Source organism: Curtobacterium ammoniigenes NBRC 101786 (genome assembly GCF_001571045.1).
Lineage (GTDB): Bacteria > Actinomycetota > Actinomycetes > Actinomycetales > Microbacteriaceae > Curtobacterium > Curtobacterium ammoniigenes.
The window spans coordinates 1-57,386 of sequence record NZ_BCSV01000003.1; the positions used below are offsets into that span (position 1 = coordinate 1).

General features: G+C 68.3%; 48 protein-coding genes and 4 tRNA genes (1 of these 52 running past the window's edge). 31 read left to right on the forward strand and 21 right to left on the reverse strand.

Annotation, left to right across the window (positions count from 1 at the left end; translation table 11 throughout):
• Positions 1-30: 30 nt before the first annotated feature.
• On the reverse strand, positions 31-252 hold the full coding sequence (locus tag CAM01S_RS07045; protein ID WP_066518723.1) for a DUF7455 domain-containing protein: 222 nt from the start codon (positions 250-252) through the stop codon (positions 31-33).
• Positions 253-419: 167 nt separating this feature from the next.
• On the opposite strand from CAM01S_RS07045, the gene CAM01S_RS07050 reads away from it, so the two are divergent.
• Positions 420-2,546: a DNA gyrase/topoisomerase IV subunit B gene (locus CAM01S_RS07050; RefSeq protein WP_066518727.1), complete on the forward strand. Its 2,127-nt coding sequence runs from the start codon at positions 420-422 to the stop codon at positions 2,544-2,546.
• A 112-nt stretch (positions 2,547-2,658) separates the two neighbouring features.
• Here the strand turns inward: CAM01S_RS07050 and CAM01S_RS07055 are convergent, their stop codons facing one another.
• On the reverse strand, positions 2,659-5,139 hold the full coding sequence (locus CAM01S_RS07055) for a DNA gyrase/topoisomerase IV subunit A (protein WP_066518730.1): 2,481 nt from the start codon (positions 5,137-5,139) through the stop codon (positions 2,659-2,661).
• Positions 5,140-5,201: 62 nt separating this feature from the next.
• On the opposite strand from CAM01S_RS07055, the gene CAM01S_RS07060 reads away from it, so the two are divergent.
• Positions 5,202-6,359: an alkaline phosphatase family protein gene (locus tag CAM01S_RS07060; RefSeq protein WP_066518733.1), complete on the forward strand. Its 1,158-nt coding sequence runs from the start codon at positions 5,202-5,204 to the stop codon at positions 6,357-6,359.
• Here CAM01S_RS07060 and sepH read toward each other — a convergent pair.
• Complete coding sequence (gene sepH, locus CAM01S_RS07065) at positions 6,356-7,450, reverse strand: septation protein SepH (RefSeq protein WP_066518735.1); 1,095 nt, start codon at positions 7,448-7,450, stop codon at positions 6,356-6,358. The genes CAM01S_RS07060 and sepH overlap by 4 nt on opposite strands.
• Positions 7,451-7,776: 326 nt before the next feature.
• Here sepH and CAM01S_RS07070 point away from each other — a divergent pair, with 326 nt between their 5' ends.
• A complete protein-coding gene (locus CAM01S_RS07070) occupies positions 7,777-8,073 on the forward strand; it encodes a DUF4193 domain-containing protein (protein WP_066518737.1) in 297 nt (98 codons plus the stop codon).
• Positions 8,074-8,166: 93 nt separating this feature from the next.
• On the opposite strand, the gene CAM01S_RS07075 is transcribed toward CAM01S_RS07070, so the two are convergent.
• Positions 8,167-8,619, reverse strand: a complete 453-nt coding sequence (locus tag CAM01S_RS07075; RefSeq protein WP_066518740.1) for a DUF3093 domain-containing protein — start codon at positions 8,617-8,619, stop codon at positions 8,167-8,169.
• Positions 8,620-8,711: 92 nt separating this feature from the next.
• Here CAM01S_RS07075 and dut point away from each other — a divergent pair, with 92 nt between their 5' ends.
• The 5 genes from dut (at position 8,712) to dxs (ending at position 15,995) form a co-directional block, all read left to right on the forward strand.
• Positions 8,712-9,236, forward strand: coding sequence for a dUTP diphosphatase (dut, locus tag CAM01S_RS07080; protein ID WP_066519873.1), 525 nt, complete (start codon positions 8,712-8,714; stop codon positions 9,234-9,236).
• Positions 9,233-9,958 carry a DUF3710 domain-containing protein gene (locus CAM01S_RS07085; protein ID WP_373277700.1) on the forward strand — a complete coding sequence of 242 codons (726 nt, stop codon included), beginning with the start codon at positions 9,233-9,235 and terminating at the stop codon, positions 9,956-9,958. The genes dut and CAM01S_RS07085 overlap by 4 nt, the downstream gene beginning before the upstream one ends.
• A gap of 11 nt (positions 9,959-9,969) precedes the next feature.
• Entirely contained in the window at positions 9,970-10,755 is a 786-nt protein-coding gene (locus tag CAM01S_RS07090; protein ID WP_066518741.1) for a DUF3159 domain-containing protein, read from the forward strand.
• Between the two features lie 244 nt (positions 10,756-10,999).
• The gene (gene acnA, locus CAM01S_RS07095) at positions 11,000-13,819 is read left to right on the forward strand and encodes an aconitate hydratase AcnA (RefSeq protein WP_174520415.1); all 2,820 of its coding nucleotides are present in this window, start codon (positions 11,000-11,002) and stop codon (positions 13,817-13,819) included.
• Positions 13,820-14,009: 190 nt separating this feature from the next.
• Positions 14,010-15,995 carry a 1-deoxy-D-xylulose-5-phosphate synthase gene (dxs, locus tag CAM01S_RS07100; protein WP_066518743.1) on the forward strand — a complete coding sequence of 662 codons (1,986 nt, stop codon included), beginning with the start codon at positions 14,010-14,012 and terminating at the stop codon, positions 15,993-15,995.
• A gap of 217 nt (positions 15,996-16,212) precedes the next feature.
• Here the strand turns inward: dxs and CAM01S_RS07105 are convergent, their stop codons facing one another.
• From CAM01S_RS07105 to CAM01S_RS07120, 4 genes are all read right to left on the reverse strand, one after another.
• Positions 16,213-18,357 (reverse strand): 3-hydroxyacyl-CoA dehydrogenase NAD-binding domain-containing protein, encoded by a 2,145-nt coding sequence (locus tag CAM01S_RS07105; RefSeq protein ID WP_066518746.1) that lies wholly within the window; start codon positions 18,355-18,357, stop codon positions 16,213-16,215.
• Positions 18,358-18,359: 2 nt separating this feature from the next.
• Entirely contained in the window at positions 18,360-19,577 is a 1,218-nt protein-coding gene (locus tag CAM01S_RS07110; RefSeq protein WP_066518750.1) for a thiolase family protein, read from the reverse strand.
• A 98-nt stretch (positions 19,578-19,675) separates the two neighbouring features.
• Positions 19,676-20,974: an HRDC domain-containing protein gene (locus tag CAM01S_RS07115; protein ID WP_245631572.1), complete on the reverse strand. Its 1,299-nt coding sequence runs from the start codon at positions 20,972-20,974 to the stop codon at positions 19,676-19,678.
• Entirely contained in the window at positions 20,967-21,563 is a 597-nt protein-coding gene (locus tag CAM01S_RS07120) for a DUF3000 domain-containing protein (RefSeq protein ID WP_066518757.1), read from the reverse strand. The genes CAM01S_RS07115 and CAM01S_RS07120 overlap by 8 nt, the downstream gene beginning before the upstream one ends.
• Before the next feature lie 67 nt (positions 21,564-21,630).
• Between CAM01S_RS07120 and CAM01S_RS07125 the strand changes: the two genes are divergently transcribed.
• Positions 21,631-22,815 carry an alpha/beta hydrolase gene (locus tag CAM01S_RS07125; RefSeq protein WP_066518759.1) on the forward strand — a complete coding sequence of 395 codons (1,185 nt, stop codon included), beginning with the start codon at positions 21,631-21,633 and terminating at the stop codon, positions 22,813-22,815.
• Positions 22,816-22,817: 2 nt separating this feature from the next.
• On the opposite strand, the gene CAM01S_RS07130 is transcribed toward CAM01S_RS07125, so the two are convergent.
• Positions 22,818-23,264 carry a SufE family protein gene (locus CAM01S_RS07130; protein WP_066518761.1) on the reverse strand — a complete coding sequence of 149 codons (447 nt, stop codon included), beginning with the start codon at positions 23,262-23,264 and terminating at the stop codon, positions 22,818-22,820.
• Complete coding sequence (locus tag CAM01S_RS07135) at positions 23,261-24,172, reverse strand: sulfurtransferase (protein ID WP_066518767.1); 912 nt, start codon at positions 24,170-24,172, stop codon at positions 23,261-23,263. The genes CAM01S_RS07130 and CAM01S_RS07135 overlap by 4 nt, the downstream gene beginning before the upstream one ends.
• Before the next feature lie 182 nt (positions 24,173-24,354).
• Here CAM01S_RS07135 and zapE point away from each other — a divergent pair, with 182 nt between their 5' ends.
• The 12 genes from zapE to CAM01S_RS07195 all read left to right on the forward strand — a co-directional run bounded on the left by zapE (position 24,355) and on the right by CAM01S_RS07195 (position 37,217).
• The gene (zapE, locus tag CAM01S_RS07140) at positions 24,355-25,374 is read left to right on the forward strand and encodes a cell division protein ZapE (protein ID WP_066518768.1); all 1,020 of its coding nucleotides are present in this window, start codon (positions 24,355-24,357) and stop codon (positions 25,372-25,374) included.
• A gap of 221 nt (positions 25,375-25,595) precedes the next feature.
• A complete protein-coding gene (locus CAM01S_RS07145; RefSeq protein WP_066518773.1) occupies positions 25,596-26,933 on the forward strand; it encodes an ABC transporter substrate-binding protein in 1,338 nt (445 codons plus the stop codon).
• A complete protein-coding gene (locus CAM01S_RS07150; protein ID WP_066518788.1) occupies positions 26,930-27,892 on the forward strand; it encodes a carbohydrate ABC transporter permease in 963 nt (320 codons plus the stop codon). Before CAM01S_RS07145 ends, CAM01S_RS07150 begins: the two co-directional genes overlap by 4 nt.
• Positions 27,889-28,788, forward strand: a complete 900-nt coding sequence (locus CAM01S_RS07155) for a carbohydrate ABC transporter permease (protein WP_066518795.1) — start codon at positions 27,889-27,891, stop codon at positions 28,786-28,788. The genes CAM01S_RS07150 and CAM01S_RS07155 overlap by 4 nt, the downstream gene beginning before the upstream one ends.
• Before the next feature lie 169 nt (positions 28,789-28,957).
• The gene (locus tag CAM01S_RS07160; protein WP_066519883.1) at positions 28,958-30,100 is read left to right on the forward strand and encodes a Gfo/Idh/MocA family protein; all 1,143 of its coding nucleotides are present in this window, start codon (positions 28,958-28,960) and stop codon (positions 30,098-30,100) included.
• 102 nt (positions 30,101-30,202) lie between these two features.
• Entirely contained in the window at positions 30,203-31,219 is a 1,017-nt protein-coding gene (locus CAM01S_RS07165; RefSeq protein ID WP_066518799.1) for a sugar phosphate isomerase/epimerase family protein, read from the forward strand.
• Positions 31,212-31,916, forward strand: a complete 705-nt coding sequence (locus tag CAM01S_RS07170; RefSeq protein ID WP_066518801.1) for a ThuA domain-containing protein — start codon at positions 31,212-31,214, stop codon at positions 31,914-31,916. Before CAM01S_RS07165 ends, CAM01S_RS07170 begins: the two co-directional genes overlap by 8 nt.
• The gene (locus CAM01S_RS07175; RefSeq protein ID WP_066518804.1) at positions 31,913-33,022 is read left to right on the forward strand and encodes a Gfo/Idh/MocA family protein; all 1,110 of its coding nucleotides are present in this window, start codon (positions 31,913-31,915) and stop codon (positions 33,020-33,022) included. The genes CAM01S_RS07170 and CAM01S_RS07175 overlap by 4 nt, the downstream gene beginning before the upstream one ends.
• Before the next feature lie 10 nt (positions 33,023-33,032).
• A complete protein-coding gene (locus tag CAM01S_RS07180) occupies positions 33,033-34,127 on the forward strand; it encodes a LacI family DNA-binding transcriptional regulator (protein WP_083527846.1) in 1,095 nt (364 codons plus the stop codon).
• Between the two features lie 211 nt (positions 34,128-34,338).
• Positions 34,339-35,607 (forward strand): ammonium transporter, encoded by a 1,269-nt coding sequence (locus CAM01S_RS07185; RefSeq protein WP_066519885.1) that lies wholly within the window; start codon positions 34,339-34,341, stop codon positions 35,605-35,607.
• 164 nt (positions 35,608-35,771) lie between these two features.
• Positions 35,772-36,161: a ChaB family protein gene (locus tag CAM01S_RS07190; protein ID WP_066518808.1), complete on the forward strand. Its 390-nt coding sequence runs from the start codon at positions 35,772-35,774 to the stop codon at positions 36,159-36,161.
• A gap of 93 nt (positions 36,162-36,254) precedes the next feature.
• Entirely contained in the window at positions 36,255-37,217 is a 963-nt protein-coding gene (locus tag CAM01S_RS07195; RefSeq protein ID WP_083527892.1) for a beta-ketoacyl-ACP synthase III, read from the forward strand.
• A 10-nt stretch (positions 37,218-37,227) separates the two neighbouring features.
• Here CAM01S_RS07195 and CAM01S_RS07200 read toward each other — a convergent pair whose 3' ends face one another.
• Positions 37,228-38,157: a hypothetical protein gene (locus CAM01S_RS07200; protein WP_174520416.1), complete on the reverse strand. Its 930-nt coding sequence runs from the start codon at positions 38,155-38,157 to the stop codon at positions 37,228-37,230.
• A gap of 90 nt (positions 38,158-38,247) precedes the next feature.
• On the opposite strand from CAM01S_RS07200, the gene CAM01S_RS07205 reads away from it, so the two are divergent.
• Positions 38,248-39,690: a helix-turn-helix transcriptional regulator gene (locus tag CAM01S_RS07205; RefSeq protein ID WP_066518812.1), complete on the forward strand. Its 1,443-nt coding sequence runs from the start codon at positions 38,248-38,250 to the stop codon at positions 39,688-39,690.
• Positions 39,691-39,744: 54 nt separating this feature from the next.
• On the opposite strand, the gene CAM01S_RS07210 is transcribed toward CAM01S_RS07205, so the two are convergent.
• Complete coding sequence (locus tag CAM01S_RS07210; protein ID WP_066518815.1) at positions 39,745-41,844, reverse strand: acyl-CoA dehydrogenase family protein; 2,100 nt, start codon at positions 41,842-41,844, stop codon at positions 39,745-39,747.
• 228 nt (positions 41,845-42,072) lie between these two features.
• Between CAM01S_RS07210 and CAM01S_RS07215 the strand changes: the two genes are divergently transcribed.
• The gene (locus CAM01S_RS07215) at positions 42,073-43,536 is read left to right on the forward strand and encodes a peptide MFS transporter (RefSeq protein WP_066518818.1); all 1,464 of its coding nucleotides are present in this window, start codon (positions 42,073-42,075) and stop codon (positions 43,534-43,536) included.
• A 344-nt stretch (positions 43,537-43,880) separates the two neighbouring features.
• Here CAM01S_RS07215 and CAM01S_RS07220 read toward each other — a convergent pair whose 3' ends face one another.
• The 5 genes from CAM01S_RS07220 to CAM01S_RS07240 all read right to left on the reverse strand — a co-directional run bounded on the left by CAM01S_RS07220 (position 43,881) and on the right by CAM01S_RS07240 (position 49,956).
• Positions 43,881-44,174, reverse strand: coding sequence for a hypothetical protein (locus CAM01S_RS07220; RefSeq protein ID WP_157071469.1), 294 nt, complete (start codon positions 44,172-44,174; stop codon positions 43,881-43,883).
• Positions 44,175-44,183: 9 nt separating this feature from the next.
• Positions 44,184-47,585 carry an ATP-binding protein gene (locus CAM01S_RS07225; RefSeq protein WP_066518822.1) on the reverse strand — a complete coding sequence of 1,134 codons (3,402 nt, stop codon included), beginning with the start codon at positions 47,583-47,585 and terminating at the stop codon, positions 44,184-44,186.
• Entirely contained in the window at positions 47,582-48,289 is a 708-nt protein-coding gene (locus CAM01S_RS07230) for a DUF4194 domain-containing protein (RefSeq protein ID WP_066518825.1), read from the reverse strand. Before CAM01S_RS07230 ends, CAM01S_RS07225 begins: the two co-directional genes overlap by 4 nt.
• Positions 48,286-49,767, reverse strand: a complete 1,482-nt coding sequence (locus CAM01S_RS07235; protein ID WP_066518829.1) for a DUF3375 family protein — start codon at positions 49,765-49,767, stop codon at positions 48,286-48,288. The genes CAM01S_RS07230 and CAM01S_RS07235 overlap by 4 nt, the downstream gene beginning before the upstream one ends.
• 116 nt (positions 49,768-49,883) lie before the next feature.
• Positions 49,884-49,956: transfer RNA gene (locus tag CAM01S_RS07240), tRNA-Val, on the reverse strand.
• Positions 49,957-50,135: 179 nt separating this feature from the next.
• Here CAM01S_RS07240 and CAM01S_RS07245 point away from each other — a divergent pair.
• The 3 genes from CAM01S_RS07245 (at position 50,136) to CAM01S_RS07255 (ending at position 50,444) form a co-directional block, all read left to right on the forward strand.
• Positions 50,136-50,208 (forward strand) — tRNA-Gly (locus CAM01S_RS07245).
• 64 nt (positions 50,209-50,272) lie between these two features.
• Positions 50,273-50,343, forward strand: a tRNA-Cys gene (locus CAM01S_RS07250).
• 26 nt (positions 50,344-50,369) lie between these two features.
• A tRNA-Val gene (locus CAM01S_RS07255) sits at positions 50,370-50,444 on the forward strand.
• Positions 50,445-50,526: 82 nt separating this feature from the next.
• On the opposite strand, the gene CAM01S_RS07260 is transcribed toward CAM01S_RS07255, so the two are convergent.
• Genes CAM01S_RS07260 through CAM01S_RS07270 form a run of 3 tightly spaced genes read right to left on the reverse strand, consistent with a single transcriptional unit; the run spans position 50,527 to position 52,868 of the window.
• A complete protein-coding gene (locus CAM01S_RS07260) occupies positions 50,527-50,778 on the reverse strand; it encodes a hypothetical protein (RefSeq protein ID WP_157071470.1) in 252 nt (83 codons plus the stop codon).
• The gene (locus CAM01S_RS07265; protein WP_066518835.1) at positions 50,775-52,064 is read right to left on the reverse strand and encodes an MFS transporter; all 1,290 of its coding nucleotides are present in this window, start codon (positions 52,062-52,064) and stop codon (positions 50,775-50,777) included. The genes CAM01S_RS07260 and CAM01S_RS07265 overlap by 4 nt, the downstream gene beginning before the upstream one ends.
• Positions 52,065-52,073: 9 nt before the next feature.
• Positions 52,074-52,868 (reverse strand): methyltransferase domain-containing protein, encoded by a 795-nt coding sequence (locus CAM01S_RS07270; protein WP_066518836.1) that lies wholly within the window; start codon positions 52,866-52,868, stop codon positions 52,074-52,076.
• A gap of 103 nt (positions 52,869-52,971) precedes the next feature.
• Here CAM01S_RS07270 and CAM01S_RS07275 point away from each other — a divergent pair, with 103 nt between their 5' ends.
• From CAM01S_RS07275 to CAM01S_RS07285, 3 genes are all read left to right on the forward strand, one after another.
• The gene (locus CAM01S_RS07275; RefSeq protein WP_066518840.1) at positions 52,972-53,739 is read left to right on the forward strand and encodes a hypothetical protein; all 768 of its coding nucleotides are present in this window, start codon (positions 52,972-52,974) and stop codon (positions 53,737-53,739) included.
• Between the two features lie 328 nt (positions 53,740-54,067).
• A complete protein-coding gene (locus CAM01S_RS15090) occupies positions 54,068-54,328 on the forward strand; it encodes a DUF3253 domain-containing protein (protein ID WP_245631573.1) in 261 nt (86 codons plus the stop codon).
• 187 nt (positions 54,329-54,515) lie between these two features.
• A complete protein-coding gene (locus CAM01S_RS07285) occupies positions 54,516-54,857 on the forward strand; it encodes a YciI family protein (RefSeq protein WP_066518842.1) in 342 nt (113 codons plus the stop codon).
• A gap of 12 nt (positions 54,858-54,869) precedes the next feature.
• Here the strand turns inward: CAM01S_RS07285 and CAM01S_RS07290 are convergent, their stop codons facing one another.
• Positions 54,870-56,225, reverse strand: a complete 1,356-nt coding sequence (locus tag CAM01S_RS07290) for an outer membrane protein assembly factor BamB family protein (protein WP_066518846.1) — start codon at positions 56,223-56,225, stop codon at positions 54,870-54,872.
• A 168-nt stretch (positions 56,226-56,393) separates the two neighbouring features.
• Here CAM01S_RS07290 and CAM01S_RS07295 point away from each other — a divergent pair, with 168 nt between their 5' ends.
• Together CAM01S_RS07295 and CAM01S_RS07300 are read left to right on the forward strand one after the other, a co-directional pair.
• Positions 56,394-57,125: an HAD-IA family hydrolase gene (locus CAM01S_RS07295; RefSeq protein WP_217999726.1), complete on the forward strand. Its 732-nt coding sequence runs from the start codon at positions 56,394-56,396 to the stop codon at positions 57,123-57,125.
• Between the two features lie 121 nt (positions 57,126-57,246).
• A protein-coding gene (locus tag CAM01S_RS07300) for a hypothetical protein (protein ID WP_066518848.1) crosses the window boundary here: on the forward strand, positions 57,247-57,386 show its 5' portion. It continues 67 nt past the right edge of the window; 140 of the gene's 207 nt are visible here — the first part of the coding sequence; its start codon is at positions 57,247-57,249; its stop codon lies off the right edge, out of view.

The following is a 57,386-nucleotide window of genomic DNA, read 5'->3' on the forward strand; positions in this document are numbered from 1 at the left end:
TGCGACGAGGCGTTCAGCAGCTGGAGGCCGTCAGCTCGCGTAGAGGCGGCTTGTCTCGTCGTGCCACTCAATTGCGGTCGCCGCGAGCTTGTCCTTGAACTCGGCGCCGTGGTGCGCGCAGAAGAGGAGCTCGCCCGTGGCCATCGTCGCCCGGATGTACGCTTGCGCTCCACAGAGGTCGCAGCGGTCCGCGGCCGTGAGCTCGTTGCGTCCGGATTCGTCGATGGAGAGGTCCTGCACGGTTTGGGTCATGGCTGTGCTCCTCATCTGTTCGGGTAGTGCCGTGATGTTGACCCATTGCAACACACGCCCCTGGGTATGGGCGCATCCGCGCGGCCTGTTTCGCCGTGGGCGGATTCCCACCGCCCTCGGCGGGGTGGCGATCAGAGGGAGTCGGTGGCCCCGGGTAGCCTCGTCGGGTGAGTTCCGACTATTCTGCCCGCCACCTTTCCGTGCTGGAGGGGCTCGAGGCCGTGCGCAAGCGGCCCGGCATGTACATCGGTTCGACCGACTCCCGCGGACTCATGCACTGCCTGTGGGAGATCATCGACAACTCGGTGGATGAGGCGCTTGCCGGATACGGCGACACGATCGGAGTGCACCTGTACGCCGACGGCAGTGTGCAGGTTGCCGACGTTGCGCGAGGAATCCCGGTCGACATCGAACCGAAGACCGGGCTCACCGGGGTTGAGGTCGTGTTCACGAAGCTCCACGCCGGCGGCAAGTTCGGCACTGGCTCATACGCGGCATCCGGAGGGCTCCACGGCGTCGGCGCCTCCGTCGTCAACGCGCTCTCCGAACGGCTCGACGTCGAGGTCGACCGCGACGGGAAGACCTGGGCCATGTCGTTCCGTCGAGGCGAGCCCGGCGTGTTCGACGACCGGAACGGGATCGGCCCGGATGCGCCGTTCACCCCGTTTATCGCCGACAGCGAGTTGCGGGTGATCGGCAAGGTCAAGCGGGGCGTGACTGGGTCACGGATCCGCTATTGGGCGGACCGTCAGATCTTCACCAAGGACGCCGCGTTCCGCCACGACGAGCTCGTCGCGCGCGCACGCCAGACCGCTTTCCTCGTCCCCGGGCTCGCGATCACCATCGCCGACGAGCGACCGGGAACACTCGCTGCGGCCGCAGAGCATGCGGCTGCCAGCGGCACGGCCGCACCTGTCGGAGCCGTGGTCGAGCGATTCAAGTTCGACGGCGGCATCGCCGAGTTCGTCGATCATCTGGCTCCCGACTCGGCGCTCACCGACACCTGGCGCATCACCGGATCGGGAACGTTCACCGAGACCGTCCCGATGCTCGACGCGCAGGGCCACATGGTGTCGACGGAGGTCGAACGAACCTGCGACGTCGATGTCGCGGTCCGCTGGGGGAGCGGCTATGAGACCGTCCTGCGCAGTTTCGTGAACATCATCGCGACCCCGAAGGGCGGGACGCACCAGGCCGGGTTCGAGAACGGACTCATGAAGGCGGTGCGGGCGCAGGTCGACGCGAACGCTCGCAAACTGAAGGTGGGTCAGGACAAGCTCGAGAAGGACGATGTTCTCGCCGGGCTCACCGCCGTGTTGACTGTGCGCTTGCCCGAGCCGCAGTTCGAAGGACAGACGAAAGAGGTGCTGGGCACGCCCGCGGTCCGGCAGATCGTGGCGAATGTCGTCGCGAAGCGCTTGACGGAGATTCTCTCCTCGACGCAGCGGACCGAGAAGGCGCAGGCTGCGGTGCTGCTCGAAAAGGTCGTCGCGGAGATGAAGTCCCGGATCTCCGCGCGCGCACACAAGGAGACGCAGCGCCGGAAGAACGCGCTCGAGAACTCCTCGCTGCCGACCAAACTCGCCGATTGCCGGTCGAATGATGTCGCCGCGAGCGAGTTGTTCATCGTCGAGGGGGATTCCGCGCTCGGCACCGCGAAGCTCGCTCGCAACAGCGAGTACCAGGCGCTGCTGCCGATCCGGGGGAAGATCCTCAACGTTCAGAAGGCGTCCGTGAGCGACATGCTCTCGAACGCGGAGTGCGCGTCCATCATCCAAGTAGTTGGAGCGGGGTCCGGCCGGACGTTCGAGCTCGATCAGGCTCGCTACGGGAAGATCATCATCATGTCCGACGCTGACGTCGACGGCGCGCATATTCGAACACTCCTGCTCACGCTGTTCTTCCGATACATGCGGCCGATGGTCGAGGCGGGCCGTGTCTTCGCAGCGGTTCCACCGTTGCATCGCGTCGTGGTCATCAACCGCGGGAAGCCGAACGACACGCTCTACACCTATTCAGAGCAGGAACTGCAGGGCGTGCTCAAGCGGCTCGAGAAGGCCGGCAAGCGATACCAGGAGCCGATACAGCGCTACAAGGGGCTCGGTGAGATGGACGCCGACCAGCTCGCGGAAACCACGATGGACCGCGCGCATCGGACGCTTCGTCGCGTCAACGTCGTCGACGCCGAACAGGCCGCGCGAGTGTTCGAATTGCTGATGGGGAACGACGTCGCTCCGCGCAAGGAGTTCATCCTCGCCGGTGAGGGACTCGACCGAGACCGCATCGACGCCTGAGCCCTGGCGTATGCCGTCGGCACCGTCGCCGACGGCGGCACTCGCGCCGGCGCCCGGCTCGTCGCGCCGACGCTCGTCTCGTCACGCCGACGGCGTCGACTCGACGCCCGGGTCAGGCGTCGAGTCGCGGAGCGGACCCGATCGACGCGACCACAGCCTCCAGCGGGCTGCCGGAGCCGTCCCGCTTCGAGAGCCAGTCTGGCAGTGTGCGCGGTGACCCTTCGGAGCCGACAGCGTGCGCCGGTGCGCCACCGACCCATGCCAGCGCGATGGTGTCTTCGCCCTTGAGGAACGCGTGGGCCCGAACGCCCTGGGTGGCGCGACCTTTCCGAGGGAACTCGGCCAAGGCGGACAGTTTGGCGCGACCAGGGTCGGTTCCGGCGAGCGTTGACGACGAACTGGAGACCGTCACAACGATCGGTTCATCGGCATCAGGGGCGACCGCTCCGAACCAGATCACGGAAGCGCCACCGGCGAGCGACATGCCGCTCATGCCCCCGGCCGGGAGCCCCTGCGGTCGGACGGCCGACGCGGGGAACCGCAGGAGCTGCGCGTTGGAGGCGACGAAGATCAGGTCCGTGTCGTCCCGGGCGGGAGCGGCGCCGACGACGTGATCTCCGGCTTTGAGGCTGACGACCGGAAAGTCCGGCTTGTCCGGCCACGGGCCTGGAACAACGCGTTTGACCACCCCCTGGGCCGTGCCGATCGCGAGCGGCGTCTCCGTCGTGAACTCGACCAGGGCGACGACGGTTTCCGCGGACGTCAGCCCGAGATACTCGACCGCACGAACCCCGGCATCGAGCCGGACAGCGGCCGGCGGCACCGCGGGGACGTCCACCGGTGAAAAGCGCACGACACGGCCAGCGGAGGTCAGCGCGCCCACCGACGCTCGCGTCGACGCCAGCACCGACGATCGAACCGCGTCGTGCTTGGTGCGCCGCGGCGCGCGTACGGCACGGCTCTGTTCGACGGAGTCGTCCTGCGGCGGAAGATCGACGCGAACGAGACGACCGGTCGTTGACAACAGAAGGCGGCACGGGGCATCGGCGATCTGCAGGTCCGCCGGGTCGGCAGCGGCCTTCCGGCCGCCGCGGACTGGAGCGTCGGCCTCGGTGAGCAGGGTCCGGCGTGGCGTGCCGAAGCGCTCGGCAACGTCGGACAGTTCGACGGCGACCTGGTGCCGCAGCGACGCATCCGAGGCGAGGAGCGCCTCCAGTGCTGCGATCTCCGCCTGCAGTGCATCGCGCTCGGACTCCAGTTCGATCCGTGAGAACTTCGTCAAACGGCGGAGCCGGAGCTCGAGGATGTATTCGGCCTGCACCTCGGACAGGTCGAAGACCTGCTGCAGGCGACCGCGGGCTGCGTCTGCGTCATCTGAGGAGCGGATGACGTCGATCACCTCGTCGATGTCGAGGATGGCGATGAGGAGCCCCTCAACCAGATGGAGTCGTTCGCGACGTCGAGCAAGGCGATAGCGCGAGCGACGGGTGACGACGTCGAGACGGTGCCGCACGTACACGTCGAGCAGATCGCGCAGGCCGAGTGTTCGCGGGCTTCCGTCGACGAGCGCGACGTTGTTGATGCCGAAGCCCTCTTCCAGCGGCGTGTGGCGGTAGAGCTGCTCGAGCACCGCGCTCGGATTGAAGCCCGACTTGATGCCGATGACGAGTCGGAGGCCGTGGTTCCGGTCCGTGAGGTCGGTCACGTCCGCGATCCCCGCGAGCTTCTTCGCTTGGACACCGTCCTTGATCTTCTCGATCACCCGCTCGGGCCCGACAAGATAGGGCAGCTCCGTGACGATGATGCCCGTTTTCCGAGGAGTCAGGCTCTCGATGCTCGTCTTCGCCCTGGTGCGGAAGCTGCCGCGTCCGGACGCGTATGCGTCGCGAACACCGGAGAGGCCGACGATCGTGCCCCCTGACGGAAGGTCAGGACCGGGGATGAACTCCATGAGCTCCTCGAGCGTGGCGTCCGGGTGCTGCAGGAGGTGCTTCGCCGCTTCGACGACCTCACCCAGGTTGTGCGGCGGCATGTTCGTTGCCATGCCGACGGCGATTCCCGACGCGCCGTTGACCAGCAGATTCGGAATCGCGGCGGGCAGGACGCCCGGCTGCATGAGCTGGTTGTCGTAGTTCGGAACGAAGTCGACGACGTCCTCACCGAGGCCTTCGGTCATCGCCATCGACGGCTCTGCGAGGCGCGCCTCGGTATACCGTGCCGCCGCCGGGCCATCGTCGAGGGACCCGAAGTTGCCGTGCCCGTCGATGAGCGGAACGCGCATCGTGAAGTCCTGCGCCATGCGGACCAGGGCGTCGTAGATCGCTCCGTCGCCATGGGGGTGCAGCTTGCCCATCACCTCGCCAGTCACGCGGGCGCTCTTCACATGCCCGCGATCGGGGCGCAGCCCCATCTCGGCCATCTGGTACAGAATCCGACGTTGGACCGGTTTCAGACCGTCGCGCGCATCCGGCAAGGCCCGCGAGTAGATCACCGAATAGGCGTATTCCAGGAACGAGCCCTGCATCTCCTCGGAGAGGTCGACGTCCTCGATCCGCTCCCCATCGGGAACGCCGACGGTGTCCGTGCGCGCCATGTGCCCTTTCCGGTCGGCCGCCCTGTGCAGTCGGGAGATGCGCATCTGGAAGACTGGCCGAGATGGCTCCAAGCGTACCGACGCTGCAGCAGGACGCAGCGAACCTCGCCGACGTGCTCCCGAGCGCGCTCCGTGCCCTCGGCGCTGTGGACGACGAGTGGCTCGAACGCGTCGCGCTCCGCGGGCGCATCGCGCTCCCCGACGTCCGCTCGTGCGTCGTGGTCGTCGTCGACGGTCTGGGCGCGAACGCGCTCGCGGCCCGGCGCGGGCACGCGCGATTCCTGACGGAGAGCGGGAGGCGCCTCCGGACCGGGTTTCCCACGACGACGGCGGCCGCGCTGACCAGTCTCAGCACCGGTCGCTCGCCCGGCGAGCACGGCGTGGTCGGCTACAGCGGCTGGGTGGACGAGCGCCACGACGTCGTGAACATGCTGTCCGGCTGGAACGATCGAGTGCCGGAGGGCTGGCTCGCTACCGAGACGCTCTTCGAGACGGCGACTGCCCTCGGCGTCGACGCGGTCGCCGTCGGCCCATCGCGGTACCGGTCCTCGGGGTTCACCCGGTCGGTGCTCGCCGGAGCGCGATACGTCGAGGCGGAGCGCATCGAGGACCGCGTCGCAGCCGCTGCCCGTGTTGTGGCGGAGGCGGGTCGCCACCTCGTATACCTCTATATTCCCGAGCTCGATGCGATCGCGCACCGGCACGGCTGGCAGTCGGACCGTTGGACAGCGGCGCTCGAGACCGTCGACGCAGCGCTTGCGGTGCTCGCGAGCAGCGTCGTTCCGGACGCCGGTGTTCTCGTGACCGCCGACCACGGCATCCTCGACGTGCCCGAGTCGGCGAACATCGCACTCGACGCCGACACGCTCGACGCAGTCCGCGGCGTGGCCGGCGACCCGAGAGCGCGCCAACTGACCCTGCACGAGCGTGCTGACGCCCCGCGCGTTGCGGAGGCATTCCAGGCATCACTCGGCAAGGCCGCGTTCGTCGCGACGTTCGAGCAGGCGGCCGAAGCCGGCTGGTTCGGCATCGTGCGGCCCGAGCTCCGCGACCGCTTCGGCGACGTCGTCATCGTCGCGCGCGGCACGTGGGCGTTCAACGACGATCGGGCACTGCCTCCGGGCGCGGTCGTTCCGCGGATGGTCGGTCAGCACGGAGGGTTGACCGACGACGAACTGTTTGTGCCGCTCCGGTTGGCCGCCGGGTTCTCGCGCGGCTAGGCCAGGTCGTCGTCCGACCGCGTGCCGAAGACGATCTCGTCCCAGCTCGGCATCGATCTGCGGCCGCGCTTCGGCCGCGACGCGCGCTGCTGGTCAGCGTCCGTCTCGCCGCGCCGATCGGTCGCCGGAAGGTCGGCCGGCACGGGCCGCTGGGGTGCGGTGTCACCGTGCACGGTCTGTGTGTCGTCGTCGAAGGGGTCGAGCGTCATCTCGACCACCGACATCGGACGAGCGCGCTGCGGCTCCTGCGGCGTCTGCTCGTCGGACGCGGTCTCCGTTCCGAACGCGGCGCTCTCACGCTCGCCTCGGCGGCGGCGGAGTGCCTCGAGCAGGTCGGCCGTCTCGTTGCCGGGCGCGCGGTCCACCACCGGCGGCATTCCGATTCTCGGCAACGCTGGTCGGAGTGCCGGGCGCTCGTGGAGGTCGGGGTCTGTCACACGGTCGTCCACCGGCTCGACGCGGAACGCACCAGAATCGAAGTGCGTCGTGTCGTGATCATCCGCCTCCGCGTGTTCGAACTCGACGGCGCGCAGCCGCGGCGTGATCCCTTCATCGGGTGCGTCCGAGAGACGGTTCGCATCGTCGTTCAGCGCCGTCAGCGCGGCAGTCTTCGGTTCAAACGTCCACTGGGCGTCGTGGTCGACCTCGGCTGCACGGTAGTGGACCTGCACCCGCCAGCCCGTCTCCGGGTCCTTCCACGCCTCCCAGCGGATGTCCGCGGCGCCGCCGTCTTCCAAGCGTGCCGTGATGTCGGCGCCGAAGGTGTCTGACCGCTCGCCATCGGGATGCACGCGGACGCGCTGCGCCGCGTCGAGGATGAAGGCGCGTTCGGCGAGGACCGGGCCCTCGTACCGTCGGACGTACTCGGTGTCGATCTCCATGGCTGCGGCGACCTGCTCAGCGCTCGCGCCGGCGCGGATCCGCGCCTGCACATCCTTCGGGGAGATGCGTCTGTGCGGCTGACCGTCGGTGCCGGCCTTCCGGATGTGCCCCGTCAGCGTCGAGGTGACCGGCAGGCGGAACTCGCTCCCCGTGTCGTTCGCGAGCAACAGCGCTCCCGATTCGACGCCGATGACTCTCACGTCCTGCATCTGTCCGCCCTCCGTTGCGTGCGTACGGTCGTGCGTGCGTACTGCAGGGAGTATGCGCCGCCGATCGCCCGAGGAGCGGGAGGCGCACGGGCGTGCCGTGAGTTTCGCCATCGGGCGCGGCCATGGACGATTGTTCGACCGATGCAGGAATACTCGTCACCGCACGTGGGTTGCACCGCTGTCACTCGCCGTCGAGTGCCCGCTCGAGGTGGCCGATCTGGCCTCGTGAAGTTATCAGGATGAGCGGTTTGCGATTCGTAGGCGGGTGATGCAGACTGTCGCCGCCGATTCCGGCGACGACCCCGCATTACTAGAGATGGATGGGCATGGCCACCGATTACGACGCCCCCCGGAAGACCGACGATTCGGACTCCGAATCGATCGAGGCCCTCAAGGAGCGCGTGCCCGACAAGATGTCGGGAGTCGTCGACGACGATACGGACAACCCCGGCAGCTTCGAGCTCGCCGGACAGGATCTCTCCGACGTCGACCTCGACGTCGTCGTTCTTCCTCCGCAGGTCGACGAGTTCACGTGCGTCGAATGCTTCCTGGTGAAGCACCGCTCGCAGCTCGACCACGAGTCGAAGCTCGGTCCGGTCTGTGCGGAGTGCGCTGCACTCTGAGACGCAACGCGCGGGCAGGGAAACGGCCGGTCTCCTTCGGGAGGCCGGCCGTTCGTCATCCGGTTCGGCTGCGGTTGGCGCCGGTACCGCGCCTCAGCCTGCGCTTCGCGGCTGCAGCGCCTCCACGACGCGCTCGGGGTGTCGAACGGACACGAGCCAATAGGGAGTCGGGTCCTCAGGATCGGTGAGTTCGACCTTGACGACGCCTTGGACGTAGCCACGGAACAAGGTCCATGCGCGGGCGTCGAGCTTCGGGCCGCGCTGCGTCGTCGCCTCAGCGCCGGTATACGCCGTGACGCTTCCGACGTACTCGCGGGGAAGATGCGCACGGCCGGCGCGGAACTCGTCCGGCGTGACCTCGATCGTGGGTGCGAGCACCCACAGCAGCACGAGGACCGCCGCTTCCATGCAGGCGGCGACGATTTCGCCGACGGTCGAGTTGATTGGCAGGAAGACGAGCAGGCTCGCCGGAATCACCATCGCGGTCGCGACGTAGAGGAGCGGCGGAGCCCAGAGGCGTTCACGGTACGAGGACACGGCGCTCATTGCATCACGTCCTCCTGTGGAGGCGGAGGGGGGGGGCGGTTTTCGATGCGCACATCACTATTCGATCACGACTCGTGCACTACCCTCGAACGGTGACCCACCCCGTTGACGTGCTCTGGACCGGAGCCAGCGAGCCCGCCTATGCGCATCCGGGGGATGCCGGCGCCGACCTGGTGTCGACGGAAGCGTTTGAGCTGGCACCGGGCGAGCGACGGCTCGTAGGGACCGGACTCCGCATCGCGTTGCCCGAGGGGTTCGCGGCGTTCGTCGTGCCACGGAGCGGCCTTGCGGCAAAGCACGGCATCACCATCGTCAACGCACCGGGCACCGTGGACGCTGGCTACCGCGGTGAGATCAAAGTCGCCCTACTCAACACGGACCGAACCGAGCCGTACGCCGTTTCAGCGGGCGATCGCATCGCGCAGCTGATCGTCATGCCAGTGCCGGTCGTGCGGTTCGTGCAGGTGGACGCGCTTCCCGAGAGCGTTCGCGGCATCGGGGGGTTTGGCTCGTCGGGATACCGCACCGAGCACGTGGTGCCGGCGTCCGGATCGGCGGAGTCGATCTCGGTGCCGGGTTCTCATGCTGCCGAATCTGAGGAAGGAACACAGCGCTGATGTTCGGACGACGCAAGCGCGGTGCAGACGCGCCCGACCAGAGCGAGACCACGAATGAGATCGAGGCGGTCGAACCGGCGCCGGAGATCGATCTCGCGCTCGAGGCCGATCAGGAGCTCGTCGAAGAGATCGATCGTGTCTCGACGGCGAAGTCGGCGCCGGACGATCGCGCCGATCGTGGTCCACTCGACGAGACCGAAGCATCCGCCGCGCGTCCGTATGTCGATCTCGGTGGCGTGAAGATCCTCCCGCGCGAGGGGCTTCATCTCCGCCTCGAGGTCGAGGAAGGCTCGCAGCGTGTTGTCGCCGTCGGCCTGGACTTCGAGGGGTCGACCCTGCAGGTCCAACCGTTCGCCGCGCCGCGCTCGACCGGCCTCTGGCACGAGATCCGCGAGCAGATCGCCGAGCAGATCCGTATGCAGGGAGGCGCGGTTTCCGATGTCGACGGCCCGCTCGGTCCGGAATTGCGTGCCCGCGTGCCCGTCATCGGGGAAGACGGAATCACGAACGAAACCCGGGCTGCGCGCTTCATCGGCGTCGATGGTCCGCGATGGTTCCTGCGGGGCGTGATCGCGGGCCCGGCTGCCGATGACCCGGAGCAGGCGGGTGCGATCGAGGAGCTGTTCCGGTCAGTGGTGGTGGCTCGTGGAACGGCGCCGATGCCACCGCGTGACCTCATCCCGCTGCACATGCCGCCGACGGCGCCGACGACCGCCATCTGACGGATGCATCGATGAGACCAGCCCCCGACCCGGACTTCGACGAGACCTCGACCGCCGAGACGAAGGCCATCCCTGAATTGCCGTCCACATCGGCGCAGTCTGGGCCGGCGCGCGGCGTCGATCAATTCCGGGCCGCTGCGCTGCGCTCCGGAATCGCCCAGGTCGCACCGGGCGAGCGTCCGTCCGGCTCCGCGCTCATGTCGGCGCTCGGCGGCGTGCGCGGCCTCGTCGAGTCGATCCTGCCGGGGTTCGGATTCCTGGTGGTGTTCACGGTCACTCGTGCGCTGGTGCCGAGCGTGCTCGCGCCGGTGGTCCTCGCGGTGATCTTCGTCGTTGTCCGGATCATTCAGCGACAATCGCCCACGTCGGGGATCGCGGGGCTCGTCGGAGTCGCGCTCTCCGCGGGCCTCGCACTGATCACGGGGAAGCCGGAGTCGAACTTTCTCCCAGGCATCGTGGTGAACGCCGTGTGCCTGGCGGTGCTCCTTGTCTCCGTCGCTGTTCGTCGGCCCCTCATCGACGTCATCGTGGGTCTCATCAGAGCCGCGATCGCGCAGGAGACCGGCGGAGCCTCCACACCGTCGGGTTCAGCGTCAGTTCGCCAGGCTCCGCTCGTCGCGACCTGGCTGTGGGTCGGACTCTTCGCGGTCCGGCTCGCAATCGAGGTGCCGCTCTACGTGAGCGCGCAGGTCGAGACGCTCGCCGCGATCAAACTCATCACCGGCGTGCCCCTCTACGCAGGAGTGCTCTGGGTGACTTGGCTGCTCTGCCGCAGTGCTGTTCGCCCGTCGCGCTGACGCCCGCCAAAGCTGCACCACGACACACGCGCGCTGCCGCCCTGGGTCTGAGCACGTGTAGCATCTATCTTGACATCAAGATAATTTGCGCGGCAGCAGTGCATCGCGGGAATTAGGCTGGCGGTGCTGGCAGGGTGGCCACAACGGCCGCTCGACGGGCAGCGCGATGCGCCCGACCGCCAGGGTCAGGCACGGACGAAACGACGATGAGCAGCGCTGACGCTGCATGCAGGAGGAGGCCGCGGTGAACAAGCCGAACCCGGACAGCTTTGGCTCGAAGGACACGCTCTCAGTCGGGGGTGCCGACTATGCGATCCATCGCATCGGTGCCGTCCCCGGCGCTGAGAAGCTTCCGTACAGCCTGAAGGTGCTGCTGGAGAATCTGCTGCGGACGGAAGACGGCGCGAACGTCACGGAGGCGCAGATCCGTGCGCTCGGCTCGTGGCAGCCTGAGGCCGAGCCCGACACCGAGATCCAGTTCACGCCCGCCCGCGTCGTGATGCAGGACTTCACCGGTGTGCCGTGCATCGTCGACCTCGCCACCATGCGAGAGGCGATGGCCGACCTCGGGGGCGACCCGACGAAGATCAATCCGCTCTCGCCTGCTGAGCTCGTGATCGACCATTCCGTCATCGCCGACCTGTTCGGGCGCGAGGATGCGCTTCGCATCAACACGGACATCGAGTACGAGCGCAACGGCGAGCGCTACCAGTTCCTGCGGTGGGGCCAGACGGCGTTCGAAGACTTCAAGGTGGTGCCCCCGGGTACCGGGATCGTGCACCAGGTCAACATCGAGTACCTGGCTCGCGTGGTCTACACGCGTGACGTCGACGGTGAGCGGTTCGCCTACCCGGACACGCTCGTCGGAACCGACTCGCACACCACGATGGTGAACGGGCTGGGGGTGCTCGGATGGGGTGTCGGCGGTATCGAGGCCGAGGCTGCGATGCTCGGCCAGCCGGTCTCCATGCTGATTCCGAAGGTCGTCGGTTTCAAGCTCTCCGGATCGATCCCGGCCGGCGTCACGGCGACGGATGTCGTGCTCACCATCACGCAGATGCTGCGCAAGCACGGCGTTGTCGGCAAGTTCGTCGAGTTCTACGGCGAGGGTGTGGCGGAGGTTCCCCTCGCCAACCGCGCGACGATCGGCAACATGAGCCCCGAGTTCGGCTCGACGGCGGCAATCTTCCCGATCGACGATGTGACGCTGGACTACCTGCGGTTCACCGGACGTGAGGCATCCCAGGTCGAGCTCGTGGAGGCGTACGCCAAGGCGCAGGGCCTGTGGCACGACCCGAGCGCGAACCCGAACTACTCGGAGTACCTCGAACTGGATCTGTCGACGGTCGTTCCGTCGATCTCCGGGCCGAAGCGCCCGCAGGACCGGATCGAGCTCACCCACGCGAAGAACCAGTTCGAAGCCGACCTGGCGAACTACGCGAAGCCGGGCCCGCACACAGACGTCGACGAGGCGGTCGAGGACACCTTCCCGGCGTCCGACCCGATCGCGGTCGGTTCCACCAACGGCGCTCCGCATCAGGAACGCGAGTTCGTGGCGAGCGCACCCGCGAAGCTCTCGCAGCCCACGAAGGTCGCGATGGACGGCGCCGACCCGTTCACGATCGACCATGGCGCCGTTGCGATCGCAGCGATCACCTCCTGCACGAACACGTCGAACCCGTCGGTGATGATGGCGGCCGGCATCCTCGCTCGGAACGCTGCCCAGAAGGGTCTCAAGGCCAAGCCGTGGGTCAAGACCACGCTTGCTCCGGGCTCGAAGGTCGTGACCGACTACTACGAGAAGGCCGGTCTGACGAAGTACCTGGAGGACCTCGGGTTCTACACGGTCGGCTATGGCTGCACCACCTGCATCGGCAACTCGGGGCCGCTCCCGGACGAGATCTCCAAGGCGGTACAGGACAACGACCTGGCGGTCACCGCGGTCCTGTCCGGGAACCGGAACTTCGAGGGGCGCATCAACCCCGACGTCAAGATGAACTACCTCGCGAGCCCCCCGCTCGTCATCGCGTATGCGCTGGCCGGATCGATGCACTTCGACTTCGACACGGACGCCCTCGGCACCGACACCGACGGCAATGCGGTGTTCCTCAAGGACATCTGGCCCGACGCGGATGAGGTCCAGAAGGTGATCGATTCCTCGATCGAGACCGAGATGTTCACGCACGAGTACGCATCCGTCTTCGCGGGTGACGAGCGCTGGCAGAACCTGCCCACGCCGACCGGCGACACGTTCGAATGGAACGCAGAGTCCACCTACGTGCGGAAGCCGCCGTACTTCGAGGGCATGGCGATCGAACCGGACGCCGTGTCCGACATCGCGGGTGCACGCGTCCTCGCCAAGCTCGGCGACTCGGTGACGACGGATCACATCTCGCCGGCCGGATCGATCAAAGCGGACAGCCCCGCCGGCTACTACCTCGCCGAGCACGGCGTGGACCGGAAGGACTTCAACTCCTACGGCTCCCGCCGCGGCAACCACGAGGTCATGATCCGTGGGACGTTCGCGAACATCCGGCTGAAGAACCTGCTCCTCGATGGCGTTGAAGGCGGCTACACCCGCGACTTCACGACCGGCGGCGGCGACGAGTCGTTCATCTACGACGCGTCGATGCACTACCAGGAGCAGGGCATTCCCCTCGTCATCTTCGGCGGCAAGGAATACGGGTCCGGCTCGTCACGCGACTGGGCGGCGAAGGGGACGAGCCTCCTCGGCGTGAAGGCGGTCATCGCGGAGAGCTTCGAGCGCATCCACCGGTCGAACCTCATCGGCATGGGTGTCGTGCCGCTGCAGTTCCCGGCAGGAGAATCCGCAGATTCGCTCGGGCTCGACGGCACCGAACGGGTGTCGATCAGCGGCCTCACCGCGCTGAACGAGGGCGCGACCCCGAAGACCGTGCACGTCGTCGCCGAACCGACCGAACACTCGGCCGAGGGCAAGCAGCCGATCGAATTCGACGCGGTCGTTCGGATCGACACCCCCGGTGAAGCCGACTACTACCGCAACGGCGGAATCCTGCAGTACGTGCTCCGATCGCTCGTCTGATCAGCGGATCGCACTCGGTCCCACTGCGTTCCGGATCCAGGAGGCGCGGCGTCAGCGTACGTCGCGCCTCCTGTCCGTCGTGGTGGCGCCGAATTCGGGCCTCGACGTACCCCTCCACCCGCGCGCTGCCTCCGAACTCCAGTCGGAACCGACGCATACACTGAACCTTCGCGAGTCGAAAGGAGTGCCCGTGAGCCTGCTCGCCAGCGTTCGATCGCCGGAGGATCTGAAACGCCTCTCGGACTCGCAGATGGATCAGCTTGCTGCTGAGATTCGTCGGTTCCTGGTGTCGGAAGTCGCGAAGACCGGGGGCCACCTCGGCCCGAATCTCGGCGTTGTCGAACTCACCCTTGCGATGCACCGAGTCTTCGATTCGCCGAACGATCCGTTCATCTTCGACACGGGCCATCAGTCGTACGTCCACAAGCTCGTCACCGGTCGCCAGGACTTCAGTGCCCTGCGAACCCGCGGTGGCATCGCCGGGTACCCGCAGCGCTCCGAGTCGAAGCACGACATCGTCGAGTCCTCGCATGCGTCGTCGTCGCTGTCGTGGGCAGACGGGATCTCGCGCGCGTTTCACGCGACGGGGCAGTCGGACCGGACCGTGGTCGCGGTCGTCGGGGACGGTGCGCTCACCGGTGGCATGACGTGGGAGGCGCTCAACAACATCTCGGACGGCAACGACCGTCGGCTCGTCATCATCGTCAACGACAACGGGCGGTCGTATGCCCCGACGATTGGCGGGATGGCCCGGTTCCTCAACTCGGTGCGCACGCGGCGCGAATACCGGGAGCTCTACGAGAAGACCCGCGACTTCGCCGATCACTTCGGAGCGCCGGGCCGGGCCGTCTATCGCGGCATGCGCGGTGGGCTGCATGGGTTCCTGAGCCGGTTCGCGAACAACGAGGCGCTGTATTCGAACCTCGACATCAAGTACATCGGCCCGGTGGACGGGCACGACGAGCGCGCAATGGAGGCTGCGCTCCGGCAGGCGCGCGACTACGGCGCTCCGGTGATCGTGCACGCCATCACGGAGAAGGGCCACGGTTTCGAGCCCGCGCTCCGAGACACCGCCGACCAGTTCCACGCGGTCGGCCACATCGACCCGGAGACGGGCGAGTCGTTGGAAGCCTCGAACGCTGCGACGTGGACCGATGTCTTCGCCGAGGCGCTCGCGCAGGCTGGCGACCGCGACCCCCGGATCGTGGCGATCACTGCGGCGATGCTCCGGCCGACCGGTCTTCATCGGTTCCAGGATCGCCACCCCGACCGCGTCTACGACGTCGGCATCGCCGAGCAGCACGCCGTAACCACTGCGGCCGGCCTTGCCTATGGCGGCATGCACCCCGTCGTCGCGCTGTACGCAACGTTCATCAACCGCGCCTTTGACCAGGTCCTGATGGATGTGGCGCTGCATAAGGCGGGCGTGACGTTCGTGCTCGATCGGGCCGGGATCACCGGTCCCGACGGCCCGAGTCATCACGGGATGTGGGATCTGGCGATCCTCCAGGTCGTGCCGGGGATCCGAATCGCAGCGCCGCGCGACGCGACGACGTTGCGCGAGGAGTTCGCTGAAGCGCTCGCGGTTACCGATGCCCCGACCGTCGTCCGCTATCCAAAGGGCGCCGTCGGTCCGGACATCCCGGCCGTACGGCGACTCGAGGACGGGGTCGAGATCCTGCACGAGCCCTCCGGTGCCCGATCAGGCGGCTCCGCAGCGTCGGAGGAGACTCCTGATGATCTCGCTCCTGACGTCCTGATCGTCGCTGTCGGCCCAATGACGACGATCGCGTTGGAAGCAGCCGGGCTCCTGGAGGCGCAGGGCATCGGCGTGACCGTCGCCGACCCGCGATGGGTCGTTCCCGTGCCGACCTCCTTGACCGAGCTCGCCCGCGAGCACCGTCTCGTGATCACGATCGAGGACGGCGTCCGTGTCGGCGGGATCGGCACGCGCCTGCGGCAAGACCTCCGTGCGGCCGGCGTTGACACCGGCGTGAACGAGCTCGGCCTGCCGGACGCGTTCATCGACCATGCCTCGCGGAGTCAGATCCTCGATCAGGTCGGACTCTCCGCGCAGGCGATCGCGCGCGACGTCATCGACCAGGTCGTGGGCACGAAGCTGCCACAGGCGAAACCCGCGTCGACGCGCGAGCGACCGGCCTCGGCCCGAGCCTGACCGGCGGCGGGACGAGGGAGTGCCGCCTCCAAGCCTGACCGGCGGCAGGTCGAGGGAGTGCGCCTACCTCGGGCGCAGGCGTCGGAGTGCCGAGCCGAACCGCGGGAACAGCGTTGGGCGCTCGTCGGGCCCCCGGAGGCGAGCGCCCGGCGCCCGAACCGCGGGAATAGGTTGGGCGCTCGTCCCGACCTGCGAGACGAGCGCCCAGCCTGCAGCCTTACCGGGAGGCTGGCCCCACGATCTTCGGGTCGTGGAACGTGCCGCCGAACACGCGCTCGGAGGCGCCGGTTCGGTCGAGGTAGGGGCTGATGCCCCCGGCCTGGAATGGGTACCCCGCGCCGAGGATCAGCCCAAGATCGATCTCCTCGACGTGTTCGACGACTCGGTCCTCGAGCATGCGGTGAAGTTCGTCGGCAAGCGCGTCCTCGAAACGCCGACGCATGGCGTCAGCATCCACCGGTCGCGCGTCCTTCTTCGCCGGTGCGACGAGCTTCACGGCTGCCGGGTCGTATCCCGTGACAGCGCCCTTCTTGTCGCGCTGCAGGATGTGCCCGAACTCGGCGAGCCGCGCGAGACCGGTGCCGGGATAGAACCGCTCCGGCCACGCGGCGTGGTGCGAGTCGAGCACGTGCGCGCCGACCGGGAGGCCGACGAGTTCGAGCAGCTCGAACGGTGACATCGGCAGGCCGAGCGGGGCCGCGCCCTCGGCGACGGTCTCAAACGGCGTGCCCTGTTCCACGCCCTCCATCGCAATGCCGAGCACGCGTGCGAGCACGCGGTTCACGACGAACCCTGGCTGGTCGGCGGTCACGATCGCGGTCTTCTTCAGCTGCTTCGCGACCGCCAGCCCTGTCGCGATCGCCTCGTCGGACGATGCGGAGGCCCGAACGACCTCCACCAGAGGCATGACCGCGACCGGGTTGAAGAAGTGGAACCCGATGAGACGCTCCGGGTTCGCGAGGACTGACGCCATCGCGTCGACGGAGAGCGAGGAGGTGTTCGTCGCGAGGATGGCGTCCGGTGCGATCACCCGCTCGATGTTGCGGAACACCACCTGTTTGACCGAGAGCTCCTCGAACACCGCCTCGATGACCCAGTCCGCGTCCGCGAAGGCGTCGTACGACACCGACCCGGACACGAGCGCGCGAATCCGGTTGGCGTCGTCGGGGGAGACCCGGCGCTTGGCGAGCAGGTCGTCGATCGACTGATGAATGCGAGCGACCCCCGCGTCGACGCGGGCTTGGTCGATGTCGGTGATCACGACCGGCACGCCGAGGCGGCGTGCGAACAGCAGCGCGAACTGCGATGCCATGAGCCCGGCGCCGAGCACCCCGACCTTCGTGATCGGTTTGGGCGCGGCCTCCGGCGCTCCCACCGGCTTGCGCGCCCGCTTCTGGACGAGGTCGAACGCGTACATCGACGCCGCGAACTGGTCTCCGGCGATCAGATCGGCGAGTGCGTCGTCCTCGTCCGCGAATCGCTCGTCGAGCGACCCGCTCTTCGCGGCAGCGACCAGGTCGAGCGCGCGGAACGGTGACTTCGAGACGGTACCGATCTTCGCCGCGACTTGGGACCGAGCCACTTTCACGACGGTGCCCCACGCGGCCTTCTGAAGGGCGCCAGGGGTGTGCGGCCGGTCGACCTTCTCCGCGCCGGTGACGACACGGTCGGCCCACTTGATCGCATCCGGCAGGAACATGACCGAGTCGATGAGTCTGTCACCGACGCCGAGCTCGACAGCTGCCGGACCGTCGAGGAGTCGGTTGTTCTTCAGTGGGTTCTCGATGATGACGCGGAGCGCGCGCTCGGGCCCGATCAGACGGGGGAGCAGCGTCGCGCCACCCCAGCCCGGCACGAGGCCGATGAACACCTCGGGCAGGCCGATGCCTTGCGCCGCCGACGAGAACGCGCGGTAGGTGCAGTGCAGGGCGACCTCGAGGCCTCCTCCGAGCGCGATGCCGTTCACGAACGCGAACGACGGCACACCGAGATCACCGAGCTTCCGAAGCGTCGCGTGTCCGAGCTGCGCGAGCGCGAGCGCGGTCTCCCGGTCGGGGACAGTGCTCGCCTGGGACAGGTCGGCGCCTGCCGCGAGGCAGTACTCCTTGCCGGTGATCGCTGCGGCCTGCACGCGTCCTGCGGCGGCGTCGGCGCGGATCGCGTCGAGCGCTGCGGAGAGCTCCAGCAGGGTTCGCGGGCCGAGGGAGTTCGGCCGCTTGTAGTCCTTGCCGTTGTCGAGGGTGATGAGTGCGAGCGTCCCGCCGCTCGGCATCGGCACGTGCTTGACGTAGGAGTGGGTGACGACTTCGTCCGCGCTCAGCGCCTCGAGCCGAGCCGATGCGTGCTGATCGATCGTGGTCATGCTCACGCCGCCTTTCGTGCTGCCCGCGCTGCGGACGCGGAGTAGTTCGGGTTCTCCCAGATCACCGTGCCGCCCTGGCCGAGACCGATGCACATGGTGGTGATGCCGTAGCGGACCTCGGGGTGGTCGGCGAACTGCGCGGCGAGCTGCGTCATGAGGCGGACGCCGCTCGAGGCCAGCGGATGTCCGACCGCGATCGCGCCGCCCCACGGGTTGACTTTCGTCGAGTCCTGCGGGATGCCGTAATGGTCGAGGAACGCGAGAACCTGCACGGCGAATGCCTCGTTGATCTCGAAGAGCCCGATGTCATCGATGGACAGCCCTGCCTTGGCGAGGGCCTTCTCGGTCGCAGGCACCGGTCCGATCCCCATCACCTCGGGGTCGACGCCGGCGAAGGCGAACGAGACGAGCCGCATCTTCGTCGGGAGGCCGTGCTGCTTCGCGGCGTCCGTCGAGGCGAGGAGGCTCATGGTCGCTCCGTCGTTCAGGCCCGCGGCGTTGCCGGCGGTGACCCGTCCGTGGGGCCGGAAGGGCGTCTTCAACGCGGCCAGCGCCTCCAGGGTGGTCTCGGGGCGCGGTGGCTCGTCCTTGGTGACGAGATCCCAGCCGGTCGCGGTCTTCACCTCGACGGGGATGAGGTCGGGCTGCAGTTTCCCGGCCGCCCACGCGGCGGCGTACCGCTGCTGCGACTGGACGGCGTACGCGTCCGCGCGGTCCTTCGTGATGTCGGGGAACCGGTCGTGCAGCCGCTCGGCGGTCTTGCCCATCACGAGTGCGTCGGCGTTCACCATGCGCTCCGCGACGAAGCGCGGGTTCGGGTCGGCGCCGAAACCCATCGGGTGGCGTCCCATGTGCTCGACGCCGCCGGCGATCGCGATGTCGGCGGCTCCGAAGGCGATCGCCCCGGCAAGCGTGGTCACGCTGGTCATCGCGCCCGCGCACATGCGGTCGATCGCGTATCCCGGGACGCTCTTCGGGAGGCCCGCGAGCATGCCCACGGTGCGGCCGAGCGTCAGCCCCTGGTCACCCTGTTGCGTGGTGGCCGCGACGGCGACGTCGTCGACGGCTGCGCGATCGAACGCATTGCGATCGAGCAGCCCGCGCATCGCGTGCACCGCGAGGTCGTCCGCGCGGGTGGTCCAGTACACCCCCTTCTCACCGGCACGGCCGAACGGGGTGCGGACTCCGTCTACGAAGACGACGTCTGATGCTTTGGGCACTGTGGAGCCTCCAGATCCTCATCGATCAGCGGTCGGATTCCCGACGCGCTCGACGCTAGGCCAGCCTCCTGTGCGGCGTCGAACCGCTTGGGTGGTTCCTACGACTCCGAAGCGGGGTTCACGGGAGGCGCCTGTTCGGCTGCAACAAATGCGGAAGTGATGCGTTCCGCGGTCTCGGCGATCTGCCACGGGCGCGCGCCCGCATCGGCGAGCGCCGCTGCGATGGCTGTGACGGAGAGCGGCTGTGGCGGCTCCCACGCCACCTGTCGAAGCGTGTCCGGCGTGAGCAGGTTCTCGACCGGCAGGTCGAGGTCGCTTGCGTGTTCCACGACCGCTGCGCGGGCAGCTTTGTATCGGCGGTCCGCCGCCGGATTGCGGTCGGCCCACGAGCGTGCGGGCGGGAGGCCCGGCTCGCCTCCGCCCCGAAGCTTCGGCAGGTCTGTGGTCGTGCGCCCGGCCTCGACCGCGGCCCACCAGCGTTCGATCTGGCTCCGGCTCGCACGGCCAGAGAATGCCTTCATCGATGCGAGCTCACGCTGCGACGCTGGGCTCGCTGCTGCGGCGGCGAGGATCGACGCGTCCGGGATGGTGCGACCGGGGGCGACATCGATCTCTTGCGCGTAGGCATCGCGCGCGAGCCACAGTTCTCGCGCGATCGCAAGGGCGCGCTGACCCCGGAGCGTGTGCAGGCCGGAGAGTCGCCGCCACGGCTCCGCGCGCGGGGGCTTCGGGGCGCGCGTCAGCACGGCATCGAACTCCTGCCGCGCAAGGTCGAGCTTGCCGGATGCGGCAAGCCGCTCGGCGAGGGCATCACGCACGTCGACGAGCAGCTCGACATCGAGCGCCGCGTACACGAGCCATGACTGCGGCAGCGGCCTCGTGGACCAGTCGGCGGCGCTGTGCTCTTTGGCGAGCCGGACGCCGAGGAGCGCTTCGACGACCGCGCCGAGCCCCACGCGCGGGAGGCCGGCGAGCCGCGCGCCGAGCTCGGTGTCGAAGATGCTCGATGGGATGAGACCGACCTCCGCCAGGCACGGCAGGTCTTGGCTGGCGGCGTGAAACACCCACTCCGCGTCCGCTATCGCGGCCTGCAGCGGCGCGAACGAGGAGATCGCGATCGGGTCGAAGAGGAACGATCCCGCTCCGCGGCGGTACACCTGCACCAGGTAGGCGCGCTGCGAGTATCGGTATCCGCTTGCTCGCTCCGCGTCGACCGCGACCGGGCCGGTCCCGCTCGACAGGCGCTCGACAGCGCGGAGGAACGCCTCGTCGTCGGCGATCACGTGCACCGTGTCGTGCGACGCCTCGACAGCATGGACGGCGTCGAGCACGGGATCGGTCACGACGTCCATCTTGGCGGATCGACTCGACGCGTCCGCGCTGGATTCGTCAGTCACGGGCAAGCCTTCTCGGGGCGAGCAGCGCGACACCGTCGGACGCAGGCGGGAGACCGGCGAGCATCGCGACAATGTCTTCCCACGCCTGCACGTGCGGGATCAGGTCATCGTCGAGGGGAGACCAGGATGCCCGGAGCTCGAGCTGCGCGCCGTCCCCCTGCGCTGCGAGTTCGCCGTATCCGCGGGAGATGATCTTCGTGGCGGTTCCCGACGCGCTCCCGTACGCGGCGTGATGCGCGTCCAACGCGTCGACGAGCCAGCTCCAGGTGACGTCGGCCACGAACTCGTCGACGCCGATTTCCGGTTCGAGCGGGGCCTGCGCGAAGCTCACCACGCGGAACGGACCGCCCCACCCCTCGGGTTCCTCCGGGTCGAAGAGCGCGACGAAGCGGCCGGTTCCGATATCGCTGTCGACGCCGTGGGCTGTTCCGGAGACATCCGCGGCGAGCGCGATCGAATGCGGTGCCACGCGTGACGGTGAGGGGATCTCCGTCACCGTGGTCTCAACGCGGCGCGTCCCGGTCGTGAGGTATTCGCGAAGCCGCAGGAAGGCAGACGGTTCGCGCACCGTTTCTCGGGATTCCGACACGAATGCAGATTAGGCTCTGCGGAGCGACGGCGTCGTTCCGGCGCGCCGATCGAGCAGGAGGACCGCGATGTCGTTGCGCTCCGCCGCACGCGCCGCCGGGATCGCCATCGGAGCGGGGGCAGTGGCAGGCGGTGCTGCGGCGGGCGTGCTGGTCGCGGCGATGTCGCGCATTGTCGTGACGCCGGATCGGCGGCGGGTCGAGCGCGTCCCCCTTGTCGCGGTCGATCTTGCCCGGGGGACACTGACGCTCGCGCGAACGGCCGACACCGAACTGCCGGGCAGGTACAGCGTGTGGTTCCGTGCCGGCTCCGGCCACGCCCGCGTGGGTGACGTCATCTCGGCGACACCCGACACCGTGACGCGGGAGATCCTCGCCCTGCAGGGCGCATCGCTCAGCGGTGTTCGCTTCGTCCGCTGGGGCGGATGGTTCTACCTGCATCCGGGCGAACTCGACGTGCCGGTCGAGGACGTTGCGATTCCGACACCGAATGGCGCCGCGCCCGCCTGGGTCGTGCGTGCCGATGACCCCGCGGCGCCGTGGGCGGTCCTCGTGCACGGCAGGGGCGTCACTCGTGCCGAGACGATTCGTGCGGTTCCGGTCTTCCGTGCCGCCGGGTACTCGGTGCTGCTCGCGTCCTGGCGAAACGACGGCGTCGCGCCGGCGTCGCGGGACGGCCGCTATCGGCTCGGCGACACGGAGTGGGAGGACATCGACGCGTGTCTCACCTGGATCACCGAGGCGGGCGGTCGCAGCGTCGTGCTCATGGGGTGGTCGATGGGCGGGGCCGTCGTCCTGCAGACGCTCCTGCGGTCCTCCGCCCGGCGGATGATCCAGGGCGTGGTGCTCGAGTCGCCGGTCGTCGACTGGGCGACCGTCTTGCGGTCGCAGGCCGCGCAGCTCCGGCTGCCACCGTTCGTGCTGCCCGGAGTGCAGTGGTTGCTGCGCACGCGACTCATGCACCGGGTGGCTGGCGCAGCGGAGCCGGTCGACATTCGGTCGCTCGACATGGTGGCGCGGTCCGCGGAGCTCGATGTCCCCATCCTGATCCTGCACAGCGACGACGACGGTTTCGTTCCGTCGACTGCATCGCACGCGTTGGCCGGGGCGCGGCCCGATCTGGTGCGTCTCGAGATCGCTCACACGGCGCGGCACACAAAGCTGTGGAACCATGACGCCGACTGGTTCGACGCGCGGATCCTCGCCTGGCTGACCGAGGTGCTGCGCGTCGTACCGGCGACCGAGTCGCGCTGAGGTCAGCTCACCAGGGCGCGCACCTGTCGCTGCACCCGACCGAGCATTCCCACCATGCCCCGGATGCGAAGCGGGGACACGGCCTCCTGGAGGCCCAGCGTGAGGGGGTAGTCGGATGGCACTGCGAGCACCTCGGCGGAATGCAGCCCGGTCAGGCCCTGCACGAGGATCGATGCGAACCCGCGCGTGGTGGGCGCTTCCGCCGGGGCGGTTGCGACCATGCGCACGATATCGGGTCCGTCCGCGGGCTCGCCGACGGTCACGTCGATGAACACGGGCGACTGGCACTCCTCGACGCGTTCGAGCTCTTCCTCGTGCCCCTGGTACCGCTCGGAAAGCGGTGGGAGCTCGTTGGAGAACTCCAGGAGCAGTTGCAAGCGATCGCGCTTCGACAGGGCGAGGAAATCATCGCGGGTTGCCGCGAGGGCCTCCGGCAATGGCGCGCTCATCGCGCGGGTACGGCGCCGGGCTCCGCGCCCTGCACGATCGGCACGCGCACCGCGCTGCCCCACTCCGTCCACGACCCGTCGTAGTTGCGGACGTGCGGGTAGCCGAGAAGATGCTGGAGCACGAACCAGGTGTGGCTCGACCGCTCGCCGATCCGGCAGTACGCGATCACCTCGTCCGCATCGCCGACACCAGCGCCGTCGCGGTAGATCGCCTCGAGCTCGGCGCGGTCCTTGAACGTTCCGTCGGTGTTCGCCGCCGTTGCCCAGGGGATGTTCACCGCGGAGGGGATGTGACCGCCGCGGAGCGCCCCCTCCTCCGGGTAGTCCGGCGCGCTGGTGCGCTCGCCGGTGTACTCGGGGGCGCTCCGCACGTCGATGAGCGGCTTTCCGAGGTGCGCCAGCACGTCGTCGCGGAACGCGCGGATCGCCTCGTCCGACCGGTCGACCGTCGGATAGTCGACCGGCTGGGCGCTCGTCTCGTCAGTCGTCATCGGGCGGTCCTCGGCGACCCACTTGGCGCGCCCGCCGTCGAGGAGTCGGACGTCGGCGTGACCGAAGAGCGAGAAGACCCAGAGCGCGTACGCGGCCCACCAGTTGTTCTTGTCGCCGTAGATGACGACCGTGGTGTCACGGCCGATGCCCTTGCCGCCGACCAGTCGGGCGAACGCCGCGCCGTCGATGTAGTCGCGCTCGACCGGATCATTGAGGTCGGTGTGCCAGTCGATCTTGACGCTGCCGGGGATGTGCCCGGTCTCGTAGAGCAGAACGTCCTCGTCGGACTCGACGACGACGAGGTCGGGGGAGGCTGCACCGTTGTCGAGCTGCGCCTGCAGCCATTCCGTCGACACGAGCCGCTCCGGATGCGCATAGGCCTGGAACTTGTCGGACGGGTCGAGCGGGTAGGTCATCGGTGCTCTCCTCTCGGCCCTGGTGGGGCCGGGCTGAACTCTCGCGCGGACTAGGATCAGTGTCCTGCGCCGTGAATACGGTACGCCGGTCAGGCGGGTGAGGTCATCCCGATGACGATTCGCGACTGCCCGTCCGGCCTGCACGGCGCGTTCCCGTCTCGCTTCCTCCTCGGAAGGCACGCATGCCCGCGCACCTCGTCGACCGCAACCCGACGCTGACTCCAGCGCAGATGGCGGAAGCGCTCGTGCCGCCGCCGCAGTTCGAGGGCGCGACGTTCGAGACGTATCGACCGGATCCTGAGTTCCCCTCGCAGGCATCGGTGCGGGATGCGGTCGAGCGATTCGTGCGGACCGAGCCAGAGCCTCCGACGCGGCGGAGCCTGTTCACCCGCCGCAAGCGGGTCGAGCCGGAGGCTGTGGTCACGTCGGGCGTGTACCTCGACGGCGGATTCGGGGTCGGGAAGACGCACCTCCTCGCGGCTGCGTACCACGCGGCCCGCGGCCGGAAGACGTTCGGCACCTTCATCGAGTACACCGCGCTCGTTGGCGCGCTCGGGTTCCAGGGCACGGTCGAGCTGCTGCGTGGAACGGCGCTGGTGTGCATCGATGAGTTCGAACTCGACGACCCCGGCGACACCATGGTCATGACGCGACTGATCAAGGAGCTGTCCGATACCGGGACGCGGTTCGCGGCGACGTCGAACACCCCGCCGGGTGCCCTCGGCGAGGGCCGGTTTGCCGCGCAGGACTTCCTCCGCGAGATTCAGGCGATGTCGGATCGATTCGACACGCTCCGGATCGACGGCCTCGACTACCGGCGCCGATCGGTGACCGAGCACGCGGTGACCGTCGATGACGTCGCCTCCGTACTCGCGACCCTTCCCACCGGAGGCTCGGATCGCGTCACGCTCGACGACTTCCGTTCCGTCGTCGCCCACCTCGGGTCAGTGCACCCGTCGAAGTACGTTGCGCTGGTCGACGGTCTCGATGCCGTGGGGCTCCGGGACGCGACGCCGTTCGCGGATCAGACCGACGCGCTCCGCTGGGTTGCCCTTGTGGATCGGCTGTACGACGCACAGATTCGGATCGTCGCGTCCGGGACGCCGCTAGACGAGCTCTACCCGGAGTCGATGCTCACGGGCGGGTACCGGAAAAAGTATCTGCGAGCCGCAAGCCGCGTCGTAGCGCTGACGCGCGACTGATCGCGAAAGTTTCGTCGTCTTCGCCAGCGAGAGTTTCCTTCTCACGAAACGCAGTGGAGCGGGTCGATAACGGTTTGGAAACGCCGGATCGGCTGATTGACACGGTTCTACCGGTGAGGTAGGAAGGGCTTCAGCCATTCGAGGCACCCGACCCGAGTCGGGAAAGTTTTGTTCAAGGAAGAGCAAGGTCCCGCACTGAAGCGGGGCGGAAGGAACGACTGATGGCAGAACACAACGGGTCCGCGTTCACGAGGCGGGCTCTGTTCGGAGCGGCCGGGGCAGTCTCGCTCGCGGGCATCCTGGCTGCTTGCTCCCGGACCGGGAGCAGCACGGGCGGCGGCGGTGCGTCCGGTGCCGCTGCGGCGTCCGGAACGATCAAGTTCTGGAACATGCCCTGGGGTGGAACGGCGTTCAACCCGCTCGACAAGAAGATCACGACCGCGTTCAAGAAGGGTGGCTTCACCGCCACCTACCAGGAAGTCCAATGGGCGAACTTCACCACGGTCTTCTCGTCGGCGGTCGCGTCGAACACCGGCCCCGCCGTGAGCTCCGGCGGTGGCACGCAGGCGTTCCAGTACGCCCACGAGGGCAAGATCCACTACGCGGACAAGCTCCTCGACTCCTGGAAGTCGAACGGCCTGTACGACGACTTCCTCCCGGGTCTGCTCGACACGATGAAGACCGACCAGGGCTACGCGGCGGTGCCGTACAACCTGGACGTTCGGTGCTCCTGGTACAACAAGTCGCTCATGCAGCAGGCCGGCGTTCAGCCGCCCAAGACCTGGGACGACTACACCAACGTCTGCGCCGCGCTGAAGAAGATCGGCGTGTACGGATTCGGCCTCGGTTCGGGTGCCGGTAACTTCACCGGTTCGCACATCCTCACCGCGTTCATGATCAACAACGGTGGCGGCCTCTTCAACTCGAAGAAGGAGCCGGACTGCGTGACCGATCTCAACGTCGAGGCGATGGAATACGTCCTCATGCTCGTGAAGAACGGCTACTCCGACCCGGCTGCCGCGACCTACACGAGCGCCAACGTGCAGTCGCAGTGGAAGGCGAAGAAGTTCGGCTTCGGCTGGGACGGCGCCGGCCTCGCGGTGAGCGTCGGCGGCGACGTGCAGAACGACATGGTCGTCGGCGACCCGCTGACCGGTCCTCACGGCACCAAGGGCGGCCTGTACTTCCCGAACAACATCATGATGTACACCAACACCCCGAGCACCACGGGCTCCGAGGACTTCATGACGTACTACTACAAGAACATGTCCGCGCTGTGGACGCAGAACACCGGCATCGGCCTGCCCCCGCTGAAGTCCATCGCCTCGACGAGTGCCTTCAAGCAGGACCCGAACAACGTCAAGATCCTCAACGAGTGGAACCCGATCTACAAGACCTGGGCCGCTCCGGGCGGAACCGGCCTGTTCTACAACATCGCGAACACCGTTGACGGAACCGCGCCGATGAACACCTTCGCCCAGTCGATCCTCGGTGGAAAGACGGACGCGAAGACGGCTCTGCAGACCCTGCAGAACTCCATCGAAGGTCTGATGAAGTGACCACGGACACCGTCGCCCGCCGGCTGCAGCAAGCCCGGAATGGCGTCGGTGTCGGTGGAAGCGGACGACCGCCGGGTGGGCGCACGCGCCGCCCGGCGGTCTCCCGCACCGGGACCTTCCTGCTGTTCGCGGTGCCGTCGGTGCTGCTGCTCGTCCTCCTCAACGCCTATCCGGTCATCTACGCCGGGTGGGAATCGCTCCACAACGGCGACCTCATCAGCGCAGGCTCCTTCGTCGCGTTCGCGAACTACCTCGCGGTCGTCCAGGAGCCGGCGTTCTGGCACGCCGCGATCTTCACCGTCGTGTTCACCATCACCGGTGTCTTCGGAAGCTGGGTGATCGGACTCGCCCTCGCGCTCCTCCTCCGCACGAAGATTCCTGCGAACGGCTTCTTCAAGGTGCTGCTGCTCCTGCCGTGGGTCGTTCCGACCGTGGTCTCAGCAGCGTCGTGGAACTGGCTCGTGGCCACGCCGCAGTCGCCGTTGCCGCTGCTGGCGCACGCGCTGGGCATGGGGAACGTACTCTTCCTCGCGAACCCGCTGCTCGCGCAGATTACGGTCTGCACGTTCAAGGTGTGGATCAGCTTCCCCTTCATGATGATGCTGACGAGCTCGGCCCTCGCGGCCGTCGACACGAACGTCTATGAGGCCTCGAAGGTCGACGGTGCCGGCCCGTGGCAGACGCTCACGCGCATCACCCTCCCCATGATTCAGCGGTCGACCTTCGTCAGCTGGATCCTTATGACCATTTTCTGCGTCAACGACTTCCCGACCATCTGGCTGTTGACGCAGGGCGGTCCGGTGAACTCCACGCAGACCCTCGTCGTCATGGCGTACGAGACGGTGTTCCAGAACAACCAGGTCGGTCCCGGTGTCGCGATCGCGTTCCTGATGACCCTGGTACTCGTGGTCGTCTCCGTGGTCCTGTACCGCCAGATTCGGAAGGTGAACATCGAATGACCGCCGAGACGAACGAACTCGCGATCGGCCGTCGATCGCAGGCGATCGCGACCCCGAAAGGTCAGCCGCGTCGTCGGACGCTCGGCGAGAGCGGCGAGCGCGGGAAATGGTGGCGGTTCGTCGCGATCCTGGTGATCACGGCAATCGTGATCGTGCCGATCGTGTCCGTGCTGTACCTGTCGGTGACGCCGTCGCTCGGTTCGAAGGCCGTCGGACTGACGTTCGAGAACTACTCGACCGTGTTCACGTCGACGTCACTCTCGTACTGGCTCGAGAACAGCCTCATGATCGCCGGCGTGACCGTCCTCGTCTCGGTGATCGTGGCTGCCCCCGCCGGCTACGTGCTGTCGCGTGGTCGCAGCAAGTGGGTATCGAGCTATGCGCTGATCCTCTTCGTGGTGCAGTCGCTCCCGGTTGTGACGGCAGTGATCCCGCTGTTCTTCCTGTTCGCGAAGCTGAACCTGGTCGACAACCTCGCCGGCGTGGCGATCATCTACATCGGCTCGACGATGTCGGTCGCGATCTGGATGATGGCGGCGTACTTCGACTCGATCCCGATCGCCCTTGAGGAAGCGGCGTGGATCGACGGTGCGAGCGTCCTCGGCAGCTTCAGCCGCGTCGTTTTGCGGAACTCGCTGCCGGGCATCCTGTCGACGGCCATCTTCTCGTTCCTCCTCGCGTGGAACGACTACCTGGTCGCTGTCGTGTTCCTGCGGAGCGACGTGAACTACACCCTCCCCGTTGGTCTGAACACGTTCTTCCAGCAGAACCAGACCGACTGGGGCGATGTGATGTCCGTCGCGGTCGTCATGATGATGCCGCCGATCATCGTCTTCGCGGTGCTGAACAAGTTCTTCAGCGTCGGCGGCATCGGCGGTTCGCTCGCGGGCCGCTGATCCGCGAACCACCTGACCGTGCTGCGCGTCGATGTCGTCGGCGCGCAGCACGGTTCCGGCCTGCGTGCGCAGCGCGGCCGATCCGACGCGCGCTTCGATGCGGCGCGTCGCCACCAGCTTTGAGAAGGAGTTCTCCGTCGTGACTGGATCACAGCCGCTCCGGGTCGCCATGATCGGCACCGGATTCATGGGAAACGCGCACAGCCAGGCCTGGAGGGTCGCCCCGCGGTTCTTCGACCTTCCGTTGTCGCCGGTCATGCAAGTCATCGTCGGCCGCAACGGCGCGCGGACGCAGGAGGCTGCCGATCGGCTCGGATGGGCCGAGAGTGCCACGGACTGGCAGGCGGTCATCGAGCGCGACGACATCGATCTCATCGACATCTGCTCGCCCGGCGACAGCCACGCCGAGATCGCGATCGCCGCGCTCGAGGCGGGGAAACACGTCCTCTGCGAGAAGCCGCTCGCCAACACCCCTGCTGAAGCCGAGGAGATGGTCACGGCGGCGCGCCGCGCGAGCGAGCGCGGAATCCGGTCGATGGTGGGATTCACCTATCGCCGCGTACCGGCGATCACCTTCGCTCGACAGCTCGTGCACGCGGGCCGGATCGGTACGCTGCGGCAGGCGCGTGCTGCGTACCTCCAGGACTGGCTCGTCGACGAAAATGGGCCGATGACGTGGCGACTCGACAAGAGCCGAGCCGGGTCTGGCGCCCTCGGCGACATCGGCGCCCATGCGGTGGATGCGGTGCAGTTCATCACCGGCCAGCGCGTCGACGATGTGTCCGGCCATCTTCGGACGTTCGTGACCGAGCGTCCCCTGCTCGCCGAGACCGTCGGATTGTCCGGCACCGCATCGAGCGAGCGCGGAACGGTGACGGTCGACGATGCCGCGTGGTTCACCGGCCGTCTCTCGGGCGGAGCGGTCGCGAGCTTCGAGGCCAGCCGCTACGCGCTCGGCCGGAAGAACGGGCTGACGATCGAGCTGTACGGGTCGCGTGGGGCGATCATGTTCGACCTCGAGCGGCTCAACGAGCTGCAGTTCTACGACGCCGCCGACAGCGCGACGGAACAGGGTTTCCGGCGGATCCTCGTCACGGAGCCGGAGCATCCCTATGCGGGCGCGTGGTGGCCGACCGGGCATCCGCTCGGCTACGAGCACGGGTTCTCGCACCAGGTCGTCGATCTGGTGAAGGACATCGCCGAGGGACGCGACCCGTCGCCGTCCTTCGACGATGGTCTGCAGGTGCAGCGCGTTCTCGATGCCGTGGAGCGGTCATCGGGCTCCGATGGCGCCTGGGCCGCGGTCGGCTGACCGACTGCTCGGGTACGCGCGGGCGTGACGTCCGCGGTACCACGGACATGTGCGGCGCGCGACAGGACGCACCGCAGAACGAGAGAAGGGAACGAGCACGACATGACACGACCGATCACGCTCTTCACCGGCCAGTGGGCCGACCTGCCCTTCGAGGAGGTGGCCCGTCTCGCTGGAGAGTGGGGGTACGACGGGCTCGAGATCGCCTGCTGGGGAGACCACCTCGACCCCAATCGGGCTGCGACCGACGATGCGTATGTCGCCGACCGTCTTGCGATCCTCCGAAAGCACAATCTCGAGGTCTTCGCCATCTCCAACCACCTCAAGGGTCAGGCGGTCTGTGACGACCCGATCGACCAGCGGCATCGCGACATGCTGCCCGACAGCGTGTGGGGCGACGGCGAGCCCGAGGGCGTGCGGCAGCGCGCGGCCGAGGAAGTGAAGAACACCGCCCGCGCGGCAGCCCGGCTCGGGGCGAAGACGGTGACCGGATTCACCGGTTCGTCGATCTGGAAGTACGTGGCGATGTTCCCCCCGGCGTCGCAGGAACTCGTCGACGCCGGGTACCGCGATTTCGCCGAGCGATGGAACCCGATCATCGACGTGTTCGACGAGGTCGGCGTCCGGTTCGCGCTCGAGCCGCATCCGAGCGAGATCGCCTACGACTACTGGACGACCAAGGCGACGCTCGATGCGATCGAGCACCGCGAGGGCTTCGGGCTCAACTGGGACCCGAGTCACATGGTGTGGCAGGACCTCGACGCGGTCGGCTTCCTCTGGGATTTCCAGGACCGCATCTACCACGTGCACTGCAAGGACACGAAGCGCCGCCTCAACGGTCGGAACGGGAGGCTGTCCTCCCACCTCGCATGGGCCGACCCGCGACGTGGCTGGGACTTCATCAACACCGGCCACGGCGACGTGCCGTGGGAGGACGCGTTCCGCATGCTCAACGCCATCGGCTACGAGGGCCCGCTCTCGGTCGAGTGGGAGGACGCCGGGATGGACCGGCTCCTCGGAGCACCCGAAGCGCTCGCGTTCGTTCGCGAGCACGCCATCACACCATCCACCGCTGCGTTCGACGCAGCCTTCAGCACGAAAGCACAACCGAATGCCTGAGCGCCACGCGCTGATCGTCCGCGGCGGCTGGGACGGCCACGAGCCGGTCCAGACCACCGAATTCTTCATCCCGTTCCTCCGCGAACACGGATTCACCGTGCGCGTCGAGGAGAGCCCCGCGATCTACGCCGACGAGGCGTACATGGACACCGTCGACCTCGTCGTGCAGGTCAACACCATGAACACGATCGAGCCGGAGCAGCTCGCCGGGCTCGTGCGTGCCGTCCGGAACGGAACGGGTATGGCGGGGTGGCACGGCGGCATCGCCGACTCGTATCGCAACAGCGCCGACTACCTGCACATGATCGGCGGGCAGTTCGCCCACCACGCCGGCATCGAACCGTCCCTCCGCAAGGGGGAGCAGTCGGACAACTACATCCCGTACACGGTGCACATCACCGAGCTCGGCAAGCAGCACCCGATCACGCAGGGCATCGAGGACTTCGACCTCGTCACCGAGCAGTACTGGGTTCTCTCGGATGAATACAACGATGTACTGGCGACGACAACGCAGGACGTGCGCCCCTGGGACCCCTGGAACCGACCGGTGACCGCGCCAGCGATCTGGACGCGCCAGTGGGGAGCTGGTCGGATCTTCGTCTCGGCGCCCGGGCACAAGCTCGAGATCGTGCAGGATCCGAACGTCCGAACCATCATCGAACGCGGCATCCTCTGGGCCGCACGGGGAGAGTCATGAGCAGCGCACCACTCCGGGTCGGCATGGTCGGCGTCGGAACGATCAGTGCCCAGTACTTCGCGTCGTTCGAGAAGCTCCCGAACCTGCAGCTCGTCGCCGTCGCGGACATCAACGAGGAGCGCGCGCGTGAGGTCGCGGCCGAGCACGGTGTCGACGCACGGTCGGTCGACGACCTGTTCGCATCCGACGACATCGACGCCGTGCTCAACCTGACGATCCCTGCCACACACGTCGACGTCGGGCTGCGCGCCATCGAGCACGGCAAGCACGTGTTCGCGGAGAAGCCGCTCGGGCTCAGCGTCACCGAGGCGAGACCGCTCGTCGAGGCCGCAGACGCGGCCGGCGTCCTGCTCGGAAGCGCACCCGACACGGTGCTCGGCACGGGCATTCAGACGGCGCGCGCCGTGATCGACGACGGCGTCATCGGAGACGTGCTCGGGGCCTCCGTGCACTGGTCCGCCCCTGGGCATGAACGGTGGCATCCGAACCCGGCCTTCTATTACCAGCCGGGCGGTGGGCCGCTGCTCGACATGGGCCCCTACTACATCACGAGCCTCGTCACGCTGTTCGGACCGATCATTCGCGTCTCCGGGCTCGCGACCCGGTCCGACCGCCCACGCACCGTGGCGACCGGCCCGCAGGCCGGCACACCGATCCCCGTCGCGATCGACACGCACGTCACGGCGCTCCTCGAACACGAGTCGGGGGTCTCCTCGCAGATCACGGTGAGCTTCGAGGTCTGGGCAACGCGGTCGCCGCTGTTCGAGGTCTACGGCACCAAGGGCACGCTCGCGGTTCCGGACCCGAATCGGTTCAACGACCCGGTCGAGGTGTACACGGCCGACACCGCTGAGTGGCGCGCGGTGCCGGAGACCGCCGGCTACCGTGATTCCGGCCGTGGGTATGGGCTGGCGGAACTGGCGGAGGCGCTGCACAACAATCGCCAGCCACGCGCCTCCGGAGCCCTTGCGCTGCACGTGCTCGACGTCATGGAGTCGATCGCGCGAGCCGCGGACGAGCGCTCGGTCGTGACGCTTCACACGACCGTCGAGCGTCCGGAGACGGTCCCGCTCTCCGACCGCCCGGAAGCGTCCGAGAACTCCTAGGATTCCCACCATGACGATCCAGACGAGCGCGAGCGAGCGGACCACGCTCGCGCTCGTCGCGTCCGAGGCGCAGGTCTCGCTCTCCACCGTCTCGAAGGTGCTCAACGGCCGCACCGGCGTCTCCGCGCCGACGCGCGCCCGCATCGAGACGCTGCTGCACGAGCACGGCTACAACCGGCGCGGAAGTACGCGATCGAGCAGCCTCGTCGAGGTCGTGTTCGCCGAGCTCGGAACCTCGGACGATGTGGAGTTGAACTCCCAATGGTCGACAGAGATCATTCGCGGCGTCGAACGCGTCGCGCGGGAGGCCGGTCTGTCGGTCGTCGTCACGGAAAGCGGGGATCGCCGTTCCCCCGTCAGCGGCTGGCTGGACCGCGTGCTCGAGCACGACCCCGTCGGCGTGATCTTCGTCGTGCGGAGCCCGTCGGCCGAACTGCGGAAGCGGCTCCGGATCCGGAAGGTGCCGTTCGTCGTCATCGACCCGGCCGGCGAGCCCGACCCGGAGGTGCCATCGATCGGCGCGGCGAACTGGGCCGGGGGGGTGCAGGCCGCGCGGCACCTCCTCGACCTCGGCCACCGGCGCGTCGGCGTCATCACCGGGCCGCAGGACATGATCATGTCGCGCGCGCGGCTCTCGGGCTTCCGGTCGGCGATCGATAACTCCGGGATCGGCCTGCCCCCGAACTACATCCGCTACGGCTCCTTCGACGTGGCGAGCGGAATCGCACAAGGCCTCGATCTGCTCAACATGCCCGAGCCTCCGACGGCGATCTTCGCGGAGAGCGATCTGCAGGCCCTCGGCGTGTATGAAGCGGCGCGTACGCTCGGCCTGCGGATCCCGGCGGATCTCTCGGTCGTCGGCTTCGACGGCCTCCCACTCGGTCGATGGGTCGCCCCGCCGCTGACGACGATCCGCCAACCGATCGTCGACATGGCGGCGCAGGCCGCTCGTCTCGTCATCGCACTTCGGGAAAGCCCAGATCAGGACCACATGCGCGTCGACCTCGAGACGCGACTGGTCGTTCGGGGAAGCACGATGCCGCTGCATCGGACGGACGCGGCGCCTCGCACGGACACCGCGCTTCCGCTGTCCACGTCCGTCTGAGCAGCCGAACCAGACACGCTCGCGCACGATTGTTGCGCGGCCGCCCGCTCTGAAACACGACGTTTACACGGGCCGGGACCGTGTTACACGAGCGAAACACATGAGGCTTCGCTGTGAAACGTCTGCTCGCCACACTTGCAGCACCCGACGCGGACGCCCACGAAGCAACTCTGGGCACCCGTCCGCTGGATTTTCGAGAGGTGGACAGATGCTGAACCAGGGCAACACGGCATTCGTGTTGATCATGGCCGCACTGGTGTTGTTCATGACACCCGGCCTGGCGTTCTTCTACGGCGGACTCGTGAAAGCGAAGTCCGTCATCAGCATGATGATGATGTCGTTCGGCGCGATCGGACTCGTCAGCGTCCTGTGGGTGCTGTACGGCTACGCGATCTCATTCGCCGTTCCCGGACCGGGTTCGCACATCGTCGGCATTCAGGGCGTGTTCGAGATCGACACGAATCTGCTCGGCCTCGGCCAAGCGTTCGAGCAGTCGCAGGCCTCGACGATTCATGCCGCATACCCGACGCTCGCGTTCGTCGGTTTCCAGGCGACCTTCGCGATCATCACCGTCGCGCTGATCTCCGGAGCGATCGCCGACCGCGCGCGCTTCGGGACGTGGATGGTGTTCTCCGGCATCTGGGCCACTGTCTGCTACTTCCCGGTCGCCGACTGGGTGTTCAACCTCGGCCACGGCTGGATCAACAACCTCGGCGTGATCGACTTCGCCGGTGGAACCGCAGTCCACATCGACGCTGGTGCGGCGGGCCTCGCGCTCGCGCTCGTCCTCGGCAAGCGCGTCGGATTCGCCAAGGGCGCGCACAAGCCGCACAACCCGCCCTTCGTGCTCCTCGGCGCGGGCATCCTGTGGTTCGGATGGTTCGGCTTCAACGCCGGGTCGGAGGGCGCCGCTGACGGAATCGCCTCGCTCGCCTGGATCAACACGCTCGCCGCTCCCGCAGCAGCCGTGCTCGGCTGGCTCCTCGTCGAGAAGCTGAAGGACGGCAAGGCGACCTCGATCGGTGCGGCGTCCGGTGCCGTCACCGGGCTCGTCGCGATCACCCCCGCGTGTGCCGCGCTGACGCCCGGCTGGGGCGTCGTGCTGGGCTTCGTGTCCGCCGTGATCTGCTGCTTCGCCATCGACTGGAAGTACCGCCTCGGCTTCGACGACTCGCTCGACGTGGTGGGTGTCCACCTCGTCGGCGGGATCGTCGGGACGCTCTGGCTCGGCTTCTTCGCCAACAAGACGGGTCTCATCTACAGCGGCTCGTTCGCGCAGCTCGGCAAGCAGGCCCTCGCAGCAGCGGTCGTGCTCGTGTACTCCTTCGTCCTCGCATTCATCATCGGCTGGATTCTGCAGAAGACGATGGGCTTCCGCATCACGTCCGAGGAAGAGGTCGCCGGCATCGACGCTGTCGTGCACGGCGAGGAGGGCTACGTGCTCTACGACCAGGAGGACCGCACGCCGATCGGCGTCTGACCTCACGGGCTCAACGGACCCCCGGTCACACCTCGTGTGGCCGGGGGTTCTGCCGTTCCCGGCGCCGTCCCGAGCGGTTGGGAGGGGTATTGCGGCTGGGAGGGCCCATTCAGCCTCCCGGCGTAGGTATGGCGTTCTGCTGACAACGATGGTGAGGAGGCGCCATGCCCGCACGAGACGAACTCCCGAGCACCCTGCAGCGGTCCGAGAAGCATGCACAAGACCTCTGGGCCGCGACCCTTGACGCTGCGAACGCAGAGTACGGGAGCGGCGAGCGCGCGCGACGCACGGCGTTCGCGGCCCTCAAGCATGAATACGAGAAGGTCGGCGACCACTGGGAGCGCAAAGCGGAGAACGGGCCCTCAGATTCCGGCGCTGCCGGGTCGCGGGGGAGCGGAGCGACCCAGGAGGGTGTGGACGCGAACGCGTCGAAAGCGCACCTCCTCGACGTGGCCAAGCGACTCGATATCGCTGGCCGGACGACGATGAACAAAGGCGAGCTGGTCGACGCGATCAAGAAGGCGAACCGCCGCGCCACCGCGAAGGCGCGCTGACGGCCGAGCCGGTCCGCGTCGCGCACGTGCCGGGAACGGTGCTGACCGCCGAACCGTCGCTCGGACCGCGGGTGTGCCGGTAACGTGCTGTCGGTGAACGGTACGGGATCAGCTGGCAGTCGCATCGTCGGGTTCGGGCACTACCAGCCCGACCGGGTCATGACGAACGAGGACCTGTCCCAGATCGTCGACACATCGGACGAGTGGATCGTCACCCGGACGGGCATCCGCGAGCGGCACATCGGCGGCGACGATGACACGGTGACGAACATGGCTGTCGCCGCCGGGCGTGCTGCCCTCGACGACGCCGGTATCGACCCTGGTGCCGTTGATCAGGTGATCGTCGCGTCGACGAGCCTGTCCGACCGGGCACCCTACACAGCCGGACGTGTCGCGGTCGCACTGGGCATGTCCACGCCAGCGCCCCTCGACATCAACACCGCCTGCAGTGGCTTCGAATCCGCGATGGCGATTGCCGACATGTCGATCCGGACCGGCGCCGCGACCACGTCGCTCGTCATCGCATCCGAGCGGATCTCCGGTCTCGTCGACTGGACGGATCGGAGCACGTGCGTCCTCATCGGCGATGGCGCCGGTGCCGCCGTCGTCACGGCATCCAAACGTCCCGAGATCAGCCCGGTGTCGTGGGGGAGCGTGCCCCATCTCGTCAACGCAGTCCTCGTGGACGGGGAACCGCAGCGATTCTCGCAAGAGGGTCGCTCGATCTATCGGTGGGCGATCACGGAAGCGGAAGCGCATGCTCGCGCGGTCGTCGAGCGGGCCGGACTCACCATGGACGACATTGAGGTTCTTGCGTTCCACCAGGCGAACCTGCGGATCATCGAGCCGCTTGCGAAGGCGCTCGGGGGCGCGGACAAGGTCGTCCTCCGCGACGTGGAGTGGTCCGGCAACACCTCAGCGGCCAGCGTGCCCCTCGCTCTGTCGAAGGCGTGGGCCGCCGGTGAACTGCCCGAAGGGGCGCCCGCGCTCCTGTTCGGATTCGGCGGCGGCTTCACGCACGCCGGCCAGGTGGTGCACATCCCCGTCCGACGCTGATCGCGCTGGCTTACGCCGAGACGTCCTCGTCGCGTGTCCAGAGGTCGTCGTCTGCGGCTCGCCGTCGGCGCAGCTTCCCAACGGGAAGGGCGCGGCGTCGTTCCTTCTCGATCGCGGGAGTGCGCGACGCCGCGTCGACGTCCACGAGCACGGGGAATGCCACCGGGGGCGGCCCGAACGCGCCGCGAGAACTCTCGATCACGCGCTTCCCGAGCGTATGGTTCCCGATGCCGCCGACCGCCGCGCCGATGCCGAACGGCAGAGCGCGGCCGACCACGCTCGCGCCTTGGCGCGCCATGAACCGCCGCATGAACTGATCGCGCAACTGGCCGCCGATCCCGCTGACGACCTGTTTCGGCAGCGACGTCGTGACGAGCTCGCCCCAGAACGCGGTCCTGGCCTGACCGCCGGCGGCCTGTCCGGCGAGCTGGCGGAGCAGGACGGTGCCCGGCGTGCCGAGGATCATCGCGGTGACGAGCGTCCGAGCGCGCTCAGGGTCGTCGATTCCGACTCCGTGCACTTCCGCGACCGACTGGGCGAAGAGCGCACTCGTCTCGAGAAACCCGAGCGTCTCGACACCGCTCAGGCCAAGGCTCGTTCCGAAGCCGATCGCGGGGATCACTGCTGTGGCACCGACCGCAGCCCCACCCGTCGACACCGCTGCGAGGTATCGCCGCTCGAGGATCCGAAGGATATCCGACGGGCTCGCATCCGGATGCCGCTTGCGGATCGATGCGATGTGCGCCAGGACCGCCGGACGCTGCACGGCGAGCACGCGATCGAGCATGGAGACCCATCGTGGTTGCCTTCCACGATCGGTGATCCCGTCGGTCGGCTGGTGGTCGATCGATGGGCCGCTGAGCGGCGGGGTCGCAGACCAGGCCGCCGGTGCGGACCAAGACGAGGGGACGGGGAGGTGCTTGTCGCGGCGTCCGGGCATGCGGTCACGGTACGCGAGGCGCATGCATGCCATCCCAGGCTCCCGATGGTTGCAGGAGAAGAATGCGTGCATTTTCGGTACCGTGTCCAAATGGACGGTGTTCGCAACGACGCGACAGTGCTTGGCAGCCGAATTCGCCATTTCCGAACGGGCGCGGGGCTGACGCTCGAAGCGCTCGGCGCCCGGCTCTCGATGAGCCCGAGCAAGCTCTCCCTCATCGAGAACGGTCATCGCGAGCTCCGCGTGTCCGACCTCGGGCGATTCGCAAGCGCGCTCGGCATCGGCGTCGACGACCTGCTTCGCGATGAGGCTCCGAACCCGCGAGCCGCGCTGGAGCTCGAACTCGGTCGCGCGCAGTCGTCGACGCTCTATCGGACGCTCGGACTGCCCGCGGTGAAGCCGACCCGCGGAACGCCGACGGCCACGCTGGAAGCGTTGGTGGGCCTCCATCGCGAACTCGCCCGCCGCGCCAGCGAGGCGGTGGCGACTCCGGAGGAGGCCCGCCGCGGCAACACCGAGCAGCGGCACCGCATGCGCGCTCGGAACAATCACCTGCCGGACATCGAGCGGATCGCCGAGGAATGCGTCGCCGCGGTCGGCCACACCACCGGCGCGCTGACGCATCGAGAAGTCAGCCGTATGGCGGAGCGCATGGGATTCACGCTGATGTACGTGGACGACTTGCCCCGCTCGGCGCGGAGCATCACGGATCTCGCGAACGGACGCATCTACTTGCCACCGGCCTCGATTCCGGGCGGTCACGGGCTCCGCTCGATGGCGTTGCAGGCGATCGCCCACCGCACGTTGGGTCACCAGCCGCCGGGTTCGTACGCCGATTTCCTGCAGCAGCGGCTCGAGATCAACTACTTCGCCGCGGCGTGCCTCATGCCTGAGGCGCAGGCGGTGTCGTTCCTGCGGCAGGCGAAGGACGCGAAGGACCTTGCAGTGGAGGACTTCCGCGACGCCTTCGGGGTCACGCATGAGGCGGCTGCCCTCCGGATGACGAACCTTGCCACGGAGCATCTCGGGATGCGCGTCCATTTCCTCCGCGTCGGAGACGACGGCGCCGTCTACAAGGCCTATGAGAACGACGATCTGCCGTTACCGGTCGACGTCACCGGCGCCGTGGAGGGGCAGGTCGTGTGTCGTTCGTGGGGCGCGCGACGGGCTGTTCAGCAGCACAACCGCACCACCGAGCACTACCAGTACACGGACACCCCGGCGGGCACCTTCTGGTGCACGACGCAGACCGGCTCCGGGCCGGAGGGCAACTTCTCGATCACCTTCGGCGTCGGGTTCGACGACGCCAAGTGGTTCCGGGGCCGGGACACCCCGAACCGCGAGGTGTCCCGGTGCCCGGACGCGGGCTGCTGTCGGCGGCCGGACGATGCGCTGCAGGAGCGCTGGTCGGGTCAGGCGTGGCCGAGCGCGCGACTGCACGCGCACATCCTCGCGCCGCTGCCGACCGGTCGCTTTCCCGGAGTGGACGAGGCCGAGGTGTACGCATTCCTCGACGCGCACGCGAGCGTCTGACCGATTTCGCTCGCCGCCGTCCTGCCCTGAGTCGGGACGACGACGCGTCGGCGGTCAGCGACCCGGGCGCTGCCCCTTCGGCTTCTTCTCGGGCTCGGGGAGTCGACCGGCGGCACGCTCGGCGGCGAACCACGAGGCCGCCTCCTCCTGGCGAACGCCCTCCGCCCCGGAGGCGATGGCCGCGCGGACATGGCCGGGCTCGTACCCGAAGGTGGCCACGAGTTGCGGAACGAGCGGTCGGAGGCGCGTGACCAGTCGGTCGATGTAGGCCGACACCGCCTGCGCCCGGCTCGACGACAGCCGATTGTGCATGAGGTACCAGGCGAGATGGTCCTCCACACGGCCGAGCGCCCACAGATCGCGAAGCCAGGTCAACACCTGCCGCGTCCCGCCCTCGGGCGCGTCGTCGAGCGCGGTCGTGAAGGCGTCCCACTGCAGGAGCTCGGCGTACGCGCGGGCCGCTTCGATGAGAGCGTGTTGGTGCCGGTTGAACGCCGTCGCCTGAGCCTGAGGGTCCCGTCCCGCTGCACGGAGCGCCAGAGCGATCTCGGCGACCATCGTGTCGACGCGCTCCGCGAGCAGCGACCGCTGCGTCGCGGGGTCCTGCAGATCCCGGACAGCGTGGGCTGTGGAACCGCGGTCGAGCACGTTCTGCTGCAGCGCGCGCACGCCGGACGCGTCGGCGAGCTTGGTGCCGACCTGCGCCGCGACGAATTTCGCGGTGGCTGCTGCGTCCTTCGGGGCTTTCGCGGCGAAGTCGGTCAGCAGTCGCTTTCCGACGAGCTGCAATAGGACCGTGTTGTCGCCCTCGAACGTGACGTAGACGTCGAGGTCGGATCGGAGGCCCACCAGACGATTCTCGGCAAGGAATCCGGCGCCTCCGCACGCTTCACGGGCCTCCTGCAGCGTGTCGAGCGCTGCCCACGTCGACAGCGACTTGAATGCGGCCGCCTCCGTCTCGAGCTGCTCGCGCCGCTCGGGAGTGTCGGCGCGTCCGCTGAACACGTCGTCGAACGTGCGCAGCAGTTGCTCGTGCGCGAACGACTGCGCGAACACGGTCGCCAGCCGTGGGATCAGCCGGCGCTGGTGCTGCCCGTAGTCGAGCAGCACGGTGTCCGCGCCGTCCGGCCCCGGGAACTGCCGACGCTCGGTGGCGTACGACAGCGCGATCTGCAGTGCGAGCTTCTGCGCGACGACCGCCGCGCCGTCGAGGGACACGCGACCCTGGACGAGCGTCCCGAGCATCGTGAAGAACCGACGACCCGGCGAGGCGATCGGCGAGCTGTACGTCCCGTCCTCGGCGACATCGCCGTATCGGTTCAGCAGGTTCGTGCGGGGCACCCGAACGTGATCGAAGTGCAGTCGGCCGTTGTCGATGCCGTTCAGGCCGCCCTTCACACCGTCGTCCTCGCCGCCCACACCGGGCAAGAACGATCCGCCGTCATCGCGGAGGGGGACGTAGAACGCGTGCACCCCGTGATTCCGCTGCCGGGTGATCAGCTGCGCGAACACGACCGCCGCGCGGCCGTCTCGAGCGGCGTTTCCGATGTAGTCCTTCCATGCCGCGCGGAAGGGGGTGTGGATCACGAACTGCTCGGTATCCGGGTCGTAGGTCGCCGTCGTGGCGATGCTCTGCACATCCGAGCCGTGCCCCGTCTCCGTCATGGCGAAGCATCCCGGGATGGTGAAGTCGATGATGCCGGGCAGGAACTCGCGGTGATTGCGCTCGGTGCCAAGGTGCAGGACGGCGGATCCGAACAGCCCCCACTGCACGCCGGCCTTGATCTGCAGCGACGGGTCAGCGGTTGTCAGCTCCTCGAACGACGCGATGTTGCCTCCATGGTTCTCCGCGCCGCCGAACGCGGTCGGGAACGGGCGTTGGATCGCTCCGTGCTCGACCAGAAACCGGCACTGCTCGAAAACGCGGTCACGGTGCGCGCTGACGGTCAGTCCGTCGATGCGGTGGAGTGCCGGATCGAGCGCGAGACGTCGTGAGGTGCGGCGATCATCCGCCCATCGGCCGAGCAGCATCGTCGCGACCGCGTCGACGTCGAATGACGGAGGCCCGTCCAGCGCCGGTGCTGCGGCGGAAGCACGCGTGCCACTCTTGCGTGCGGGGGTCGTCGTGATTCGGGCGGCTGCGGTGTCAACCATCGCTGGTGCTCCTTGACGTCGATGTCGATGCGTTCGCGAGGCTCACGCTAGGAGCGTGGACCGGTGGGCGCACATCGGCGGTGGAGGCCCGACAAGCCTTCCCGAGGTCGTCGACCGGCCGCTCGTCGGAATCCTCCAAGGCGGAGTCGGCACCGACGGGCCAGGACCCGAGGCGTGTGGCCCCTGCGCACACCGGCGATGTCGGCCGACTGACGTACGCTATCCAGTATGCAGAGTACTGATGCGCAGAGCAGGAGACGATTCGACGGGGGATTCTTCGGGCAACCGGCCGCGCTCGCGGCGCCGTTCAGCGTCGAGCTCTGGGAGCGATTCTCGTTCTATGGGATGCAGGGCATCCTGCTGATCTACCTGTACTACTCGGTCGAGAGCGGGGGCTTGGGCGTGCCGCAGGCTGTCGCAGCAGGCATCGTCGGGGCCTACGGCGGTTCGGTGTACCTCTTCACGATCGGCGGTGCCTGGCTCGCGGATCGCCTGCTCGGGGCGGACCGCACGCTCCTCGTGAGTGCTTCGGTAGTGATGGCGGGGCATATCGCACTCGCCGTCGTGCCCGGTCTCCCGGGCGTCGGCGCCGGCCTCGTGTTGATCGCACTGGGCGCCGGGGGAGTGAAGGCAACCTCGACGACGATCGTGGGCGCGCTCTACGAACCGCAGGATCCCCGCCGGGACGGCGGGTTCGCGCTCTATTACCTCGGCATCAACCTCGGGGCGTTCGGCGGCCCGATCCTGACCGGCGTGCTGCAGTCATCGGTCGGGTTCCATGTCGGCTTCGCGCTCGCAGCGGTCGGCATGGCAGCCGGACTGGTGCAGTATGCGCTGCGGCGTCGGCATCTGCCGGATCGCGTCCGCGTCGCCCCGAACCCGATGCCGGCGAAGCAGCTTCGCCGCGCGGCTGGTTGGGCTGGTGTCGCCGTCGCTGCCATCGTCGCAAGCGCGGGAGCGGGTCTCCTCACCGCCGACCGACTCCCGGTCGTCGTAGTGTCGCTGACCGCCGTCGCTGCGGCGGGTCTGTTCGTCATGGTGCTCGCCGCGCCGATCGGCGCCAGGGCACGAACCCGTGTCGTCGGCTTCGTGCCGCTCTTCATCGCCAGTGCCGTGTTCTGGGCGCTGTACCAGCAGCAGTTCACGGTACTGACTGTCTACGGCGATGAGCGGCTCGACCGGATGATCTTCGGGTTCGAGATGCCGGTCGCGTGGGTGCAGTCGATCAATCCGATCATGATCATCGTGCTCTCCGGTGCGTTCGCCGGGCTGTGGACCGCGCTCGGACGACGCCAGCCGTCGACTCCGACGAAGTTCGCGCTCGGCACGATCACGATGGGCCTCGCGTTCTGGCTGTTCTTGCCGTTCGTCGGCAGCGGCCCGAACGGCACACCGTTGCTCGCCCTCGTCGCGATCCTGTTCCTGTTCACGGTCGCGGAACTCCTCCTGTCGCCTGTCGGACTCGCCGTGGCCACCAAACTGGCCCCGGCCCGATTTCAGTCGCAGCTCGTTGCGCTGTTCTTTCTGTCGGTCGCACTCGGCACCGCGGGCTCCGGGGTCCTCGCGCGCGCCTACGAGGCGCTCCCCGAAGCGCACTACTTCGCGTCCATCGGAGGGGCAGCGGTCGTCGTGGGCGGTCTGCTGCTCGCGACCACGCGCCCGGTGGTCCGACTCATGCGCGGCGTCCGGTGACTGGACGGCTCTTCAGCTCCCGGAGCGCGTCGGCGGTGGTTGCACCTCTGGTGCCGTCGGGAGCACCAGGCGGTGCCGATAGGGTGGTCACACCCACCGTCTTCGTGAAAGGAACGAGATGATCGACGTCATCGGCGGAATCATCATCGGCATCGGTGTCGTCGGCGGAGTCGGCGTCTGCATGGCCTTCGGCGCGATGCTGAGCGGATCAAAGGCCGATCGCGCCAAGCACTGACGGAATGCCAAGCACTGACGGAATGCCAAGCACCGACGGAACGCTGCCGCACCACTGATACGGCCTCGGGCTACCCGCTATCCGGGTCGGCCGATCGCGGTCCGAACGCTCAGCTGTCGGCGGCGCCGAGCGGAACCAACTGCCGCGCGGCGACGGTCGCGCGCTCGAACGGGCCTCGGCCATCGACGGTGTACGCCGGACGCTCGAACGCGACCGTCCATGACATGCCGCCACCGACTCCGGGATACCCCACGATCTGATTGCCGCCAGGCGCGACGATGAGGCCGATCGGTTCGTCCTCCCAGTGGTCGCCGCGACCATCGTTGACGACCCGTACGAGCGCGCCGATCCCGAGCGCCGGGCCGTCCACCGACCGGGGAGGGCGGGGGCGCTTCCAGAACATGCGTCCAGGCTAAGCGGTCGACGACGAGCGTCGCACGATCTCCGTCACCGACGAATAGCCCGACTCGGGATGCTTCCGCATCGAGAGGAGCCGCTCCATCGTCGGCTCGAGCGCCGTCACCTTGTCGAGTGGTGCGCTCACCACCAGCTGGAACCCGAGCCGGAGCCACGCCGCGACGGCGCGGCCGGCGAACTCGGAGTCAGCCTTGATGAACGCCTCATCGAGAAACACGGGCGCGAATCTCGGCTTGGGCCGTGTCTCGTCGCCGAGCTGATACCGCAGCGCTGCCCCGACGATGAACGCGACGAGCTCCTGCGTCTCCCCGCCCGACTTGTCGCCGAGCGAGGCGTACACGCCGAGGTCGTTGCCGTCCGCGTCGTACCGCACCGCGGTGATCTCCACGTGTCGTCGAACGTCGAGGACAGCGTCCCGCTCGGTCGTCCGCCCGCGGGGCGCGTCCGGATCGGGGCGGATCGTCGCCATGAAGCGTCGAAGCCGGCGGAACCGCGACTCGAGCGCAGCATCGTCGAGGCGCTCAGCGCCGCCTGCTGAGAGGTCGCGGAGCTCGCGACGGAACCGGGTGACGTCCTCGCGGGCGAGCCGGCGGATCGCGATCCGGAGGCGGTCGCGATTCGCGCCGAACGGCAGCTCCTGGAGGATCTCGTTGACCGGTTCGAGGCGCTCCTCGATCTCGATCACGGCCCGGTCGAATGCGCCGGCGAGCGGAACGAGGTCTTCACCGCTCCACTGCGAGAGCCTCCGGCGCCACTCGCTTCGGCGCATGTGCAAGCCGGTCGCCTCGATCTGCTCGAGGATGCGCAGATAGTCCGGATAGGAGGCTTCCCCCGTTCCGAGATTCGGGTTCGGCCATGCGTCCTGGTAGCGGGCGAACGTCGTTTCGAGCGCAGTCGTCGCGGCCGTCGCGCTGGCGAGCACGGTCGCCAGCCGCTCCTGCAGATGACGGCGCATCCGGACGGCCGCGGCGTCGAAGTCGGCCGCAACTGCTGGCACTCCGACGGCTCCGAGCGCCTCATCGAGGGTTGCGTGCTGCTCGGGCGTGAGTTCGACGTCCCCGGCGCGCTCCAGCGTCTGCGCAGTCGCGTCCTGCGCATCGACGAGAGCGCCGTGCAGCTCTTCCAACTCGCGGAGTGCAATACGCGCGGTCGCTCGCCGGTCGGACGCCGCGTCGACCCGCTGGCGAAGGACCGCGACCGACTCGCGGAGCGACCGAAGTCCATTGTCTGCGCGCAGCATGCCCGCGCGCTCCGCGTCGAGGCGGGCGATGTCGGCCTCGACCGCGGTGATGTCGATCGTGGACCACGACGTGTCGAGACGGTGCTGATGCGCGGAGCGGAGGGCTTGGAGCTGGGTCAGTTCGGTGGCGACGGCGGTGCGGCGGGCCTCCAGATCGGCGAGATCGGCAGCGAGGCTCGTGAGCGCGCGATCGACCTCGGCGATGCGATCGTCGTTCGTGAAACCGATCACATTCGGTTGCCGCCGGTCCCCGTGTTGACCACGCCGTCCGTCTCGGAGCTGCCCGGATCGGGTGACGCGGCGTCCGCCGTCGCCGAGCATGCCTGCGTCGTCGACGCAGCGTGCGTCGATCCGGTCGGACGTGATCCGATTCCACAGCCACGCGCTGAAGGGCGACTCGCGGAGCGCGAGTTTGCCGGAGACCCAGGCCGGATCTCCGTCGACCGCTTCGTGGGGCGCGGTGGGCACGCCCTCGAAGGTGATCCGGACCGGCAGGTGCAGGTCGTCGATCGCGCGACTGAACCGATCGAGTTCCTGTTCATCGACGAGGAGTGTTCGAGCGACGGAGCTGAGGACGGACTCGATCGCGTGCCGCCACGGCTCCTCGCCGGGGAGCACGTCGAGGAGCTCCGCCGCGAACGGGACGTCTTCGGGATCGAGTCCTGCGGCGCGCGCCATTGCCACACGGGCCTCATGCATCGGGAGCGGCATGGCACCCTGCCGCTGCTCCAACGATGCGCGTTCACGTCGGAGTGCTCGCTGCTGCTCGAGGAGGGGGTACTCCTCGCGGCTCACAGCGTCCCGCCGTGCGTCGAGGTCGGCGCGTCGCACGTCGTGCTCGACGAGGAACGCCGCGCTCGCAACGCCAGCGGCAGCGAAGGACTCCGCTGAGTCGATCGGCTCGTCGAGGATGAGGGTGCGCTCGTCGAACAATCGCCGGGCGCGCTGGACGGCGAGCCGCTCTTCCTCTGCGCGAGCGAGCCGGTCCTCGAGCTGCGCGAGGGCGCTGCCCCCGGAGTCCCGAAGCCGCGCTTCCGCCTCGCGGAGCTCGAGTTCGGCCGCCGTGTGTTCGGCGCTCGCAGCCTCGACCTCGGCGCGCGCCGCGGTGCGGCCGCGAGCATTCGCCGCGACCTCGTCATCGAGCATGGCGCGTTTCCGCGTCGCGGCCCACACGTCGACGACGCTGGGTGCGCGGTCCGCTGCGCCGGACCGCGCATCGACGTCGAGGCCGAGCCCGTCGAGGGTTCGGGCATCCTGCCTGCCCGCATCGATCTGTGCGTGGAGATCGCGGATCGGCGCGAGGATGCGAACCTTCCGCTCCTCGGTGTCCATCGCCTCGTACGCGTCGTCGAGCGCGGCGAAGTGGCCGAGCGCGCGGTCTGCCGCGTCGAAGGTCGGTGGCGTCTCGAGCACCATCGCCTTGTACAGACTGTCGACGGTCGGCATGTGCTGTCCCGCCTGGATTCGGGCAAGGAGGCGCATGGCGCGGTTGCCGCCGCCGGCGTCGCCGATCCCGAGCCGCGCCTGCAGCGTGTAGGCGAGCTCCTGGTAGGTGTCGCGCACCACGAGACCCGGGACGCGGCCGGTGAGCTCCAGGTGGTGGAAGCGCGACGGGACCATGGCCTCCAGACGGCGGAGGTCGAACGCGTCGTCGACGGTGGCCATCGTCATCTGAATGTCCGCAACGCCCCGGGCGCGTTTCGGGACGATGTATGCGCGGAGGACGGTGAACCGCCGCTCGTCGTCGTTGCGGAACGTGACGGCGACCGCGCCCCACGTCGTCTGGTCATCGCCCCGGAGATTCACATCGCGGAGGACGCCCGTCTCCGGATCGCGTCGTGTGTCGACCTTGCCGCGCAGGTAGGTGAGCAGATTGCGCTGTTCGGCGCTCCGTGCGCGCCCGGTGGTGGCGTCGTTCGACGCGCCGTTGAACGGCACATCCGACGGCATCATCGCGGCGAGGTACGCGTCCATCAGCGTCGACTTGCCGGTCCCGGATGCGCCTGAGATCAGGGTGGAGGCCGCGGACAGGTCGATCTGCCGGTGACCGTTGAACCCGCCCCAGTTCACGACCTGGAGGCTCTCCGCGCGCCACTGCGCGACCGGTTCGAACAGTGCGGGCGTGGCGTCCGCGGACGGGAGGAGCGTGTCGGTCATGCGTCAGCCTCCTGCGCGTCGGCCAGCCAGCGGTCGAGTTCGGCGAGACGCTCCAGCGGGAGCAGCACTTCGAGCACCGACGCGACGCGGAACCGGTCGGGATCGGATGTCCGAAGCAGAATCCGCGCCGCGATCAGCCGGTCGAGGGCTTTCGTCACGCGGGCGTCGTCCCGCGTGCGGTCGTTGGAACCCGCGGGACGGAACCCCGCAGCGTAATCGACGATCTCACTGCGGTCGACGACGAGCTGGTCGGCTCCGGGCCGGACGTCGCTCCGAAGGCGCATGCGGAGGTACACGAGGACGATCGTCTCCTCCCGCGTGTAGGCGGTGTCGTAGAGGAGCGTCGGGAACGGTCGGCGAGTGCTCTCGGAATGCGCCTGCCGTTTGAAGGCGACCTCGCGGTCGTGGTCGACGTGGAGTTCCAGGAACAGGTCGTTGCAGCGGGATCGGAGGAGCGCCTCCGCATCGACGAGTGCGCGCCACTCGGCCGGGTGCGAGCGGGCGCTGACGTAGCGGTTCTTCAGGATCGCGACGAACGCGCGACGCTCCGGCTCCGCGAGCTGTCCGCTGTCGCCCTCGAACAGGGCGAAGGACGAGTCACCGAAATCGAGGTTCGGGTCGGGCAGCGCTTCCGCGGCGCCGAATTCCGGGTCGTCGGTGCGCAGCGGATCCGGCCGCGCGCCGTCGAGTGTCTCGAAGCTCATCGGGTTCCCTTCTGCAGATTGGCGGAGGGCATGTCGAACGTGACCACGGTGCCGTCGGGGCGGACGGTCAGGTGGGGGGCGAGCTCATCGCCGCGCTCGAAGTCGTCGAGGCCGGTGAGCAGGTGCGCGAGGCCGAAGAGTTCCACGGGCCTCCGTTCCGGATCGGGAAGGTCATTGAACGCGGTGGCGCTGGACGGGGCCGAGCCCTCGAGGGCCGCGCGCAGGACGTCGAGCAGCGGGCCGCCGAACTGGCGGAGGCTGTCGACGTCGACCGGTTCGAGATACATGTCGTCGTCGTCGAGGTCGTCGATCGGCGGCGGAACGGCGTCGGCGTCCGTGTCGTAGAGGCGCTCGCGGAGGTGCGGGGTGGCGGTCGCCGCCGGGAGGAGCGTCAGTGGTATCCGACGTCGGCTGCTGCCAGCCGCGTTCCAGTCCGCAAGTCGCCGGTTGATGCTCCGGAGGACCGCGTCGAGTTCGCGGTCGGCGATGACGTCGTGCGCGACGATCTGGTCACGGAGGGTGGCTGTGAGGCGTCGACGTTGCACGAGCACGTCCTCGACGCCCTGCCGAAGGATCGCGACGGTATTCCGGAACGCCCGGCGCTCGGCCGCGGACAACGCTGCAGCGAACGGGTGCTCGAGGATCGTGGTGATGTCGTCGCGGAGCTGCGCCAGGAGTGCGTCGTCGCGGAGGAGTTCGAACGCGCCCTCGAATGCGCGGCCCTCGGGCGTCGATTCCATCAGTCGGTCAGTGCGGAGGAGGTAGTCGTCCAGGACCTCGGCAATCGGCCGCGCGTCCGTTCGGAACGCTTCGACGATGGTCCGGTGCATCGCCTCGAGTGCCTCCTCGACGCGTTTGAAGTCGCCGGGGAGCTGCCGGATGAGGTCGACGAGATTCGCATACCCGTCACGCATGCGCTGGTCGTCGGCGGCTACGAGCTCAGCACCGGCAGCAACACGCTGTCGCTCCGCCGTCAGCTCGGCGATCTGCGCATCGAGGTGGCGGAGGCGCGCCTCCCGATCCGGGGTCGCCTGCTGCGCCCAGCGGTGCACCGCGTCGACGATCATCGTCAGCCGGGACTCGCTGATGAGCGCTCGGTCTGCGGCGAGGGCGTCGATGAGGGACATCGCCTCGAGCGCATGCGAGGTGAGCGAGTACTGCTCGTCGCCGTCTGGCGAGTTCGAGCGGACGAGCCACTGGGCGGCGACCCACTCGCGGCAGAGGGCACGGCCGATCGGTCCCTCGTTCTCGCCGACCTCTGCCGCAGCCGGAACCCGGGCGCCGGCGCGCGCGAGCCGTGCGATGTGCTCGTCGACCTGCAGATGCATGCGCTCCGCGGGAACGTACTGGACGTCGCGCTCGAAGACGGCGCGGAACACGGCGATCACGGCGGCTGCCGTCGGGCGCGTCATGAGCCGAAGGGTCGGCCGCTCGAGGACAGCCCGGACGCGGCCGAACTGCAGGTCGACGTCGGTCATCGACCTGCGATCCGAGACATCGGGCCGCTCGCTGCGCTGTGCGCGGCACCTGTGGGGCACCAGACCGTGCCGGTGCGGATACCGTCGGCGGAACTGGCGGCGGGGGAGAACATGGGTGGGCGATACCAGACTCGAACTGATGACCTCTTCGGTGTGAACGAAGCGCGCTACCAACTGCGCCAATCGCCCCAGCGCGGCGAACCGCGCCCGTTGATACTAGCGGAGGTTCGGCGCCGTTCCTATTCGCGGGCGGCGGCCGGGTGCGCCGCGTCCCACTGATCCGGACACGCCCGGTCCGGTCGTCTTGTTTTGGCATTCCGTGGGCGGGTCGGATACAGTAACGGAGTCGTCGCGAGAGCGGCGCACATGCGGATGTAGCGCAGTTGGTAGCGCATCACCTTGCCAAGGTGAGGGTCGCGAGTTCGAGTCTCGTCATCCGCTCGAGTGAAAGCTCACCAAAGAGGTTACCCACCGGTAGGTGTCACGGCGACGTGGGCCTCACCACGGTGGGGTGGCCGAGAGGCGAGGCAGCGGCCTGCAAAGCCGTATACGCGGGTTCGAATCCCGTCCCCACCTCAAGCTCGCGGTTTCGCGAGTGCTTTGGGCGATTGGCGCAGCGGTAGCGCGCTTCCCTGACACGGAAGAGGTCACTGGTTCGATCCCAGTATCGCCCACCACACTAGCCCCGGATTTCCGGGGCTAGACTGCGTTCGAAGCGCTGTTTCTGCTTGTAGCCGCTCGGGCCGCGCCGCTACGGCGTCATCGACGAGTGAGCGCGGAGCGATGGTGGCGACCGCGGATCAGCCAGCCCCCGAGCGCCGCCCATGCGCCGACCTCGAGCGTGATGCCGGCGCCGATCACCCACGGCATGAGCGGCGGCAGAAACGAATCGACGAACCACGGCACGAATCCACTGAGGTCGACGGCGTCGAAGAGCATGCTCTTTTCTAAGCCGCGGAGGTTCGAGAACGCTGCATTCTTGACCCACGAACGGGGGACAAAGCGGCTCATTCGCGGGGGAGATTCCGCATCGTCCGAATCGGCGAGAAGAACAGCACCGCGAACGTCCCGACCGCCGCGACGACGAGGCCGCCCCACATCGTCGGCAGCAGCCCGATGCTCCCACCGAGCAGACCGGCGATCGTCGAGGCGATCGGACTGACGCCGTATATGACGAACCGGATCGATGCGTTCATGCGCCCGAGTAGCTCGGGCGGGCAAAGCCGCTGTCGAAAGCTCAACTGCGCGATGTTGTAGTTGACGGCGCCGAAGGACCAGCCGAAGTACCCGACGACAAGCAGCGGTACGGCAAGCTTCGGTATTGCGGCCGCGAGGAGGAATATGACCGCACTGCACGACACGAGCACCTCGCCCCACACGATGATCGGCCCTTCACCGAACCAGCGGGTCAGCCACGGTGCCGCGAGCGCGCCGAGGATGCCTCCACCGGCCCCGATTCCCTGCACGAGACCGTAGACCGCGGGGGAGAAGCCGAGATGCCGCAGGATGAACAGCGACACGAGCGTCGTCACCGTCCCGAGCCCCAGGTTGACGACGCCGGAATTGATCGTGATCCGTCGAAGCAGGTCATCGCCGAACACGAACCGCAGTCCCTCGCCCACCTCTGCGATGAGCGAACGTCGCTCCGCACGCACAACGGGCGGACGCTCGCCGCGGATCGTCGCGACGGCGATGAGCGACGCCAGGTAGCCGAGCGCTGTCGCCACGAGGAGGAACGGCGCGCGAACGACGGTGAGGAGCAGGCCGGACAGGGCCGGGCCTCCCACCCGCGCCACCTGCGCGCTCGCCTGCAGGTGGCCGTTCGCCGGAGCGACATGCTGCGGTTCGACCAGTTCCGGCACGATGCTCTGATACGACACGTCGAAGAACACGGACCCGCACCCCACGACGAGCGCGACGACGTACAGCTGCCAGATGTGCAGCGCTCCGACCGTCCACGCCAGCGGAATCGTCAGCAGCGCGGCGGCGCGGACCGCGTCAGCCGCCATCATCACGTGACGCTTCCGCAACCGGTCCACCCACACGCCGACCGGCAGGCCGATCACCAGGAAGGCGAGCAACTGCGCCGCCGTGAGGAGACCCACCTGCTGTGCGCTCGCGTGGAGCAGCACCACCGCGATCACCGGAATCGCCAGCGTCCCGAGATTCTGCCCGGCCACGCTGAGGCTCTCGCCGATCCAGAGGCGTCGGAAATCGGCGACACGCCAGACGGAGGTTCGCACCGCCTCCGACCCGTCCGTCACCGGAGCCGCAGGATTCGTCCCCCCAGCAGACATCGCGCGAACCTACGGAACCCGACAGAGCAGCTCGCCGTGCAACACCGAGAACCACCCGTCCGGGTGGCTCGCCCAACTGCGCCACGCCTCCGACATGGACTGCAGTTCCTCGGGAGTCGACAGTCCGGTCTCCACGAGCTGCCGCGCGATCGCCGAGTCCACGATCCGATCCGCCCAGAGTCCGCCCCACCACGCACGCTCCTCCGGCGACGCGTACGACCACGTACTGGAGGCGGCGCGCACGTCCGTCAGGCCCGCCGCGTGCGCCCACGCGAGCAACCGCCGGCCCGCATCAGGCTCCCCGCCATTCGCTCGCGCCGCCCCCCGATACCGGTCGAGCCAACGATCCAGCATCGGGCTCGCGGGCCACCACGTGAAGCCGCTGTAGTCGGCGTCCCGCACCGCGACAATGCCACCCGGCTTCGTCACGCGCGCCAACTCGCGAAGCGCCTGGACCGGATCCGACACATGCTGCAGCACCTGGTGCGCGTGCGCCACGTCGAATGTGTCATCGTCGAACGGCAGCGCATGCGCATCAGCGACGGTGAAGGAGATGTTCGAGATGCCGCGCTCCGCCGCGGTCGCTCGCGCCAGGTCGAGTTCCTGCTCGCCGATCTCAGTCGCAGAGACAGCAGCGACCCGCGTCGCCAAATCAACGGTGATCGTGCCGGGACCGGCCCCGAGGTCGAGCAGCCGATCCGTCGACCGAAGGTGCGGGAGCAGATATCCGGCCGAGTTCTCGGCAGTTCGCACCCGATGCGACCGCAGGACCGACTCATGATGACCGTGGGTGTACGCAGGCATGCGTCCATCCTGGCGGGTCGTCGAGCCGTTGAGGGGCTGCGTCCGCACACAACCCGAACATTCGCATGACGATCGGCGAACACCACCGGGTCACGATGACCCCATGAACATTGCATCGCTCACCGCCACGATCTCCGCAGCGCTCGCCGCTGTCGGCACGATCGCCGCCTCGGCCACCGGCGCGACGGCAGCCACCCTCGACTCAGCAACCACGAGCCCCAGCGCCAGCCCGTCGACGAGCGCCTCAGCACCCGCCCACCTGGGCAAGACCGCGAGCCTCGCCGACATCCAAGCAGCCGGAGCGGCCGCGACGGCGAAGCGCATCACCTCGCTCAACACCGCGATCGGCAAGGTCAACGGTGACAAGACGCTCACCGCTGGCGACCGCACCACCATCCTCACCACCCTGAACGCGGACGTCGCCGGCATGCAGAAGCTCGCCGCCACGATCGCCGCCGACACCACCGCACAACAGGCCCGCACCGACTACAAGAGCATCTTCAGCGAGTACCGCGTCTACGTCGTCGGGCTCGCGCAGACCCGCATCGTCCGGATCGACGACCGCGTTCTCGGCGCCACCCTGCAGCACCTCCAGACCGCTGAGCAGAAGCTCTCCGCCCGCCTGACCGCCCACCCGACAAAGGACACCGACGGCGCGAAGAGCGCGCTCAGCGACATGCAGACGCAGATCGCGACCGTGCAGTCCGACGCGCAAGGACTCGGCGCAGCGGCGCTCGCCGTGTCGCCGTCGCAGTGGACCTCCAACCACTCCGCACTCTCCGGCACGGAGGCGAAGGCGAAGAGCATGGTCGCCGCAGCGAAAGCGGCCGCGAAGGACGCATCCACGATCCGCGCAGCGCTCAAGGGCTGACGTCTGGTCGTCGGCAGCGCGGGCGGGCGGTGTTGAGCCGCCAGCCCGCCCTGCCGACGTGCGCAGCAGTTCTGCGCTGCTCGCCCTGGTCGGGCCGCCCTGCCGACGTGCGCAGCAGCTCCTCGCTGCTCGCCCTGGTCCGGATCGGTCGCTGTCAGCCGTGCCGACGATGATCGTTCCCATGGGACGATCGATCCGCTCCGCAGCAGACGCCGAATCACTCGCGGAGGCGCAGCGTGAGCGGACGTGCGCATCCTGCGGGCGTCGGATGCCCGACTCGGCGTCCGCGGAGAGCCGATGGTGTTCCGCGGCGTGCCGGCGTCATCGCGTGACCGAAGCGGACCGCGCACTGGAGCGCGCGATAGCGGCGATGCTCGATGCTCGCGCGTCGAGTGCGACGATCTGCCCGTCAGATGTTGCGCGAGCGCACGCCCCCGAGGAGTGGCGACCGCTCATGGAACCCGTTCGACGAGCTGCGCGTCGCATGGTGGCGCGCGGTGAGCTCGAGATCACGCAGCACGGCAGTGTTGTCGATCCGTCAACGGCAAAGGGGCCGATCCGTCTCCGACGGCCTCGCGGAGGCGGGTGATCCAGATCCGAAGCAACAGACCCAGGCGCCTCGTCCCGGTCTGAAGAAACAGGCGGCTATCCGGTTCGAGCGTGCGAGAATTCCGGCACCGACCGGGACTCCAGTCGCGGCGCTCTCGCCGGGGTCGAGAGCTGGCGTCAATAGGTGTTGGCATGAACAAGCGTTGGCGTGAACAAAGGGGGCCGTGATGACCAAGTACCTGATCTCGTTTCCGAGTGGTGCCATGCGGTTCGAGCCCGAGGAACTTCCGTCGGTCGCTGAAGACGCACATCGTGTGCTTCGTGACGCGAAAGCTGCTGGCGTATGGGTGTTCGGCGGTGGCATCGACGAGGACGTCCCTCCGGTCACGGTCGCAGCAGACGGCACGGTCCGCGACGGAACCTATCCGCAGACGGCGAACATCGAAGGGGGATACGCGGTGCTCGAGTTGCCGACCAGGGAATCCGCGATCGAATGGGCTGCGAAGTTCGCCGCCGCCTGCCGCTGCGACCAGGAGCTCCGCGCGTTCCAGTTCGACCCGGAGAGCTGAGTTCGGCGCCGCTCAGCCGATCGCGTACGCGACGACGCCGGTGTCGGTGCCGAGGAACAGCCTCCCGTTCGACGCGGTCGGGGTGGCGAAGTGTGGCAGCGCCGGCGTCCGCACGGTCAGCAGACGGTGCTCGCTCGATGCGGAGTACGCGACGAGGCCGCCGTCCGGATACTTCGTCGACCAGACGGTTCGCCCGACAATGATCGGCGCGCCGTCCGAACCGGTGAGACGAGGGCCGAGCCGGCGATGCGCGACATCGATCACCTGGAGGCTGCCAGCACGACATGGCACGAACAGCCGTTGGGTCGCCGCATCGTATCCGGCCCCGCCGTCCGGATCGCTCCCGCACACTCCGTGGATCGACGCGACTTCGGAGAGATCCGACGCGCGGAGCAGATATCCCGTGTCGGTCTTGCCGACGGCGAACACCAGCCCGCCCGGCAGAAGGACCGGGTTTCCGGTGGCCAGATCCTCGTCGCCCGCCGCCCGCCGGTCTTTGAAGCTGGCGAGCACGCGGAGGCCGGGGGAGAGCTTGACGACGCTCTCGGTGTACTGCTGCGCGTCGATTCGCGCCGGAAACGGATTCGCGTTCCCTGTCGTCACGATCACGGTGCCGTCCGCGGCGATCGCCGGAGCGCCTCCGGACAGCCAGATCGCGCCCCCCTGACCCTCTCGGGCCACTTCGAAACTCGTGTGCGGACCGCTGCCCGACGCGGGGACGCCGACAATCCATCCGTGATAGCTGCCGCAATCACCCGCGTTGCCGCCGTAGGCGATGTAGACGGTGTCCGATCCGACCGCGAGCCCGGCGCGCTGGAGAAGGTGGACCGCCCGCTCGCCGGCCGGAAGTGGCGGATCAGCGTCTTCGCGCAGTTCCACACGGCCTGACGTCGCGTCCACGCCGATGAGCTCGTGCTCGACGTGACGCTTCGCGTCGAGCACCTCGCCGACCGCGAACACCTCGTTCCGGGCCGTGTCGAGCACGGGCGCGGATGTGATTCCGAGCGGGTCGATGTCTCCGCACCCGGCGACCTGCGCGACGTTGCGCAGCGGTGTGCCGACACGCACGGTCCACAGACGATGTCCGGTCGAGCGGTCGACGGCGACAAGGTCGTCCGCCTCCGTCCCGACGATCACCGCGTGGGCGGTCGCCAGTGGACGACCGAACACGGCCGCACCCATCGAGGCCGACCACACCTGACGGGCGTTCGTCGCGGGAGCGGTCGCCGACGTCGCCGCCGAGGAGGTGATCGGGGTGGCAGTTCGCGCCGAAGGAGCTGGCGACGCGCACCCGGTCAGCGCGAGCAGCGCTCCAGCGAACACGGCGACGAGCCACCGCCGGTATGGCTTCCGCGAGTCGAGACGCACATGTGCAGTCTGTCCCGCAGCGGCGACATCGCGATCAGGGTGCGCCGACGACCGCGACCGCGAAGGGCGCTGCGTGCGACGATGTCGGGGTCGTGCCGGGACGCCCGAAGCGCACCGTAGGCTCAGCCCCGGCAGACCCGTGTGGCCCGACGGACCTGGAGGGACGGCGTGAGCGACGACAGCGTGAACGATCCGAGTGCACCGACGATCCTGCAGTGCGACGTGGTGCTCTTCGACTGCGACGGCGTGCTCGTCGACTCGGACGCCAGTGTGCTCGCGGCCTGGACAACGTGGGCGCGAGAACTCGGACTCGACCCGGAGGCCGTGGTGCGAACCGTGCACGGGCGGCGGTCCGCCGACACGGTGGCCGCCTGGGTGGATCCCGACCGGCGCACGGCGGCGAAGGCGCGCATCGACGCGCTCGAGCTCGCGTCAGCAGGTAGCACGACCGCTCTTCCCGGCGCGCTCGCGCTCCTCACGGCGATTCCGTGCGATCGGTGGGCCGTCGTCACCTCGGGGACGCGGCCACTCGCGACCGCTCGGCTGCGTGCCGCTCACCTGCCCGAACCCGCGATCCTCGTGACAGCCGACGATGTCGACCGGGGGAAGCCCGCCCCCGATGGCTACCTGCGTGCCGCGGCGGAGCTCGGCGCCGATGCAGCGCACGCCGTTGTGGTCGAGGATGCGCAAGCGGGCGTGCGCGCTGCACGTGCCGCGGGGGTCAGCGCCGTTCTTGGGATCGCGGGCGGCGATCCAATCTCGGACCCGGTGGACGCATTCGCCTGGGACCTCACAGCAGTGCGGTGGCGGGGGCGGCGCTCCAACTCGGCATCGGGCGGCGCCGCCGGAGCGCTTGTCGTCCGAGCCGACGCCGCGCGAGGTGCGCGCACGCGTTCCTGACCGGCGGTGGTCGCGGCTCCGGCTGGCCTCCGCCGTTCGCGGTCCGGACACGCATCTTTCACCGCGCAGCCGAGCAGTCGTAGCCTGCAGGAGATCGACCGCGACAGCGCCGGAGGATCCGATGGCAGCAGATCAGGCACGCTCGGAACCGACGAGCGGCGGCTTCATGTTCGACGTCCGCGCCGATAGCGCCGAGCCGCGGACGACAGACCCTGACGCGAACGCCGCGGACGCCGGCGTCCATGACTTCGAAGCGCACGA

Coding starts and splice junctions, on each gene's coding strand:
- CAM01S_RS07045 (WP_066518723.1), bottom strand. CDS start 252: ATGACCCAAACCGTGCAGGACCTCTCCATCGACGAATCCGGACGCAAC.
- CAM01S_RS07055 (WP_066518730.1), bottom strand. CDS start 5,139: ATGGCGCGCACGGACACCGTCGGCGTTCCCGATGGGGAGCGGATCGAG.
- CAM01S_RS07060 (WP_066518733.1), top strand. CDS start 5,202: ATGGCTCCAAGCGTACCGACGCTGCAGCAGGACGCAGCGAACCTCGCC.
- sepH (WP_066518735.1), bottom strand. CDS start 7,450: ATGCAGGACGTGAGAGTCATCGGCGTCGAATCGGGAGCGCTGTTGCTC.
- CAM01S_RS07070 (WP_066518737.1), top strand. CDS start 7,777: ATGGCCACCGATTACGACGCCCCCCGGAAGACCGACGATTCGGACTCC.
- CAM01S_RS07075 (WP_066518740.1), bottom strand. CDS start 8,619: ATGAGCGCCGTGTCCTCGTACCGTGAACGCCTCTGGGCTCCGCCGCTC.
- CAM01S_RS07090 (WP_066518741.1), top strand. CDS start 9,970: ATGAGACCAGCCCCCGACCCGGACTTCGACGAGACCTCGACCGCCGAG.
- CAM01S_RS07105 (WP_066518746.1), bottom strand. CDS start 18,357: ATGACCACGATCGATCAGCACGCATCGGCTCGGCTCGAGGCGCTGAGC.
- CAM01S_RS07125 (WP_066518759.1), top strand. CDS start 21,631: ATGTCGTTGCGCTCCGCCGCACGCGCCGCCGGGATCGCCATCGGAGCG.
- CAM01S_RS07130 (WP_066518761.1), bottom strand. CDS start 23,264: ATGAGCGCGCCATTGCCGGAGGCCCTCGCGGCAACCCGCGATGATTTC.
- CAM01S_RS07135 (WP_066518767.1), bottom strand. CDS start 24,172: ATGACCTACCCGCTCGACCCGTCCGACAAGTTCCAGGCCTATGCGCAT.
- zapE (WP_066518768.1), top strand. CDS start 24,355: ATGCCCGCGCACCTCGTCGACCGCAACCCGACGCTGACTCCAGCGCAG.
- CAM01S_RS07145 (WP_066518773.1), top strand. CDS start 25,596: ATGGCAGAACACAACGGGTCCGCGTTCACGAGGCGGGCTCTGTTCGGA.
- CAM01S_RS07155 (WP_066518795.1), top strand. CDS start 27,889: ATGACCGCCGAGACGAACGAACTCGCGATCGGCCGTCGATCGCAGGCG.
- CAM01S_RS07160 (WP_066519883.1), top strand. CDS start 28,958: ATGATCGGCACCGGATTCATGGGAAACGCGCACAGCCAGGCCTGGAGG.
- CAM01S_RS07165 (WP_066518799.1), top strand. CDS start 30,203: ATGACACGACCGATCACGCTCTTCACCGGCCAGTGGGCCGACCTGCCC.
- CAM01S_RS07170 (WP_066518801.1), top strand. CDS start 31,212: ATGCCTGAGCGCCACGCGCTGATCGTCCGCGGCGGCTGGGACGGCCAC.
- CAM01S_RS07175 (WP_066518804.1), top strand. CDS start 31,913: ATGAGCAGCGCACCACTCCGGGTCGGCATGGTCGGCGTCGGAACGATC.
- CAM01S_RS07180 (WP_083527846.1), top strand. CDS start 33,033: ATGACGATCCAGACGAGCGCGAGCGAGCGGACCACGCTCGCGCTCGTC.
- CAM01S_RS07190 (WP_066518808.1), top strand. CDS start 35,772: ATGCCCGCACGAGACGAACTCCCGAGCACCCTGCAGCGGTCCGAGAAG.
- CAM01S_RS07200 (WP_174520416.1), bottom strand. CDS start 38,157: ATGCCCGGACGCCGCGACAAGCACCTCCCCGTCCCCTCGTCTTGGTCC.
- CAM01S_RS07205 (WP_066518812.1), top strand. CDS start 38,248: ATGGACGGTGTTCGCAACGACGCGACAGTGCTTGGCAGCCGAATTCGC.
- CAM01S_RS07210 (WP_066518815.1), bottom strand. CDS start 41,844: ATGGTTGACACCGCAGCCGCCCGAATCACGACGACCCCCGCACGCAAG.
- CAM01S_RS07215 (WP_066518818.1), top strand. CDS start 42,073: ATGCAGAGTACTGATGCGCAGAGCAGGAGACGATTCGACGGGGGATTC.
- CAM01S_RS07220 (WP_157071469.1), bottom strand. CDS start 44,174: ATGTTCTGGAAGCGCCCCCGCCCTCCCCGGTCGGTGGACGGCCCGGCG.
- CAM01S_RS07225 (WP_066518822.1), bottom strand. CDS start 47,585: ATGACCGACACGCTCCTCCCGTCCGCGGACGCCACGCCCGCACTGTTC.
- CAM01S_RS07230 (WP_066518825.1), bottom strand. CDS start 48,289: ATGAGCTTCGAGACACTCGACGGCGCGCGGCCGGATCCGCTGCGCACC.
- CAM01S_RS07235 (WP_066518829.1), bottom strand. CDS start 49,767: ATGACCGACGTCGACCTGCAGTTCGGCCGCGTCCGGGCTGTCCTCGAG.
- CAM01S_RS07260 (WP_157071470.1), bottom strand. CDS start 50,778: ATGAGCCGCTTTGTCCCCCGTTCGTGGGTCAAGAATGCAGCGTTCTCG.
- CAM01S_RS07265 (WP_066518835.1), bottom strand. CDS start 52,064: ATGTCTGCTGGGGGGACGAATCCTGCGGCTCCGGTGACGGACGGGTCG.
- CAM01S_RS07270 (WP_066518836.1), bottom strand. CDS start 52,868: ATGCCTGCGTACACCCACGGTCATCATGAGTCGGTCCTGCGGTCGCAT.
- CAM01S_RS07275 (WP_066518840.1), top strand. CDS start 52,972: ATGAACATTGCATCGCTCACCGCCACGATCTCCGCAGCGCTCGCCGCT.
- CAM01S_RS07285 (WP_066518842.1), top strand. CDS start 54,516: ATGACCAAGTACCTGATCTCGTTTCCGAGTGGTGCCATGCGGTTCGAG.